Here is a 57,671-nt window from a genome sequence, read left to right as displayed (position 1 = left end):
GCAGAGTTAGACTTTATTATTCAAAATAGTGAGATAGAAATTTCGAAAACCTTTACGAATGATACTTTGTCTTTACCATCGCCATTTGTACTAAGAGAAACATCACTAACATTATTTGCTAGTTCTAAGAAAGGTTTAGGACTTAAAGGAAACGTAGATTTTGAAATTAAGCAAGTAGGAGAAGGGCATATATCTGCGGCAGCTTCTACATCTGGTGGTATTGAGCTAAAAGGAGCTTTCAATTTTGATTCCAAAATTTTTGATCCGGCCGAGGTAAAAGTTGAGTATAAAGATAATAAATGGTCGGTAGAAGGAACTATCGGAATTCCTGAAGGTAAGGTTCCGGGAGTTAAAAAGGCAACTATTAAAGCTAGTTATAAAGAAAATAATTTCGCAGCAGAAGGAGAAGCAGATCTCAATGTTCCTGGAGTAGACAGTAGTAGATTATCTGTCAAATACGGAGAAAAAGGGTTTTCTGTAGAAGGTGATTTCAAACTAAATTCTGACCTTCCTGGAATAAAAAGTGGTAGTGTTCATGCTAAAATAGCCAAAAAAGAAGGAGCAGAATCATACGATATTTTCGTGTCTGGTAAAGCAAAACCTGACATTCCCGGTGTTGATTCAGAAATAGATATCACCTATAATAATGGAGCATTACTGATTCAAGGTAAAACCAAGATAAAACTAGAATCCAGTAATACAGAAGGAGAAGTAACGGTTGGGGTTACTAATCAGGTAATAGGAAAAGACAACAAACCTACCGGAGAAATATCAGAATCGTGGAGCATTTTTGGTAGTGGAGATGTTTCGTTTGTATTGACCAAAGGGATTGTAGCTAATGCAAAAGTAGTACTTCAACCTAACGGGGACATCATTGTGTCTGGTGGTGTAAAATTGGATCGTTCTGATAAGAAGCCAAAGGAAAAGAGGTTTGATAAAAACTTGTTTAAGATTGGTCCACCGGATATCATATTATTTGCATTACCCATTGGGGTATATCTCACTTTAGGAATAGAAGGACGAGCAGACCTGTATGCGTCTTTTACACCTCCTTATTTTAAAGAATTACAGCTTAGCTTTAACAATTTTAATCTCACCAAACCAGAAGAAAATACAGATATAGAAGGTAAGATTATTATCGCCATGTCCGGTAAAGGAGGTTTTACCTTAGGATTAACACTAAAAGCAACCTTAAGTGCACTTATTGCGAAGGTTGAAGGATCATTAACTGGTAACATTGGCCTAGAAGCTAATGCAGAAGCCAAAGCAGAATTAGGAGCAAAATGGTCTAATAAAAATGGTTTAGAAATTAAAAAAGGAGAAATATCACTAGAAGCAAATGCCCAGTTTATTGCAGAGCTAATTGGTAAGATAAGAGTATACCTAGATCTATGGTTAGCAGAAATCGATATATGGGAAGAAAAACTAGAAATTGCTAAAGTGAAATTCGGAGATTCATTGAAAATAGGATTCAAACTTCCAATCTCCACAGAAAATGGCGAATTAAAGGCAGGTGAGATCAATAAAGACTCATTTGAATATCCTGATATCAGTAGTGATAGCAAACAACAAAAGCTGGTAGAGCAAGGTGCTAAGCAAGATGATAAAGTAAAACCGCCTCCACCACCATCCAAAGAAGAAGCAGTAAGAGCAGTAAGAAAACTAGATGCCGGTCCTGTGGATTATTGGAAGGTAGCTACTTTGGATGGTGATGAGGCTAGAGCATTGGTGGCGCTCAACTGGATCGCCAGAGATACTTATATCATGTGGTTGAAGATTAAACATTCTAAGATTGATTGGAGCGAAGCCGTTGCCATGGGTAGAAGAAGAGATAATGCAGATTTTGAAAGCCTCAAAGGAGAAGTACAAGGAATGGAACAAGGGTTCCTGCGGATGGGAATGATTGCTAAGTTCAAAAAAGATCACTTCTTGTTTACAAAATCAAATACAAACAAAATAAATCAATTAATGACATCACAAGAAGAATTAGTGTAACTAAAACAATCTTATGAAATAAACAAACAGATTTCGAAGGAATAAAAGATGTTTAAAACGGCGACTACACATACTACAAATGCTAAATCCAGCAATTCCTCTCTTTTTCAAAAAGAGAAAGGGGATGGTGCTTTTATTCAGCCTAAACTGAATATAGGCAAGCCTGGAGATAAGTATGAAGTAGAAGCAGATAAAGTTGCCAATACTATTGTGTCCAAAGGAAATGATCAAAGTAATTCCTTTTTTAGCCCTGCTCCGGTTGTCCAAAAACAATCAGAAGAAGAGGTTCAAAAACGAGAAAATACCGAGAACCAGATTCAACAAAAACCATTAGTAGAACATATAAGTCCACTAGTTCAAAGACAACCTGAGGAGGAACCTGTTCAACAAAAAGAAGAGGAAGAAATTCAAAAACAACCAGAAGAAGAAGTACAGAAAAAGGAAGCGGTAGCGGAAACCACAATTCAAGAAAAAACAGATAGTACTCCTATTACTTCTAATATACAAAAACAAGAAGAAGAGATTCAGGAAAAAGAAGAGGAAGAGGAAGAAGTACAGTCTCTTCAAACCAAAACTAATACGGCTGTTGGTTCGAGCGGAGTCGAGAACTCCTCCATAGAATCCCGATTAAATAGTTCTAAAGGAGGAGGTTCACCACTACCAAAGGATACGAAATCTCAAATGGAATCCGGTTTTGGTACTGATTTTAGCAATGTTCGGGTACATACAGATGCTAATGCAAAACAAATGAACCAGGATCTGGGGGCTCAGGCATTCGCGCATGGAAATGATATTTATTTTAATGAAGGTAAATTTGACACCTCTTCGGATTCAGGAAAACACTTACTGGCACACGAATTAACCCATACAGTTCAACAAGGAGGCGGAATTAAACGAAAAGTTACCGATGTGACATCTGCTCCAAAAATGATTCAGGGATCATTTTTGGATTGGATACCGGATTGGATTCTTAACAACGCACGTCATATTCCCGGATATCTCTTGTTTACAGTTATCATACAATATGATCCATTGTTAGGACAACGCGTAGAGCCCACACCCATAAACTTATTGAGAGGTTTAATAGGATTAGTTCCTTTTGGAACAGCAATTTTTGATAAGCTACAAGAATATAATATCATTCAGCGAGTATTTGATTGGGTTAGTGGAAGGTTAGGAGAACTCAATCTAACCACTCAGGCATTATTGAATCTTGTAGAAGAAACATGGGAGAATAATTCTGTAACTTCATTTATTGGGGCGCTAAGAGAAGAGTTTAGTAATCTTGTTGATAGAATAACAGCATTTGCTACCTCTTTGGTAGATCAGATTATTACTTGGATTAAAGAAGCTTTAATTGATGTAGCCGAACCTATTTTAGAGGAAAATCGCGCCTGGTCGTTGATTAAAAAGATCATACACTATGATCCGCTTAGAGATGAAGAAGTAACCGCTACAACTGTAGAAATTCTGGAAGATTTCTTAATGCTTATTGGCAAGGAAACCGAGTTGGAACAAATGCGAGAACGCGGTACGCTGCAGGAAACAGCCGATTGGTTGGATACTCAGGTAGGAACTTTTATGTCTTTATTGGGTGAGTTAAGAGGGCTGATTAACGCAGCTTGGGATGCCATTCGTCCGGCGAACCTTACAGAGATAGCTGCCAATCTAACAGCATTGTCCGGTCGAGTTACAGGTTTCTTAGAGCGAGTTTGGGCATTTGCATTGACAGTTGCTATCGAGGTACTGAAACTGATCAAAAAAGCATTACTGAGTTGGCTTTCTTCTGTAGCGAATGAAACCAGAGGATTCTCGCTCATAAAGGTGATTATAGGAAAAGATCCTTTTACAGATGAAGTAGTACCTAGAACGGTTCCGAATCTTATCCGAGGATTTATGAGCCTTATGGATGGAGGCGAAGAACAATACGCCCAGATGGTCGAAACTGGAGCGATAGCCAGAATAACAGGCCAAATTGAAGCTGCGGTAGAAACACTGAACATGACTCCGCAATCTATTGTACAGCTCTTTATTGATCTTTGGAATTCTTTTACGATTGATGATCTTCTGAATCCTATTGACGCTTTTATCAGGATCATAGACACATTTGGCGAACCGATTGGTAGATTAATTGCATTTGTAGCAGAAATAGTTCGAATAGTGATTGTGGCGATTTTGGAAATTATGAATTTCCCATTCGATTTGATAAGCAATATCATTACCAGATCGCTTCAAGCTATGGAAGACATCAAACGAGATCCAATAGGCTTCCTGAAAAACATACTAAGAGCGATCAAAGAAGGCTTTGTAAAATTCTTTGACAATATCGTAACTCATTTGATCAATGGAGTGATGGGTTGGCTCATGCGAGAGTTAAGAGATGCTGGTATTCCGGAACTCACAGACTTCTCGTTGCAAGGTGTGATTAGTTGGGTATTAGAAGTATTAGGCCTTTCTATGGAGCGTATTTGGGAAAAATTAGCAGAACATCCACGTATAGGACCAGAAAGAGTAGCTCGTATTCGTGGTGCGATTAATACACTAGAAGGTATATGGACTTTTATCAAAGATGTACAAGAACGGGGTATTGCGGCAATCTGGGACAAAATCCAAGAGCAACTTAGTAACCTTTGGAATATTGTAATCGATGCGGTGAAAAACTTTGTAATGACCCGTATCATTACACAAATAACTACCAGATTATTAAGCATGTTGGATCCTACTGGAATTATGGCTGTGGTTAACGGAGCTATGGCATTCTTTAATGCAGTACAGAGTTTTATACAGTATCTCCGTGAAATGCTCGAAGTAATCAACTCATTTGTGAATGGAGTAGCAGATATTGCCCAAGGAAATGTAGCCACAGCAGCGGATTACCTCGAACGAACCATGGGACAATCCATGCCAGTAGTCATTGGATTCCTTGCCAATCAAGTAGGATTAGGAGGAATAGGAGCTAGAATAGCAGAAATCATAGGATCTGTTAGAGCATTGATTGATGAAGCCTTGACTTGGTTAGTAAACAAAGCCGTAGATACGGGGATGGCTTTATTAGATAGGGTAATGGGAAGAAGTGCTCCTCCCTCCGAAGAAGAAGCACCCGCTACAGGACCAGTAAGTGTAGCTGTTGCAGCAATTAATTCAGAAGGACAAAGAGAACAAGATGAAGGAGAAGTTACTGCAGAAGAAGCGCAAGGCATTAAAAACAAGGTAAATACAGATCATGCCTCTGTAATTAATATATCATCGGTTACAGATGGAGGAGACACCTGGGATTATCATTATGTGCAAAGATCAACAGAAGAAATACCTAAAGAAGGAACAAATAGTGTTGATAATTTAAGAAGAGAAGTAAGATCAGTGCAATCAAGAATATTTGATTTATCCGAAGGCAATGAAAATAACACTGATTTGGTGAATGTAAGTGGTCTTGTAGATATGATGTCAGATAGATTAAGAGATCACGATCAGAATCCGATTCCGGCAAATGAAATAGAGCAAATGACCACTGAACTAAATGAACATAAAGAGGTATTAAATAGAATAGGTGTTGAAGAACACCCTTCCAAATTTGTAGATACTATTGACGGTACTTATATGCTCAAACCAGAGTGGCAAAATACTGACCCTAGAAGGGGAATTACATTAAGGAATAAGTTTTACGGTACCCGTTATAGAGCTGCGGTTAATAGAATGAGGACGGAGCAATTAACTACGCCTTATGGGACACAGACTGCTAGTGGTTATGATGGATTGCAAAACCCTAATAATCCAAATCAGTTTAGGTATGGTAATAATTGGTACAATAATAGTGGTAATACAAGAGCTACTATGGAACACAAACATAAAGTTGTAGATCAATGGAATTCTGATGGGAAGTATACCCCACAATCGGATAGATTGGATTATTATAGTACTATAAGTAATCTGGAAGTGATGCCAAAAAGTTTAAATTTATCAGATGGTTCAAATACAGAAAGCGGTTATACATTTGATGTAGGAGAAAGATTTAGAGGACCTAACGATAATCCGTAATTTTAATATTGAAAACTCATATAAATGACAATATTCCTATCAAGTTTAATCATAAAAGAGAAAAGTGTTGAAATGGTACTTTTCGATGAGCTGGGTGATGCTATTAACAAAGGTTCAAAATCATTTTGCCAGAGTATCCTTTCATATCTGAATCTGAACGCAATTGTTAAATCTTGGGATATAGTTGTTTGCAGAACAGATTATTTTTCAGATTTCATAGGTGAGAGTGATTGGGCGGATAATTGGCAGATTGTATGGAAACTAAAAATATATACTTCAGAAATAAACACCTCAGAAATTAAATTACCTGATGTTTTTATAGGGTTGGATTTAGATGATGATAGTTGGATTTTTTCGGAAAGAGTAACTGAAAATGATACTACTAATTGTGTGGTAATATGCAATTTTCTATATGAAGCTAATAGGACAAAAGCTTCAGAAGCAATTTTTAACTACCATTCTACATTTATCAAAAATGAAGTTAATATAGAAATTCCTGTTTTTCTAAAACTTACAATACTTGATAAATACTATCAATTGATAATTGATTTAGGCAACTTTAAACCTAATTTCTATAAGAATGGAGCTGAATATGCTAAGACCGTACAAAATATATGTAAAGAATTTGGAGGGCTACCACATTATTCCCTAATCGAATAATTGGTTGACATTGTATTATGATTAAAAGGATCAAATTCAAAAGTTAAAGCGATTGTAGGAAAATACCCCTAAAAAGATTAGTTTTTTACCCCATTGAAAACCAGTTAAATAAGAGTAAATTTAAGTTCTAAAGCGAAATGGGATGAAAAAAACAGCATATCAGAAAGAATTGGTGATCAAAGCTACCCAAAAAAGAAGAGGAGCCAGCAATAACAAAAAAGACGTTATGAAGATTCAATCCTGGTTAACGCTGTTTTCTATGAGAAATCCTAGTAGCGGAACAGCAACAGGCATCGATGGAGATTTTGGCCCTGCTACAGAAAGAGCTGTGAAAAACTTTCAGGACTTTAATGGTTTTACAAAAACCGGTGTCGTTGACCAAGAGCTATTCCATAGATTATCATCCAATTTGAAAGAAGCTTTTGAAAAACCATTAATCAATACTAATCTAAGGGATTTGATGGTAGAAGTTGCAGAAAATCACTTAAAACAGCATCCTTTTGAGCTTGATATACGCGGACAATCTAATAGTGGGCCTTGGGTTCGGAGTTATATGGATGGCCATGACGGATCCCTTTGGTTCTGGTGTATGGGATTTGCACAAACCATCCTTGATCAGGCTGCAAGTGCTATTGGTAAAAATTTTAAGACCCTGATGCCACTTACGTATAGTTGTGATACTGTCGGTAATACTGGTCTAGAAAAAGGATTGTTATCCAGATATCAAACCATAAGAAGAGATCCTACGATAATAAAGCCAGGAGATATTTTTCTAATTCAGAAATCACGTTTGGATTGGACACATACAGGAATCATTATTTCTAGAAACGATGATGTTATAGAAACGATAGAAGGAAATACCAATCATCAAGGTTCCCGAAACGGAATAGCCGTTATGAAAAGGACCAGAAGCTTCAGAAGATCTAAAATCGATGTGTTTTCAATTGAGCCTTTAGTTTAAAAAGATGGAAAAAACATTAATCCAAAATACAGTCCATTTCAATAGTAAGCTTTCTTTCTTAAGAGAAGTGATAGAGTACCGCTTAAAAGATAATTATACTACCGAAATACCAATCTTTCCGAAATTTGATCATATAGTATCGGATGATTCATTATTTTCAATATTTGTTAGAAAAAAAGAATTGTCTCTAGAAGAAGTTATCACTTTACTATTGGCTATTGTTCCTCATATATCCCCTAATTTTTTTACAACAATTATATCCGACTTTTTACCTAATGGAGGAGAATTACCCGAGTTTGGAGGGGTAAAAGGTAAAAACCATAGAGGTATTATTCCAACGGGAGAAACCGTACAATTCATAATAGGTGGAAATGATATACAACAAAGAACCCAGCTCACAGAAATGTTCTATGAGGATCACCTTTTTAGAAGTGAAGGAGTATTGTATTTAGACAGCGTACCAATCGGAGAGCCCAAAATGAGTGGCCGTTTGATGATGGATGAAGAATATGTAGAACTGTTTACTACCGGCAAGATATTGAAGCCTACAATGAGCAAGGATTTTCCGGCAGAGCGAATCGACACTCAATTGGATTGGGATGATTTGGTACTTAATAACAAAACGTTACAACAAATAAAAGAGATCGAAACCTGGTTAAATTATAATGATATCGTTTTACACGATTGGAATATGAAATCCAGAATCAAACCTGGATACCGTATTCTCTTTTCGGGTCCTCCTGGAACTGGAAAAACACTTACCGCAACCTTATTAGGAAAATACACCGGGACAGACGTATATCGCATTGATTTGTCTATGATTGTTTCTAAATATATAGGGGAAACCGAAAAAAACCTTTCAAAACTATTTGACAAAGCAAAAAACAAATCTTGGATTTTGTTTTTTGATGAGGCTGATGCCATTTTTGGAAAACGTACCAATGTAAGAGATGCCCATGATAAGTACGCAAATCAGGAAGTATCTTATTTGTTACAGCGTATTGAAGCGCATCCGGGACTAGTTATTTTAGCATCTAATTTTAAAAATAATATAGACACGGCATTCACTCGTAGGTTTCAATCTATTATAGAATTTGAAAACCCATCCTATAAAGAACGGCTATCCCTTTGGCAGAAAAATTTACCGGATAAAATTCCTTTAGACTCTCAAGTTTCCTTGGAGGAAATATCAAAAAAATATGCAATAACAGGTGCTAATATTATCAATGTGGTACAATTTACCTGTCTTAAGACCATTGCAGCTAAGCATGAGACAATTCAACTTGATACATTATTAGAGGGGATTAAAAAAGAATACCTCAAAGAAGGTAAAATGGTTACGATTTAACTCGATTTATATATTAAAACTTCGTTATGAAGGTTGAAACAGTTTCAAGCTGTAATAGATTTACCGGGTTTAAGAGTTTATAAACTATTTCGCCATCTTATCAACAATTCTGTGTATTTCCATAGAGAAATCAATATTTTAGAATGGATCAAGCCCAAACTAAAATATTCTTTTTATAAAAAAGCTTCGTTTTAAGGTCTTTTATGATCCATCGTTTTCATACTAATATTCTTTTACCTTTTGGATGAAAAATATTTTCAAGATCGGACCAGGAACCTTGGTTACGGCTGCCTTTATTGGTCCTGGAACCGTCACTGTCTGCACATTGGCAGGAGTACAATTTGGGTATTCATTGCTGTGGGCTTTGGCACTATCGATAGTCGCGTGTATCGTTTTACAGGAAATGTCAGCACGTTTGGGAATAGTGACACAACAAGGACTCAGCGAAGTCTTAAAATCTCAATTTGACAATAAGATAGTCCGATGGATATTGATAACACTGGTGTTGTCAGCAATTTTTATCGGTAATGCCGCATATGAAGCGGGTAATATTAGTGGAGGCGTATTAGGGTTATCTACCATTTTAGGGTCGCCAATAGTAAAGATAGGTGCTATATCAATTAATTACATGAGCCTAATTATTGGAGTAATAGCCTTTGTCTTGTTGTATATTGGAAATTATAAAATCTTAGAGAGAAGTTTAATAGCGCTTGTTTTGCTGATGAGTGTGGCATTTATTATCACAGCAATAGTAACCAAGCCAGATCTTTCTTTGTTATTTAAAGGATTTGTACCTGATTTTTCAGCAGATAAAATACTAACCATCGTTGGTTTAATAGGAACCACAGTGGTACCATACAATCTATTTCTTCATGCATCTATCGTAAGTGAAAAATGGAAATCCAAAGAAGAACTACCCGAAGCTAGAAAAGATACTATTGTAGCAATAGTGTTGGGAGGGTTAGTTTCTATGGCAATCATCATTGCAGGAGCTGCCATACAACAGACAGAAGTTCATAATGCTGCTGATTTGGCAAAGGGATTAGAACCAGTTTTTGGTGCTATGGCAAAATATGTACTATCGATGGGTTTGTTTGCAGCAGGAATTACCTCTGCAATCACAGCTCCTTTGGCAGCTGCTTATGTTGTAAAAGGATGTTTGGGTTGGAAAGACGGTTTGAAAAGTAAATCATTCAGATCCGTATGGATGTTTATACTTTTTTTGGGTATTTTGTTTTCCTCTTTGGGAATAAAATCAATCGTGATTATTCGATTTGCTCAAATAGCAAATGGCCTTCTTTTACCGATCATTGCGATTTTCCTTTTATGGGTCATGAATCAGAAAAATATTTTGGGGAATTTTGCTAATTCTTTAAAGCAAAATGTGCTCGGTTTTTTGATAGTGCTTATTACTTGTTTTTTAGGAATTAGAGGTATATGGAAAGTAATTGAAAATATGTAAGAAAAATCTTTAATAAAAGTAGGAATATTGAAAAATATATTATTGAATTCTGATGTAGGGGAGGAGGCTGGTTTTGATGAGCAAATTATGCCCTATGTATCTTGGTGCAATATCGCATGTGGAATTCATGCAGGCAATGATCAGGAGATTAAAAAAACAATTGACTTAGCATTGGATCACAAGGTGAAAATCGGAGCACATCCTTCATATCCTGATAGAGAAAATTTTGGAAGAGTGGTTATGGATATTTCATATGATGAACTTGTTTCGACTTTGATAGATCAAATTCAAAAAGTAAAACTTTTTACTGAAGCAGCAGGTGGGCAATTGCATCATGTAAAACCTCATGGAGCATTATATAATGAAGCGATGAAAAATGAAAGCGTCGCAAATGCAATAATGGAATCTGTGCTTAATGTCGATAAAAGTTTATATATAATAACACCTAAAGATTCAATAATTTCTTATATTAGCAAAGGAAATATTAGAGTAAAATATGAAGTTTTTGCGGATCGAAACTATAATGAGGATTTGACCTTAGTTTCCCGTGCTGAGAAAAATGCGGTGATAAAAAATCCGGAAAAAGTTTTTGATCATGTATGGAACATGGTTTTTGATGGAAAAATCAAAACGATAAAAGGAGAGGAGTTTCCGATTCTTTTTGACACCATTTGTGTGCATGGTGATAATCCAAAATCGGTGGAGATTTTAGAGTATATATATAAGGAGTTTTCTAAGCGAAATTATGTATTCAAATGAAAGATTTAGAGACTCAGTTTACATTTAAACAATACAGCGAGCGTTCAATTTTAATACAAGGTCCGTCAAAAATTGATGAAATTCTGTTAGAATCGCTACTTTTTTATAAAAATTCCATTGAAAAATTTTATGATAAACTAATTGTTGAAGTAATTCTATCATATAACTCGCTATTAATTTCTTATGTATCTACTATAGAGAATGTCTATGATGAGGTTTTAACACTTAAATCATTGTTTTCTGAAGATTTTAAAAAACAACCACTAAAAAAACGCTTGTGGAAAATACCTGTTTGTTATGAAGCTTCAGTCGCTCCAGAACTTCCGTCGTTTGCTGCAAGTAAATCAATGGATATTGATGAGGTGATCGCACTACACTCTGCTCCTTTGTATACAGTTTATTTTATTGGCTTTTTACCTGGGTTTTTATATTTAGGTGGCCTGGATGATAGGTTGATTACACCAAGAAAAGCTACGCCAAGTATGAAGTTAGAAAAAGGATCTGTGGCAATTGGTGGAAACCAAACGGGGGTTTATCCTGGTGATAGTCCTGGCGGTTGGCATGTAATTGGGAAGACACCAGTTGATTTTTTTGACGTGAGTGCTCCTGAGTGTTGTTTCGCTGCTCCTGGAGATAAAATTCAATTTATATCGATTAAGGAAAAAGAATATAACGATATAAGGTTATTGGTAAACTCAGGATTGTTTACACTTGAAAACGATGTTTTATGAGAGGGGCTGTAGAAATAATTTCTCCAGGATTATATACAAGTATTCAAGATCAAGGTCGGTTTGGTTTTTCTAAGTATGGAATTCCAAGAAGTGGGGCCATGGATCAAGATTCGTTTTTTTTGGCTAATTCAATTTTAGGAAATAATCATGATTGTGCGGTGATAGAATGGACTATGATTCCTCCTGTTTTAAAATTTCATGAGGATACAGTTATAACAATTACCGGAGCGGTTTGTATACCTTTTTTGAATGATAATACTTGTAATATGTACTCACAATTACGAGTCCAAAAGGGAGATGTTTTGAGACTCAAAAATGTCAAAAAAGGAGTGTATGGTTTTGTAGGAATAAAGTTTGGATTTCAATCAGATTTAATTTTAAATAGTAGATCTCAATATAAAATGATCACGCACTTTGATAAACTTCAAAAGAGTGATCTGATTCCTTATGATAGCTGTGTCGATTTTTCGACATCAAATGGTGTTGTAAATCCATCTTTTTTGTGGATGACATCTAATCAGATCTATGCTTTTCCGGGTCCTGAATTTGACCTCATGTCTAGTAATCAAAAGAAGTTTTTATTTAGTAAAGAGTATACGGTTTCAACTACCAGAAATCGCATGGCAATCCCTTTGGATGAACTATTGGAAAATGAGTTGGGTTCCATGTTAACTTCTCCGGTTTTACCTGGAACTGTTCAGTTAACCCCATCTGGTCAGCTCATTATTTTGACGAGAGATTGTCAAACTACGGGTGGATATCCCAGAGTTTTACAATTAACAGAGAATGCGATTAATGCTATTTCACAGATAAGAACAGGTGAAAAAATCAAGTTTATCCTGAAAGAGTTTAGTTAATTAACCGGTTGTGTATTTAAGAGAAGTGTTATAAAAAAAGCCTCAATTCGAGAGTTTTGGCATAATGAAATGGAGATAAAATAGCCTGCCCGCTGCTGGAGAGTATCGAGAATAGCTTTTTTGATCCAAAACCCTTGTTATCCTGATCTTGTCGAAGGGTAGATATCTACTTGGCACTGCGATAGACAAGTACTTCTTTTAAAGTCGAAGCACTTGAATTGACAGGTTTTGATAAAAAATAAATTCAAGCGCACCACTGGTTAATTAGATAACGGAGATTCTCGGTAATATTCTCGTAGCTATTTTTTTATAGAGTAAAGGATGCTAGGCATTCTAAGCTATAAATCTATGATTTATATATAGCTTGAATAGGGTAATTCCACCCTTTTTCAATAGGGGGAAAAGCCCCTTTGTTTAGTTTTTTATGTTTTTTTGTATTAGAGTTAAATACTTGATATATAAATGATTAGTTATACGGGTTTACCGTAAAATAATTATATAAAAGGGTTGGGTTATTTGTGTAAAACATGGATTTTTGGATATATTAGCGGTAATAACCCAATAAACAAATATATTATGGCAAAAAAAGTACAAAGACCCCAAAAGTGTATTACAAGAGAAGAAGCAAAAGAGCTTCATGATAATTGGTGTACTAAAAGAGTGGGACATCTTAAAAAGAACCTTGGATTTGAAGATGCACGGGAGTTTCACTGGTCAGTGGCGGAATTAGAAGAGTACCTGGCGTATGTAAAACAAGAGTCGGCAGAGCAAGGAATCAAAGATCCGGGTATCAGAATATATATGGGTGCATATCCTAAGTCTAAGTGTAAAATGAAAAAAGGAATGTCTACTTTGTTTTTAGCACCAACAGGTTCTCGTCCGGGAGCATCTGGTAAAGGTGATGGAGATCCAGAAAATAATTATGACATAGATGCATTTAACAAAGGTGGGAACGGTTTTCCTCCAAATGATTATTAATGAGTGATTACATAAACGTAATAATAATTAATCTATTTGAACTAACTGCTGCTATTTTAGGAACAGTTTACATTTCAAGATATAGGGTAAATGGTTTTACTCGATATCTTGTTTTGTTTTTATGGTTCACGGTTTTTGTAGAAGTGGTATTTGGATGGTTACCAACTTTTATTGAAGATTTTAGTTCATTTAAGTTTTTGGAGAATACTATTTTTGCTCGTAATAAATGGGTGTATAATGTTTATGATGTAATAAGTTTTACATTTTATTTACTTTATTTTGTGAATCTTATTGATAACCAAAAATATAGGAAAATCAGTATCAAAATTGTTAGTATTTATGTTTTGGCCTGTGTAGTAAATCTAGCTTTTTCTGGAGTTTTTTTTAAGACCAACTCTACTTTTAATGCGAGCGTAGGAACCATTTTACTGGTCTTGTATATAATTTACTATTATTTTCAGATGTTACAAAGTGAAAAGATATTGGAATTTTATAAATCAATTCCTTTCTATGTTTCTGTTGGTGCTTTGGTATTTCATCTAATAGTAAATCCAATTTTCATTTATGAACAGTACTATAGTAATACTACTAGTCCAGAATTTGTTAGAATTTTTCTAACAATACTAACGATACTGAATATTTTTATGTATTCTTGTTATGCTGTAGGCTTTCTGGTATGTTACAAAAAGAACAAATCTTACTCATAGTTTATTTTACCGTTATTATATTATTTTTCGTGATATTCGGTATTATGTTTTTTGTAGCCTTTCAAAGACGTAAAAACAAATTACTCCTAGAACGTTTCAAAGCTGAACAGCGCTTCGAAGAAGAACTACAAAACTCCAAACTAGAAATCCAGGAACAAACCTTAAAAAACGTAAGCTGGGAATTACACGATAATATAGGACAATTACTTTCCACGGCAGTGATGCAGATTAATATTTTGAGCACTAATCTAGAACCAAAAATCAAAGAATCCGTACAGGATATCAGAGGTTTAGTGGGTGATAGTCTACAAGAAATCAGGAATCTTTCCAAAACTTTAAATCATGAGGTGATTCAGAATATAGGATTGGTCAAGTCTATACAGGTCGAATTGGATCGTTTTAAGAAACTTAACTTTTTAACTCCAGAATTTATAGTAATAGGAGAAGAGGTAATGATTAATCCTAAAGATGAGATTATCTTATATCGTGTCATTCAGGAATTTTTCTCTAACACCATAAAACACGCAGAAGCATCACATTTGTTGGTTAAATTAGAATACACTGCCAGTGATTTAACTATTACTATAAAAGATGATGGTGTAGGGTATGATATGACATCTGTTCAAGCCAATTCTGGTTTGTTGAATATGAAAAGTAGAGCTGCTTTAGTGAATGCTCAGTTTAATTGTACGTCAGAACCGGGTAAAGGAGTTTTGCTTATCTTGCGATATCCATTTAAAGAAGAGGATAAACTATCATCAAATCAAAATTAAAATGAAGAAAAAAACCGTTGTAATTGTAGATGATCATCTTCTGTTTGCACAATCTCTGGAGAGCCTTATCACAAACCTGGAAGGGTACGAAGTGTTGGCGATTCTAAAGAACGGAAAGGAGCTTACACAATACTACTTACATAAAAGAAAAAAGCCGGATTTAGTGCTGTTAGATGTAAAAATGCCGGTAATGGATGGTATTCAAACCATGCAATGGTTAAAAGAAAATCAACCAGAACAGAAAGCGCTGGCTTTAACGATGGAAGATGATGAAGAGACCATTATAAAAATGCTGAGAGCTGGTGCCAGAGGATATTTGTTAAAAGATATCCATCCGGAGAATTTTGAGTTTGCTATGAAAATGGTCATAGAACAAGGGTTTTATTACTCAAGTAAAATAGAAACCGCACTTAAATATTCGGATAAGGCAGATATAGCATCAAGTCAAGATCTTACAGAAAAGTTAACGGATCGCGAATGGACATTTCTAAAATATACATGTTCAGAGCTTACCTACAAGGATATTGCAGGTGAAATGAATCTAAGTCCTAAAACTATAGAGAATTATCGCGAAGCTGTGTTTCGGAAGTTGCAAGTGAAAACCAGAGTTGGGCTAGTAATCTATTGCATGAAAAATAATTTGTTTAAGCTGGATTAAAAACTGCTTTGTAGAAGAGATTCAAGTTTTTTAGCTGTTATTTTGGATTCCGGTATATGCCGGAATGACATGTTTTGTCTTTATTGGTTTGATTGTCATTCCAGTCCTTCGACTTAGCTCAGGATAAACTAGAGGCTGGAATCTATAATCCTCAACAATTTTGGATTATATTGATGAAGAATAGTTTTTCTTAATATAGTATCAAGTTTTTTACTTTTAAAAGTGATTATTGTCTGTACAAGAAAAGAATTTGTTTTTCGAAAAAAATATTTCGTTATCTTTACATCATAAATGAAAACAAGTAACATCAATATTATTAATGTCATTAGTAACGACGTGATTATTTCACAGCGATGAAAGGGATATTTATAATATAAAACATAGTAAAATCCCTTTGCATACGTAAAGGGATTTTTTTTAACCCGTATTTTAAAGTAAATAATGAAAACAATAAAAAATAGTAGTATCAATGTCATTAGTATCGTTGTGATTATTTCACTGCGCTGAGGGGATATTGATATCATTTAAATACTAAACTCCCTTCGAAATTTGAAGGGAGTTTTTTTTGTCTAAAAAATAATGTGCAATAAAAATTAACAAATAGTGATTGTAAATAAAATGAGTGTAAATATCTGTAAATCAATATATAAGGTTTGTTTGGTAGTAGTTGGATATTGTAAGCTTATTGAATAAAATTCAACGGTTTAGTCATTACGAAATAGTTTTATACTGTGGTTTATTTGATTGTATATGAATTCGTCAAAAAAACAGTTAAAATTTTAAACAATTAATAAAAAATTCACATTCAAACGGAATGAGCATTAATAAATATAGTAAACAAGTAACTCAAGACGATACACAACCAGCAGCACAAGCAATGCTTCATGCAATTGGGTTAACTGATGAAGATTTTAAAAAACCTTTGGTGGGTATTGCAAGTACAGGTTATGAAGGTAACCCTTGTAATATGCATCTTAATGATCTCGCTAAGTTAGTAAAGAAAGGGACACAGCAAGAAGATGTAGTTGGATTGATATTTAATACGATTGGTGTAAGTGATGGTATTTCTATGGGAACACCTGGAATGCGTTTTTCTTTACCGTCCAGAGATGTAATTGCTGATTCAATGGAAACTGTTGTGCAGGCAATGTCTTATGACGGAATGGTTACTGTAGTAGGATGTGATAAAAATATGCCAGGAGCATTAATGGCAATGATACGATTAAATCGGCCATCGATTTTAGTGTATGGTGGAACTATCGCTTCTGGGTTGCATGCTGGAAAGAAATTGGATGTAGTTTCAGCTTTTGAGGCTTGGGGAGAAAAAGTAGCCGGAACCATTACGCAAAACGAATATAAAAACGTAATCGAAAAAGCATGTCCGGGAGCAGGTGCTTGTGGAGGAATGTATACGGCGAATACAATGGCTTCTGCAATCGAAGCTTTAGGAATGTCCTTGCCATATAATTCATCCAATCCGGCAATTAGTAACAATAAAGAAGAAGAGAGTATCGCGGCAGGTCGTGCTATGCGAACACTGTTAGAAAAAGATATTAAACCATTAGACATAGTTACCAAAAAATCATTGGAGAATGCAATTCGCTTGGTTACCGTGTTAGGTGGATCTACCAATGCAGTGTTACACTTTTTGGCCATTGCCAGGGCAGCAGATGTAGAATTTACTTTGGCAGATTTTCAAAGAATAAGCGATGAGACTCCGTTTTTAGCGGACCTAAAACCAAGTGGTAAATATTTGATGGAAGATGTACACGAAGTTGGTGGAATCCCGGCGGTGTTGAAGTATTTATTGAAGAAAGGTTTATTACACGGAGATTGTTTGACCGTTACCGGAAAAACGCTTGCAGAAAATCTCCTAGATGTTCCGGATCTTACTGAAGGACAAGATGTAATCAAACCCATAGAAAATCCTATCAAGCCTACAGGACATCTTAGAATCATGTTTGGTAATCTTGCCGAAGATGGTTGTGTAGCTAAAATTACCGGTAAAGAAGGATTACGTTTTCAAGGAAAAGCAAAGGTTTTTGATAGTGAATATGAAGCGAATGACGGAATAAGAGACGGTAAAGTAGAAAAAGGCAATGTGGTCGTCATTAGGTACGAAGGTCCTAAAGGAGGTCCCGGAATGCCGGAAATGCTAAAACCAACAGCGGCGATCATGGGAGCGGGTCTTGGTAAAGACGTTGCCTTAATAACAGACGGAAGATTCTCTGGAGGAACTCACGGATTTGTGGTAGGGCATATTACTCCTGAAGCACAAGAAGGTGGTTTAATTGGGTTGGTAGAAGATGGAGATCTAATCACCATTGATGCAGAAACCAATTCGATCACTGTTGCTATTGAGGAAGAAGAAATTAAGAGAAGAAAAGCTTCCTGGACGCAACCACCTTTGAAATTCAAAAAGGGAGTTTTGTATAAATATGCAAATACAGTTTCATCTGCATCACAGGGATGTGTTACGGATGAGTTTTAATAGGCGCTTCAATACACTAGGTGTTTGAAGTCAATAATTTGTCATTCCTGTGCAGACAGGAATCGAAAAACATTTCAGTATTGCTGAAGTATAAAAATATATAGCGTAATGGAGACACACACGCAAACGATAGAAAAAGAATCAAAAGAAACCACCGGAATAATGACAGGAGCCGAAGCCGTAATCCATTGTCTACTTGCTGAAGGAGTAGATTTGATTTATGGATATCCGGGAGGCGCAATTATGCCGGTATACGATGAGTTATATAAGTTTCAGGATAAATTACATCACGTACTTACCAGGCACGAGCAGGGGGCAACCCATGCGGCTCAAGGATATGCAAGGGCAAGTGGTAAAGTCGGAGTGGCAATTGCAACTTCGGGACCTGGAGCAACAAATTTTGTTACTGGTATTGCAGATGCCCAAATCGATTCTACACCGCTGGTCTGTATAACGGGCCAAGTAGGTTCTCATTTATTAGGATCTGATGCTTTTCAGGAAACGGATATTATAGGAATCTCAACTCCCATTACGAAATGGAATCATCAGGTAACCAAAGCTGAAGATATTCCTTCTGTGTTAGCCAAAGCCTTTTATATTGCTCGATCTGGTCGTCCGGGGCCGGTTTTGATAGATATAACAAAAGATGCTCAGTTTGGTGAACTGGATTTCAAGTATTCAAAATGTAAAGGAGTAAGAAGCTATAAACCGGTTCCTGAAACAGATCCGAATACTCTAAAAGAAGCTGCCAAACTAATTAATGACGCCAAAAAACCAATGATTGTTTTTGGTCAAGGCGTAATTCTTGGAGAAGCTGAAACGGAATTAAAAAACTTTGTTGAAAAGACGGGTATTCCATCTGCCTGGACCATTCTGGGATTATCAGCGTTGCCAACTGCTCATGCACTGAATGTGGGTATGGTAGGAATGCACGGTAATTATGGTCCCAATAAACTTACAAATGAATGTGACCTTTTGTTAGCAATAGGGATGCGTTTTGATGATCGGGTAACCGGTAATCTGGAAACCTATGCTAAACAAGCCAAAATTATTCATTTCGAGATTGATCCCGCAGAAGTAAATAAAAATGTAAAGGCAGATGTTGCTGTAATGGGTAATGTAAAGAATACGCTTGCTCAAATACTTCCTATGGTACAATCCAATAGTCATAATGCTTGGTTACAGGAATTTAAGGATTTTGACGCTATAGAATACGATAAAGTAATCAAAGAAGAATTGCATCCTTCCAAAGAAGGACTTTCTATGGGGGAAGTACTTAGAGGTATTAACGAAGAGACTAAAGGTGATGCCATTATTGTTTCAGATGTTGGACAGCACCAAATGATAGCCTGTAGATATGCAGAATTTGTAAAATCCAAGAGTAATGTTACATCTGGTGGCTTAGGAACCATGGGATTTGCGTTACCCGCGGCCATTGGAGCCAAAATGGGTGCGCCAGAAAGGGAAGTTGTTGCGATTATAGGAGATGGCGGATATCAAATGACGATACAAGAATTGGGGACTATTTTCCAAACCAGAGTACCGGTGAAAATTGTAGTACTTAATAATGATTTTCTGGGTATGGTACGTCAGTGGCAACAATTATTTTTTGATAAGCGATACGCTTCTACAGAAATGGTGAATCCTGATTTTGTAACTATTGCAAAAGGGTATCATATAGAAGCTAAAAGAGTAACAAAGAGAGAAGAGCTGCAAACGGCAATTAATGAGATGATCGCTTCAAAAGAGCCTTACTTTTTAGAAGTATGTGTAGAAAAAGAGAATAATGTATTTCCGATGATTCCAACAGGAGCTTCAGTTTCGGATATTAGACTTGAGTAATTATGGAAAAAGAAAATTTTACAATATCGGTATATACCGAAAATAATATAGGATTGCTAAATAGAATTTCTGCGATCTTCCTGAAACGTCATATTAATCTGGATAGTATGACGGCTTCACAATCAGAAATCAAAGATGTTTTTCGATTTACTATAGCAGTAAAAGTTACAGAAGAACAGGTGAAGAAGATTGTTGGTCAGATCGAAAAGCAAATCGAAGTGATTAAAGCATTTTATCATAAAGAAGAAGATATTATTTATCAGGAAACCGCGTTGTTTAAAATCTCTTCAAAATTATTGTTTGAAGAACGACAGATTCAAAATGTGATAAAAAATAGCAACGCCAACATCGTCACAGTAACTCCAGAGTTTTTTGTACTAGAAAAAACGGGAAGAAGAAGAGAGGTAGATGCGTTGTATCGTAAACTTGAAGTGTATGGCTTGATGCAATTTACCAGATCAGGACGAATTGCGGTAACCAAAGAGAAAATGCATATCTCATCCTTGTTAGAAGAGTTTGTAGAAGAAGAAACCGTGTAAGGGATAGTAGTGACATCCTTTTTAATTTGTCTCCCTGAGCGGAGTCGAAGGGTTTATGACAGATTGAAAAGATATAACGAAAAGCCCGGTCCGCCTGAGGCGGATACACCCAAAGAAAATAAAACAACTAAAAATCAAAATTAAATAGATTTCCGTGTAGACGGAAGTAACCACAAATTAAGAAGGAAATGGCAAATTATTTTAATACGCTATCATTAAGAGATCAATTAACACAATTAGGAAAATGTAGGTTTATGGACTCGTCTGAATTTGCAGATGGAGTTGAAGCACTTAAGGGAAAGAAAATAGTAATCGTTGGTTGTGGAGCGCAAGGGCTGAACCAAGGGTTAAATATGAGAGATTCCGGATTGGATATTTCATATACGCTTCGTGAGGCAGCAATTAAAGAAAAAAGACAATCCTATAAGAATGCGACGGAGAATGGATTTGTTGTTGGAACCTACGAAGAATTAGTGCCTAATGCGGACGTGGTGATCAATCTTACGCCGGATAAACAACATACACAAGTAGTAAATACGGTAATGCCACTGATGAAAAAAGGAGCTACGCTTTCTTATTCCCACGGATTTAATATAGTAGAAGAAGGAATGCAGGTGAGAGATGATCTCACCGTGATAATGGTAGCACCAAAATGCCCCGGTTCTGAGGTTAGAGAAGAGTACAAAAGAGGTTTTGGAGTACCCACATTGATTGCCGTGCATCCGGAGAATGATCCTCAAGGACACGGATTAGCACAGGCTAAAGCATATGCAGTTGGAACCGGTGGAGATAGAGCAGGAGTATTAGAGTCGTCTTTTGTTGCAGAGGTGAAATCAGATCTCATGGGTGAGCAAACCATTCTTTGTGGACTTTTACAGACAGGTTCTATCCTTTGTTTTGATAAGATGGTAGAGAAGGGGATTGATCCCGGATATGCTTCTAAGCTAATTCAATATGGATGGGAGACTATTACTGAAGGATTAAAGTATGGTGGAATTACTAATATGATGGATAGATTGTCAAACCCTTCTAAGATAAAGGCATTCGAACTTTCTGAAGAATTAAAAGATATTATGCGTCCGTTATTCCAGAAGCACATGGATGATATTATCGGTGGTCATTTTTCTAAAACAATGATGGAAGATTGGGCAAATGATGATAAAAACCTATTATCGTGGAGAGCAGCAACCGGAGAAACAGCATTTGAGAAAACTCCAGCGGGAGATGTGGAGATTTCTGAACAAGAATTTTATGATAACGGAGTACTAATGGTTGCTATGGTAAGAGCAGGAGTAGAGCTTGCTTTTGAAGCAATGACTTCGTCTGGTATTATCGAAGAATCGGCATACTACGAGTCTCTGCACGAAACTCCGCTGATAGCCAATACGATTGCACGTAAGAAGTTATTCGAAATGAACAGAGTAATTTCTGATACTGCAGAGTATGGATGTTATTTATTTGATCATGCGTGTAAACCTTTGTTAGGCGATTTTATGAAAAAGATCGATACTGATGTGATCGGTAAAGCTTATGATGCAGGTAAAAGCAATGGAGTTGATAATGCAAAGTTAATTGAAGTAAATGCAGCTTTGAGAAATCACCCGATTGAGATTGTAGGAGCAAGATTAAGAGCTTCTATGACAGCTATGAAGCCAATAGTGTAAAAAATCGTCGATTCGAGTACTTCGACCTGAGGAGAAGTGTATCGAGAATAAGATTTTGAATAGTTGAAGCTTTTCTCGATACAATTTTTCTTCATTTTATTACGAAAAATCACTCGAAATGACGCTTCAAATAATTTTATTTGTCTAGCTGGGTCTGTCGAAGTTTTTTGAGATGTGTATTGTGTAATCTTTGATGGACTCAGACTGGCAAGTGTTTTTCTAAAAAAAATATAGTAGGATTAGTGAATACAGAAGTAACCACATATTTTCCGGAATTAGAAGATATTCAGAAAGCGGCCTCCATAATTAAGGAGGTTTCTATGGTTACTCCCTTAATGAATAGCATTCGATATTCCAGAAAGTACGATGCTAATATTCTACTGAAGAGAGAAGATCTGCAGCGCGTTAGATCCTACAAAATTCGAGGTGCTTTTAATAAGATTAGTTCTTTGACCAAAGAACAATTGGTTAAAGGTGTAGTGTGTGCCAGTGCGGGGAACCATGCACAAGGCGTAGCTTTTGCTTGTCACCATCTCGGTATAGAGGGTACTATTTATATGCCATCGGTTACACCAAAACAAAAGATAGAACAAACTCAGATGTTTGGAGGAGAACACGTGAAAATTGTGTTAGAAGGAGATACTTTTGATGATGCCTCTAAAGCAGCAAGAAAAGCCTGTGTTACAGAAGGGAAGACGTTTGTACATCCTTTTGATGATCCCAAAACGATTGAAGGTCAAGGAACGATAGGGTTAGAAATTTTTAAGCAAGTAGACCATCCAATCGACTATATTTTTGTTGCCGTTGGAGGAGGAGGCTTGGCTTCTGGTCTGTGTGGAGCTATGAAAGCATTATCACCCAAAACTAAAATTATAGGAATTGAGCCCGAAGGTGCACCTTCCATGCTAACTTCAATTCAGCAAAATAAGAATACAGAGATTTTTGATATCGATAAGTTTATTGATGGAGCAGCAGTGCAAAAAGTAGGAGACTTAAATTTTGACATTTGTAAAACGTATTTGTCTGATATGATTACAGTACCCGAAGGTTTGGTGTGTCAGACTATTTTAGATTTGTATAATAGAGATGCTATTGTGGTAGAACCTGCAGGAGCATTGACGTTGGCAGCGTTAGAGTATTACAAAGATAAAATAAAAGGGAAAAATGTGGTCTGTATCGTTAGTGGAAGCAATAATGATATTACGAGAACTGCAGAAATTAAAGAACGGGCGTTACTCTATGCAGATTTGAAACACTATTTTATTGTTCGTTTTCCTCAAAGAGCTGGCGCTCTAAAACAATTTGTTGGCGAAATTTTAGGACCTAATGATGATATTACTCATTTCGAGTACTCTAAAAAATCAAGCAGAGAAAATGGTCCTGCAGTAGTGGGGATAGAACTCAAAGATAAAGATGATCTCCAGCCCTTAATCTCCAGAATGAAAGAACATAACTTCTATGGAGATTATCTTAATGATAAACCGGATTTATTTCAGTTTTTGGTGTAAACTTTTATAACTCGATCTAAGGATAAGGTTTAAAAAAAGCCGTCAAATCTACCTTCGCTGTGCTTCGGCAGACAGGTTGAGTGATTTTTTATAATGACCTCTCGACAAAGCCTGTCTTGAGCCTGTCGAAAGGCTCGAGATGACAGTAGAAAAATTGTACTTCAGCAAACTCAGCAGAACTATCGAAATTAGGCTTTTGATTGAAAATTCACTTGCCTGCCTGTATCCTATGACTTACACAACTAAAATATCGTAAATTTTCTTACATAGAAGCTCGCGTTTATAGAGATGACCCTTTGACGCAGTTGAAGGGTGATTTTAGATAAAACAACTTTTTAATGTATTGATAATTACTGCTCTAAAAGTCCATCAGCAATCCAATCTTCCACGATATCAATCGTGGCTTGTGGGAGTCTTCCTGATTCGGGCATTACGTTAAAAGCATTATTTGTAGCGATTCTATTAAATAAACCTCGATTATTAACAGCATCCACAACCTGATCATAAGTTAATAACATCATAATAGCACCTTGATCCAAAGGATCTCCATGGCACTCAATGCAGTTAGCATCAATGATAGTTTTTACGTGACCAATGTAAGTAGAGGTTTGTCCTGGAATCGGATCCGGGTCAACGACAACTTCAGGTTCTGTAGTGCCATCATCACTGCTACCACAGCTTACTAAAATCATTGTAAATAAAAATAATAACAGTCTAATTGGGGTTTTCATAGCTCTTTTGTTTTTTTCAATATAATAAATATTCATCAGAATTAACCAGATGCCTATTTCAGAAGGATAACGGAAATATTGTAGATAAATTATAAGTCTACTTTCACGTTATACTCTTTTAATAGTTCAAGATGATCTTCTAGCTTAAATTCTGATGCTTTAAAGCGATCCCTTCTGGCTTTAGCATCATCTTTGCGTATGATACTTCGTACAAAGCGACGCACGGCCGTTTCATTCTCTAAAACAAGTCCTGGAACGGCCACACTTTTTCCTTGATCATTTTTCGCAACCATCGTAAAATAGCTGGAATTACAATGCTTAACTTTTCCGGTCATAATATTTTCTGATTCTACCCGCACACCAACCACCATAGAGGTTGTTCCTACATTATTGATTGATGCTTTCATAGTGACAAGTTCACCAACTTCAATCGGTTTCAGAAAATCAACTTTGTCCACACTAGCAGTAACACAATAGGCTTCAGAATGTTTAGACCCACAAGCAAACGCAATTTGATCCATAAGCGATAAAATATATCCCCCGTGAATTTTTCCACTAAAATTAGAATGAGAGGGAAGCATTAATTCTGAAATTACTACTCTTGATTCTCTGGCTGTTTTATATTTTTTCATGTTTTAGTGTCTTAGATTATTTTCTAAAATGTGGTGATTCTTCTTTTTCAACATCAATAACAAAGTATTTGGTGTCTCCTAACCAAGAGATCGCAGCAAAACGTTCTTTATACTTCAATTTTACATACCTACCTTGAAACTCTTCAAGTTTTTTAATAACTTCTTTATTTTTGTCTTCCACAGAAAAGCTAAATATCTGAGCTCCGGAAATCCCCTGGCTGATTTCTCCTTCCCACGTTTTAAATACAACGCCTTTATTACTAAACTTAATCAGTTCTCCGCTTCTCACACCTTCGCTATAAGAAGCAAAATATACGGTGGCATACCAGATCGCAAAAAGTAAAGTGATTACTAAGATGATAATGGCTAATACTTTTTTCATAAATGATTTTTAGTTGAAATTTTAGAAAGCTTCATATACTTTGGTTACAAACTCGTCAATTTGGCTGGGCTCTAACCATCTGGTAACGATCACTAGGTTTTGTTTTTGATCAATAACGATAAAATTACCACCAAAACCTGCCGCATAGAACAGGTGTTCCGGTAAGCCTTCCCAGTGACGGCTTCCTTTTTGATTTAGCCACCACATAAACCCATAATTTGCGTTGGCTTTAGAGGGTTTGGTAGCTTCTGTAATCCAGTTTTCTGAAATCAATTGCTGATTTTTCCATTTCCCATTATTCATAAATAATAATCCAAAACGTGCGTGATCTATGGTGTTTATGAAAAGTCCACCACCAGAATGTCCACCTCCGCTTACAGATTGCATTTGGATGCCATCGATATTTACCCAGGAATTGTCATATCCATACCATCTCCAAGTTGTTGAGGAGCCAATAGGATCCATAATTTTTTCTTTTAATATGTGTGGTAATGGTTTTCTCCAAATATTTAGAAGAGAATACGACAAAACGTTTACTCGAACATCATTATACTCAAAAACGGTTCCTGGTTCGTTTAGTTTCCTGAATTTCCAATCATCAATACCTCCATCTTTTGGTGGACGATCTGCCCAATCATATCCACCCCATAATTGCCCGGACCAATCAGACGATTGCGTCAATAAATGTCTCCAACTTATTTTTTTGTTGTGATTACCATCATAGGTGTGATCCCAGATATATTTATAAGCAAAATCATCTACAGAACTAATTAAGTTTTGATCAATAGCCAATCCTGCCATGGTAGATAAATAACTTTTGGTAACACTAAAGGTCATATCCACTCGATCGATATCACCCCATTTTGCTATGATGTATCCATCTTTTAGAATCAAACCGGCAGGAGCACCTCTTTTTTTGGTTGGTCCTAAAATTTGATGATAAGGTTCTCTCTCGAAGCCTTTAAGAATTGCTTGTCGCAGATCTTTGGATCCCGAATATTCGTTAGCTTTTGCGTATTGAATTGCATCGCTAAGTTTTGTAGTGTTTATATTGAATTCTGAAGGATTTTTTTCTTCCCAGTTTCCACGTTCAGGGAAATAGGTTTGTTGGGCAAAACCTATACTAACAAAAAGTCCTAGTACATAAAATAAAATGAAGGTGTGGATACTTTTCATTTAGCCAATGTGTTTGTCTTTATAACTTTTTTCATCAAAAGAAATACTCCTACGGCAAAAGCCGAAGCTCCCAGAAAAGAAAGGATATTAACTGCACCAGATATATAGGAATACATTTCACCCTGCCATTTTTCATAAAAAGCGAGCTGAATAAATAGCACTCTACCCACGATTATTGAAAGAAAAATAATAACATTGCCTACTAAAATTAGAATACCATCTGTTTGAGATCCCATTTTTACTAAATAATATATACTGATTACAATAAAGAATATCGTCGGAATTGCATATGCTAATGCCAATAATAATTGAACGATTATTTGCGGTGTGTTTGGTTCCATAGTCTTTTATTAAGTTTCATCATCATCAGAAGCACGTTTTATAATCGCTTCGGGAAGTGATTTTTTAGCTTTGGCTCCCATTTTTTTAAGTTTTTCTACGCTGGTAATTAGATTCCCGCGTCCTACAACTAATTTATTCATTGCAGCAGAGTAATCTTTTTTAGCATCATCGATCTTTTTACCAACTCCGGTAAGGTCTTTTACCAACCCTTCGAACTTATCATATAACGCTCCTGCTTGTCTCGCAATTTCTATGGCATTTCGCTGTTGCTTTTCATTGTTCCACATCGTATCGATGGTACGCAAGGTTGCTAACAATGTAGATGGTGTTACAATCACGATGTTTTTCTCAAAAGCCTGATTGTATAATTTATTATCTTCATTAATAGCAATGGCAAATGCCGGTTCTATAGGTACAAAAAGTAATACGAAATCGGGAGATTCGATGTCGTATAAATCCTGATAATTTTTTTCAGAGAGTTGATCGATATGACGTTTTAGAGAGGTGATATGTTCTTTAAGGTATGTAGTTCTGAGATGATCATCATCTTCGTTTACATAACGTTCATACGCTGTTAGTGTAACCTTTGAGTCAATAACCATTTTTTTACTGTCCGGTAGATGGATTACAACATCGGGTAAAACTCGTTGACCATCTGCAGTGGTAAAGCTTTGTTGTACAAAATACTCTCGATCTTTCTCCAATCCGGATTTTTCTAACACGCGTTCCAGGACCAATTCACCCCAATTTCCTTGCATTTTACTATCACCTTTTAGGGCTTTGGTAAGGTTGGTGGCTTCTTTGCTCATCTGTTCATTGAGATCTTTGAGCCCTAAAATCTGTTGACGTAAAGCCGCATGATAATCGATACTTTCTTTATGCGTTTGTTCTACTTTTTTCTCGAAGGTATTGATCTTTTCCTGTAATGGATTCAGGATGTTTTTTATGTTCTCTTTGTTTTGTTCGGTAAACTTATTGGATTTTTCATCCAAAATTTTATTGGCTAGATTTTCGAATTCTTTGGTGAATTTTTCCTGAAGTTTTTCTACTTCGTCTTTTTGTTCCTGATTTTTGAGTTGTAGGTTTTCAAACTCAGCATTTCTTCGTGTAAGTTCGGTATTCAGGAAATCTTTTTCTCTACGGATTTCTTCTCGTTCTTTAGAAATATCAGAAAGTTGTTTTTCTAAAGATTGCTTATATGCTTCTTGTTGTTGTTTGGTGAACTCCAGTTGTTGATCTGCTGCTTTTTTGGCTTCATCAAACTGCAATTGTAATTGATTAGCACGTTCATAAAGCGTACTCTGATCACTTTTATTTTTAAGCGAAGCTACGTATTTACCTATAAAGAAGCCGATGATTATTGCGACAAACGCAACAATAAGCAAAATGTATTCTGACATGTAATTTTTTGTTTACTCGATAATCGAGATTTTAATTTTTAGAGGTTTGCCCCGAGATCAAAAAAGGTTCCTTTGACTACTCAGGTACTTGTCTCAAGGGTTATTGTTTCAAAGATAAAGATTTAGCCAGTATTAGTCGAGAAGATATATGGGTAAATAATCAAATTATAATTGTTCTTCTAAATCTTTTAAGGTCTTTAGAAGGTTTACAATATGTCGTTCAGAATGATTACGCATAATAAATTCAAAATACCAAATAGCATCAACCTCGCTGGTATTTTGGAACCGCCATTGGACTTCCATCAAGTCTTTGATAATATCAGATAAGTCATCATTAGCATCACCGAGTCCGTTATCTGGTTTTTCCAGATCAAATGGATCAGAGACATTTTGGTAAAAACCTAGTTCGGGAAAATTGGAACGGATGGTATTCGAGATTTTTTCAAAATTAAATTCTGGAGCCTCGGGATATTCTTCTTCATCATCTGGCACGTTTCCTTCTAAGGCCAGATATTCCTGATATAAGGAAACTAACGATTTTTTTAAAAAGAGTTCTTTGTTTTCTATGCCAATTTTAGGAACTGTGCCCCATTGTATTAGTTGGTCTGCTATGTGCTGGAGATTGCTCAAGAGTAGGTTGTTTTACACAAATCTAGTTAAGAATTTTTAAAATGAGGTATAAATCTTAATCCTATTTGTTCTACAATACTTATTAGAATTGTTTTCTGAAGAAGTTTTCTATACCTCTAAAGAGTCTTGTGTTACTGTTTAACTCTATAGGTGATTCTTCTATTAGTAATTACTTTACACGATCTAAGCGACAGTATAATTTCTGTCCTTGTAGTACTAACGCAGCCCGTTGTGGTATTTCTGGCTTCTGCAAAATAACTAGCGCCAGCAGTAGGAGTGTAGCTGGTATTACCACTTAATAATAAAGTACCTCCAATAGCGGCATCGTACCAATCTACAGTTTCTCCTGCACTTACTGTTGCGGTTAGTGTAGGTATGGTTCCGCCCGTGCAACCATTTTGGTTACCTCCGCTTATTGGAGCATTGGGCGAGGCGTTAACTATAACATCAACAGAGTTAGTGTTGGTAGTTCCATTACCATCACCATCAGTAATGGTTACTGTATATGTATAGGTTCCTGCAGTTGTGATACTACTTTCTGTTGGATTTTCTGCTGTAGAACTAAAAGAGTAACCGCCAGGTCCTGTAGCTGACCAACTAAATGTTCCACCAGCACTACCAGATCCACCAGGATTAGCAGAAAGATTTAACGTTTGTCCAATACAGATAGGACCGTTAGAGGTTGGAGCTACACTCAGGGTTCCACCTCCTGTATTAATATCATCAAAATCATAATCAACACCGCCTCCTCCGCCATTACAAGAAGCATATACTGTACCACCGATAGTGATTGTTTTGGTAGCATTACAAGGACTATCTTCTACTAAATTACCGCCATCAATTACTATAGATGCATTTGCCGGTAATGCTAAGTCTGTATTATTACTTGTCCATTCCGCTTCACCTCCTGTTGTTAACGTAATTAAAGGAGTGTCTAAAGAAGAATCTGAACTTACAAATAAAATACCCGGTCCAATGGTTAGCGAGTTAAAGCTGTTTGGGATCGTAGAGTTTATAGTTACCTCAGAGTTGCCTTCTATAGATACATCATTGGTACCAGCGACCTGACCTGGATACGTGGTAGCTGCCACCCAAGCTGTTCCGTTAAAAACCTCCCAGATCGATACGGTTGTCCAATTTCCATCATTTCCATTGGTCCGGTAATCATTTACTGATTGAGCGTAGCAAGTACCGGCAATTAAGAAGAATAGAAAAAAATTAAGTATTTTTTTTACCATAGATGATGTTTAATGCCTTTAATACTATAACAATTAAATCACTAAAATTCCTTTTTTATAGTTGCTAAAAGTGTCGTTTGTTTATCTATTTCTAGTATTTACGAAAAATTTTATGTTTTGGTTTTGTAATAAACAAAAAAACAACAGGACTATTTTATGTCATATTTGTTTTCCTGTTTACAAGAGAAAATTCCCTTGGTCAATTTAGTTAGAAGTTTTTGATCGTTAAAATGGTTTATCGACATATTTTTTACGGTAAAACCTTTTTTAAAATTGATTTATAAGCGTAATGCTAATATTTTGAATTTTATTTACAAAGGAATAGTGCAATGCGTCAATCAAAAGGAGAATATTTTCTTGTGTTGAAATGATAAAAAGAAATGGACTACAAATCTAAGGTTGAAGTTTACAAAGCTTTTGATAATGCTTTTGTAGATAATCAATGTCTTACTTTATAACTTCCGGTTTTAGGATCAAATAAAATAAGGTCTTCGGGAAAGAGTGATGAAAAAGCACGACATTGAATTAATTCTTTAGGACGACCAAATTCAAAGCCTTCTGTGTTCATTACAATCATTTTATCACATAACTGTATTGCAAAGTCAATCTCGTGTGTAGAGAATAGAATTGTTTTTTGAGTTTCGAAAGCTAAACGTTTTAATAGCTTTAGAATATATGCTTTATGATATACATCTAGATGTGTCGTAGGTTCATCTAACATAATAAAAGGAGTATCCTGAGCAATTGCACGAGCGATAAGCACTTTTTGTAACTGGCCGTCACTTAATTCGAAACATCTCCTGTCTACCAATTCTGAAATATGGGTAACTTCTATAGCTTTTCGTACTTTTTCAATATCTTCTTCCAATAGTTTACCGACCCAATTGGTGTACGGTTGTCTTCCTAGAGCTACCAGTTCTTGTACTGTTAAGTTCTTAGAGGCAATTTGTTCGGTAAGTACAATGCTTAACTGAGAAGCTAATTCAGAAGTTTTATAGGTTTTAATTTCTTTATCGGATAAAAAGATATCTCCGCGAAGAGCCGGTTGTACTTTGGATAAAGTGCGAAGCAAGGTAGATTTACCAATACCATTAGCGCCGACTAATCCAACAAGTTCGCCTTCGTATAATTTTAGATTGATATCAGCCGCTACCACCTCCAATTTATTTTTATGGCGGTAACCGATCGATAGATCTTCTGTTCTAAGGACGATATTTTGATTTTCAGTTTCTAATGACTCTATTTCCATAATAACTTAGTATTGAGTAATGAGTACAAAGTATTAAGTTTCAAATATTGGAAACTCCTATTTTTTATTTCCTTATAGTTGCTTTCTGCTTTCCTGTTCACTTTCATCATAAGACTTCAACATCACACTTAATATTTCATACCTATTTCATATTAATTAATACTTAATACTAACTACTCAGTACTGAATTAAAACAACATTTTTCGTTTCCTGACCAATAACCAGATTACAACCGGAGCCCCAATCAATGATGTAATGGCATTGATAGGCAATGTATACTCTGTCCCGGGTAATTGCGAAATGGTATCACAAACTAACATAATAATACTCCCAAATAATATAACCGCCGGAATTAATGTTTTATGATCTGATGTATGAAATAATTGTCTAGTTAAATGTGGTACTGCTAATCCGATAAATGCAATAGGCCCTGCAAAAGCAGTAATACTTCCTGCTAATAATCCCGTAGCGATGATGATCAAAAAACGACTTTTTTTGATATTTAATCCTAAGCTACGAGCATAATTTTCTCCAAGCAATAAGGTGTTTAAAGGTTTTATAGCAAATACAGCTAGTATCATTCCTACTAAAGCGATGACAGAAAAAATGCATACATCTATCCAGGATAAATTTCCCAGACTACCAAATCCCCAAAAAATATAGCGTTGCAATTGTTCTGCAGGAGCAAAGTAGGACAGTACGCTTACGATGGCGGCAGTAATACTACCAAACATTAATCCAATAATCAGAATTGCCATGGTATCTCGTACTCTGATCGATACCAACATGACCATAAAAAGCACTAAAACACTCCCGATGCTGGCAGCAATCACAAGTCCCCAATTGGATACTAATAACAATGCTGTAGAACCACCAATCAAAGCGCTTCCTAAAATTAATATAGCTACACCAAGACTTGCACCAGAACTAATTCCTAAAACAAAAGGTCCTGCCAACGGGTTTCTGAATAAAGTTTGCATCAGTAACCCGGATACTCCTAAACCACTTCCTACAATAATTGCTGTGATGGCCTTAGGTAGTCGATAATCTATGATAATATGTCTCCAGGATTCTTTTTCAACATTGGCACCAACGAGACTTTTTATGGTGTCAAACCACGGAATAAGTACAGAGCCAAGACTGATGTTCGTGACAAAGCATAGTAATAATACTATGATAATGACAATGAATACACTTTTATATGATTTGTTTGGGGTCAACTAGTTCAGTTTTTCGAAAAAATAAGGTTTGTAATCTCTTAATAGTTCAGGGTGTGCTATTTGGATGATATCTTTAAGAATCAAATCCGGACGCATAGGACCTAATTCGTAGTATACCAATCCACCTTTTGCACCAGTTTTTAATGTTGAAGAATATACGGTTTTATTTTTAAACGCCTCAAAAAATGTATATCGGTTGTTCTTTTCCTTTAATTCTTCTAAAGATTTAGAGGAACCAGAACCGATCCATAATTTAGCATTTTGAGCTTTTTCTAATACAGTTTCGAAACTTAAAGCAATACTACCTGTTTTTTTTGTGTCCGCCCAGAGATATTCTGTATTAGCATCCTTTAAGATTCTTGCAACAAAACTTTCTCCTCCGGGAACATGCCAAATATCCTTAAACATTCCACCTGCTAATACCGTGGGTCTTTGAGATGCGCTCTTTGCTAATAAAGCAGCTTTTGTATAATCTTCTTTTATTTTTTCAAAAATTGTAGAAGCTTCTTGCTCTTTATTAAAGAATGCAGCTACAAATTTAATCCATTCTGCTCTGCCCAGAGGATGCTGTTCCATCCAGGATCCATTCATTACAACAGGGATACCCGTTTTTTCGATTAAATCATAAGCCCTGGTGTCTCCTGTAGCCGAAAACCCAAAAATTAATTCTGGAGAAAGTTCTAAGACCAATTCGGTGTTCATAGAGCGCTCGCTCCCTAAATCTTTAACCAACCCATTATCTACTAAAGATCTGGTTTTTTCTGAAGAAATATAGTCTGTATTCGGAAAACCTACTAGCTTTTTCTCAAGTTGTAAATACTCTAATATAGGGATTTCGGTTGTAGAAGTAAGTACTGTTTTGTCTATAGGTATTTGTATAAACCGAGTATTCGCATTTGTTGTCAGGTTTGGTCTTTTAGAACCTTTGGGATATAAAATATAAGTAAAAATGTTTTTTGCATCAGGCCAAGGAGCATTTACATTTATTTTCTTATAGCCTTTATGATTTTGAATTGAAAATCCAGTGGCAAACTCAATTTTTTGATCTACTAGTATAGGTGTTTTAATAGTTTCTGTTACTTGTTTATTTTTTTTACAAGAAATAAATCCTAAAGAAAACAGTAGGTAGAGGATAATAATGCTACGCATATTATTTTTTTTGTAAAAGTAATAAATCAATTGTTTAGACATTCTTTTCTTACTTAGATATTCATAACTAATAACTACCCGAATTATTATTTCCTAAAACATAACTTAAATTCTATAAAATATAATACATTCGCGCAGAATTTTGGTTCCAAAACACTTTCATAGTGTTTAGGATTAAAAGGGAATCAGGTGCATAAATTATGAATTCATAATTCGGAATTTAGAATTAATAAATCCTGAGCTGTTCCCGCAACTGTAAGCTGAGCCGAATTGGAACTGATAGATTATTATCAGTAACGTAGTAGGTGCTTGTTGTTAATTCTTTAAAACCACTGTCTCGATAGGATCGGGGTGGGAAGGTAAACAACAAGACGCAAGCCAGGAGACCTGCCTAGATTCGTGATAGTAAACTTTCGGGATAGAAGTTTAGGTATGGGTAAACTACATACTTTTTTCCGGTAATTGTAAAATTAAGTCATTTAGGAAATGAACAAAAAAGTGTTTTTTGGGGCTGCACTATTGATGTTAGGAGCTCAGGTTGTTTCAGCGCAAGATTCGACAAAAGATGAAAAAGTAAACCAATTAGAAGAAGTGGTGCTTTCTGATTCTAAATTCAAATTAAAAAGAGAACAAAGTGGTAAGGTAATTACTAAAATTACTTCGGAAGAATTAGAACGTAGTCAAGGACAATCTGTGGCCACTGTTTTAAACAGAGTTGCCGGAGTATTTATCAATGGTAGTAACAATGCAGCCGGAGAACCATTAGGTGTCTATGTACGTGGAGGTCGTAATCGTCAGGTGGTGATTAGAATTGATGGGGTAACGGTAAGCGATCCATCATCATCTGCAGGTGATTTTGATCTTAGATTACTTTCGGTGAATCAAATAGAATCTATAGAGATTCTTAAAGGAGCTTCCAGTACGCTATATGGTTCGGGAGCAGCTACTGCGGTAATTAATATTACTACCAAATCTGAAAGTAAAGATATTATATCAGCACAATTTTCTTCTAGTATTGGTACAAACCAATCTCAGGAAGATCAGGATTATGATATCAATGAGTTTGTTAATTTGGCGTCGATCAATGGTACTGTTAATAAGGTAAGTTATCTGGCAAGTTTTAGTAATCAATTTACAGATGGATTATCTGCAGCAGAGGCAGAAGGAGCAGAAAGCGATGCGTATAATAAATTTAATGTATCTGCCAAATTAGGGTATCAATGGAACAAGAATTTTAAATTCCATTTTTTTGGAAACCTCGATCAATTTAAAACTGATTTTGACGGAGGAGCGGGATTTGATGCCGATAATCAATTTAAAAGCCGTCAATTAAGAGGAGGATCATTTTGGGAAGCAAAATACCCTAATGGGAGCTTTACTTTTATAGATAGTTATTCTTTGTTAGAAAGAGAGTTTATATCTGGTTTTCCATCCAGATATGAGAGTAAAGTGTATACATTTGATGCTTATAATAAATATAACATCAAGAACACTTTGTACACCGTTATTGGTGCCAATGGATCTTATAGTGATTTTAATTTGTTTAGTATTCCTTTTGGTAGTGATGATTTAGAACAAACGATTAATGATAATGAAGCAGATTTCGATATTATCGATCCGTATATAAATTTGGTCTATGTATCTAAATTTGGTTTGAATGTTAATGCGGGAGCAAGATTAAATATCCATAGCGCATATGGTAATCACTTCGTGTATAACATTAACCCATCGTTTACTTATACTTTTGGAGATAATTATTTGAAAGCATTAGCTTCTTATAGCACAGCGTATATTACCCCGTCATTATTTCAATTATATGATACTGCTTTTTTTAGTGGTAACCCAGATTTAGAGCCAGAAGAAAGTACTACTATAGAAGGTGGTGTAGAACTATCCCACGAAAAAAAAGCTACTATAAGCGTAGTGTATTTCAATAGAAAATCAGAAAACTTTATTACGTTTGATCCAAACACTTTTGTGAATTTCAATTCTCCAACGGATATTAAGGTTGATGGTGTGGAATTGGAGTTTAATGCAAAAATATTAGAGGATAAGTTGTCTTTGAGTGGTAATTATACGTATACAAATATATCGAGATTAGAAAATAATATTAGAATTCCGGAGCATACCATTCAGGCGAATATCGGGTATCAATTATCTGGTAAAACCTTTACATCTTTAAGCTATCAATTTAACGGAGAACGAACAGATACGAGTTTTGATCCTACAACATTTGCTCCAACACCGGTTCCTTTAAATAGCTACGGTGTTTTAGACTTTTACATAAGTCACCAACTCTTAAGCAATATGACCATTTTTGCAGCTATAAATAATATTACAAATGAAGAGTATCAGGAAATATTTGGATTTAGTACCAGAGGTAGAAATGCAAGGATAGGGTTTAATTTAAAATTTTAAACAAGAAGTAAAATAGTAACAAAAAGGTCCCAAAATCAATCGATTTTGGGACCTTTTTGTTTTATAAATAAATCTTTAGTTACTTCTCTTCAAGGTTCTTGTACATTCTTTCATAATCCGGATTAAACATATTGTCACCTCCAATTTCATCAAGAGCTAAAAAGTTTTTTTGTGAAGTAGATCGATTTCCTAAGATGTCATTGATAGCGGCATTGAGTAATGGCTCACTAGGATCTCCTAGTACTCCCAGATTGCTGTAATCTTCTCTTAAACTTATTTCAGGAGTAAATCCATTAAAGTAATCAGTAAACCCAACAGAATTAATGGTTTTTAGTACTAATGGCTGCATAGCATAGGTGTGACCTAAATTTAGATTTGTTCCTGATCTGAAAAAATTATCAGAATCGTACACGGTGATAGATGCCTGAAATTTTCCTGTGGTAACATCACCAACTTGTGTAACCGTTATATATGGATCTAATCCATTAATAATTAATTCACTTGCAGAAGCGGATCTGCCGGTAGTTATAATATATACTCTATTGAGATTTAAACTATTAATTGCCGCACCGCTTCTAATCTGATTGTCAAAACGGTTTGTGTCTCCAAACTGTTCTTGTCGATCAGAATTCCATTCTTCTGTTGTAAAAATTTCACCATTAAATTGTCCGGTTATCATACTGGCAAGATCCTTTGTTGTCTCAGTATCTCCACCACCGTTGTATCGCAAATCTAATATGATATCTGTAACACCATCAGATTTAAACTGACCAAAAGCATTATTGAGATCATTTTCAAAATTTGATCTAAATGCGTTATACATAATATACCCAACAGGATTTCCGCCTACGTCTAGTGTTTTGGTAACAAAAACAGGATTTTCTGTATACTGCATTTTAGTGAGTTCGACAGAAGCTCCGGTAGGAGTAATATCATTCCCATCAAAAGTAGCCAAACCAATCGTATAAGAATCAGGAGACAATAATTCACTTGTATTGTTCTCTGTAAGCTGAGTTCCATTTACGGTATTAAATATGTCTCCACGTTTTATTCCTTTTGCCTCTGCATCTGTTCCTGGCAGTACATAACGAACATATCCAAAAACCTGAGTTGGATCATTTGGATAGCGCACCAATCCAAATTTCATTCCATTACTCAAAGAGATACCATCAAATGCCTGTTCCAAAGCAATATAATCGCTTACAATCCAGCTAAATTCATCCTGACTTGCTACAAAATGATCAAAAAGTGATTCAGGGGAGTCAAATGAATTTAAAAAATCCGTGTATTCCTGATCCGAAGAAAAACGGTCATTAGCTAAATCAGGACTATCCTCTTTATAGAGATACCATACATTCATTCCTCTTCGGATAAAATCTTTGATCTCAAGCTCAGAAGATGGCCGAATTACATCATCATTATCATTAAAACAACCGGTGAGCATACTTCCGAAGAAAAGAAGCACGGTAAAATATTTTAAAAACTTCATAGACTTTTTTTGTTTTATATAACCCTAAAAATAGGGACTTTATTATAATTTAAAAAAACTTGTGTAACAAATTATAGGTATAGTCGTCTCCCTTATATAAAGCTAACAAGTTAGTTTTGTAACAACCAACCAACAAATATGAAGGAAAGAGCATTTATAACGCTTACTAATGGTTTTAAAGACAAGCTGTATAGGTTGGCTAAACGACTGTTGGTGAGTAATGAAGAGGCAGAAGATGCTACACAAGAGATATTATTGAAGCTGTGGAAGAATAAAACCAAAATGGCTGAGTATAAAAATGTAGAAGCTTTTGCGATGACAATGACAAAGAATTATTGTTATGATAAGTTGAAAGCGAAAGAAGCTGGAAATTTAAAAATCGTACATAGTAATTATAAGGATGAAAGACCTTCACTGCAGCGTGAAGTGGAAGCAAAGGATAGTCTGGAGTGGGTTGGTAAGATTATGGATGGATTACCAGAACAGCAAAGAATGATTATACAGCTGAGAGATATAGAACAATATGATAACGCTGAAATAGCCGAAATGTTGGAGATGAATGAAACAGCGGTACGAGTAGCATTATCAAGAGGAAGAAAAACAATACGACAAGAATTATTAAAAAAACACAATTATGGAGTTGTCTAACATAGAAAAATTACTGGAAAAGTATTTTGAAGGAGAAACGACCCTTTCTGAAGAAAAAGAATTAAAGGTTTATTTTACCGGAGAAAGCGTGCCGTCACATTTGGAGAGATACAAAGATTTATTTCAGTTTTTTTCTAATGAAAGCCAAGTAACCGCTACTTCAGAGGTTCAGTTAAGTACTAATAGAGTGCCTTGGTATACCTGGATAGGTGTAGCTGCATCAATAGCTTTGATTGTGGGGCTGTTTATGACAAATTTATTACCGGGAGCAGACCCTGATAAAGGACCACTCTTAGTAATGGAAGGTAATCCTGGTACTATCGAAGACCCCGAAATAGCCTTGCAAAAAACCAAAGAAGCCCTTGATTTGGTGGCTAAATTAATGAACGAGGGAAAAAAGGACCTGGTGTACCTGAATGAGTTTGAAACTGCCAAAAAGGATTTGGTATATCTAAATGAATTCCAAGACACCAAAAACAAGTTGATAAAATAAATACGAATACTATTTCCCTAAAAATGGGAACCTTTAAAAATGAATAAATTATGAAAAAGTTTGCAATCATACTATTAGTAGCATTAGTGCCATACATATCTGTTGCACAGAGCAATTTTGATAAATACGAAGACATGAATGATGTGTCATCGGTAGTGGTAACCAGTAAAATGTTTAAGCTGTTAAGTAAAATGGATCTAGAAAGCAATGATCCAGAAGTTAAAGAGTATATGAATCTTGTAGAGAATATCAAAAATATTAAAGTATTCGCTACAGAAAACGCTGAAATAGGTCAAAAAATGAAAGCTGATGTGCAAAAATACTTGAGCAGCACTTCATTAGATGAACTGATGCGAGTAAAGAGTGATGGAAAGAATGTAAAGTTCTATTCTAAGCCAGGTAAAAATGACAATTTCGTTACAGAACTGTTTATGTTTATGGAAGGAATGGAAAATGACGGAGGTCCAAACACTGTAGTGCTCACTATTACCGGTGATATCGATTTAAGACAAGTATCTAAAATTGCAGATCACCTGAATGTTCCCGGAGGACAGGAACTTAAAAAGGTGAAAAAGAAAAATTAAGCTTTCATATTTAGTTTAAGTTACACCCAAGCTTCTTTAGATGTAAAGGTCTAAAGAAGCTTACTATAATATCATCAATCAATCAACCTTGTCCGCCTTAGGCGGATCAAAACCAATTCAAAATGAAAAATATTATAAAAATAGTTACGATAGCTTGTGTGATGTTGCTAATGAGCTGTAATAATGGAGTCTCACTGCAGCGTTATTTTGTAGATCATCAGGGAGATGCAGATTTTATAGCTGTAGATCTGGCAACAAGCTTGTTGGATGCCAGAACCAGAGAAGTACAACTTTCTGAAGAAGAAAGAGAAGCACTGGAAAGTATCAAAAAAGTAAATTTTTTAGCAATGCCTCTTAAGGATGAAAACAAAGCAAGGTATGAAGAAGAAAAAGAAAAAATCAATACGATACTAAATGCTAATAAATACGAAACTCTAATGCGATTTGGTTCTAACGGAACAAAAGCTGTTTTAAAGTTTCAGGGAGATGAGGATAATATCGATGAAATGATTGTATTTGCTTCTAATAAAGAACGCGGCTTGGCTTTGGTACGAGTATTAGGTGATGATATGAAACCGGAAAACATAGCAAAGCTCATGGATGCAATCGATAAAGGAAATGTAGATATGGGAGCAATTAAGGATATTTTAGGAGAAGTGAAAATCGACTAAATTGCGATGTTACACAGAATAAAAAAGCTTCGACTATATCAGTCGAAGCTTTTTATTTTAAGTTATTTTCCATCAATCAGCAACCATCAACAACTATATCCCCGTATAATTAGAAGGTGTAATCGCTTTCAACTCAGATTTGATACTGTCTGAAACTTCTAGTGTTTCAATGAAATCAGCGATAGAATTTTGATTGATCTTGGCATTTGTTCTGGTTAATCCTTTTAGTGCTTCATAAGGATTAGGATATCCTTCTCTTCTTAGAATCGTCTGAATTGCCTCTGCCACAACTGCCCAGTTATTCTCCAGATCCTGAGCGAATTTTTCTTCGTTTAATAATAATTTATTCAATCCTTTTAGGGTCGCTTGAAAAGCAATGATGGTATGTCCAAAAGGCACACCTACATTTCTCAAGACCGTACTATCGGTTAAGTCACGCTGTAGTCTACTTACCGGTAATTTTGCCGATAGATGTTCGAACAAAGCGTTAGCAATCCCAATATTACCTTCGCTATTTTCAAAATCTATAGGATTTACTTTATGTGGCATCGCAGAGGATCCAACTTCTCCTTTTTTGATTTTCTGTTTAAAATAATCCATCGAAACATACGTCCATACATCACGATCAAGATCCAGAATAATGGTATTGATACGTTTCAGCCCATCAAATAAAGCCGCCATATGGTCATAATGCTCTATTTGTGTAGTTGGAAAGGAATGGTGCAGTCCCAATTTCTCTTGTACAAAACGAGTTCCAAAATCTTTCCAGTCAATATTAGGATATGCAACTTTGTGCGCATTGTAGTTTCCGGTGGCTCCACCAAATTTGGCAGCACTTGGGATATCATTTAATAAATCAAACTGTGCTTCTAATCTGGTAACATATACCTGAAATTCTTTTCCTAATCGGGTAGGAGAGGCTGGTTGTCCGTGAGTTCGTGCTAACATAGAAACTTCAGACCACTCTTCTACCAATGATTTTAGTTTGTCTTTTAGCTCGAAATAGTGTGGAATATATACATCACCAATAGCTTCTTTAATACTTAAAGGAATAGCTGTATTATTGATATCCTGAGAGGTTAATCCAAAATGAATAAACTCTTTATACTCTTGTAGCCCAAGATTATCAAACTTCTCCTTTATAAAATATTCTACCGCTTTTACATCGTGGTTGGTTACTTTTTCGATATCCTTGATGGCCTGTGCATCTTCTGTAGAGAATTGCGTGTAAATTTCTCTTAGTTTTTCAAAAATAGTAGTGTCAATATCCTTTAATTGTGGTAACGGAATTTCGCATAAAGCAATAAAATATTCTATTTCTACCAGTACACGATACTTTATCAAGGCTTCTTCGCTAAAATAAGCACTTAGTGATTGTGTTTTAGAAGCATAACGACCATCAATAGGTGAAATCGCTTGCAAAGGAGATAATGACATAACGTTGTTTTTTTGAAAGCTGCAAAGATAATTTATTTAATCACGAATAACGAAGTACGAAGAGTGATTTTTTGACGGATTGCTGGATCATTAGATTATTAGATCACTAGAACTTTGGATTATTGAGTTTTTCAGATTTCATAATTTCCATAAACCATAAACCATAAACCATAAACCATCAACCATCAACCATCAACCATCAACCATCAACCATCAACCATCAACCATCAACCATCAACCATAAACCATCAACCATCAACCATCAACCATCAACCATCAACCATCAACCACCAACCATCAACTACCAACTATCAACTATCCCAGCTTCTTCAAAATCATTCGGGATCTTGCTTTGTAAGCAGCACTGCTATCGTGGTAGTTATTTTCTAGTATGATTTTAAGTTCGGGATGCACCCAATCGAATTCTGTACCTAACAGATATAAACTGGTCATAGAATATGCCTTTGGAGCAACCTTTTGGTCAGAGATCAGCCAATCAAAACATGCTTCAGTTATTTTTTCTCGATGTATTATGGTGAGGTGTTTTCGTACTTCAGGATTTTTATTTTTATAGTAATCCAGCATCAAATACTCACATATTTTTGCTACCGGTCTTACTGCTGGATCCTGATATACGTTTGGAAGCAGACATATAAAAGAATCCAAATAAGGCAATATAGCTGTTATGTTCTTTTTACTCAAAAACTCTAATCCCCAAGAGGCTCTACAAGATATTTCATCGTCCACTTTATTACAAACATCTAATAATTGAGGGAGTAACTCAGGATTTTGTAAAATCAGATTGGCGAAATAATTTCGCTTTTCTCTGGAATGATCAGTGCTTCTAATTTCATCCTCAAGATTCATCATTCTATCTCAGGTTTTATCATTTCAGTATTCAGTATTCAGTATTCAGTATTCAGTATTCAGTATTCAGTATTCAGTATTCAGTATTCAGTATTCAGTATTCAGTATTCAGTATTTAGTATTCAGTATTTAGTATTCAGTATTTAGTATTCAGTATTCAGTATTCAGTATTCAGTATTCAGTATTCAGTATTCAGTATTCAGTATTCAGTATTCAGTATTCAGTATTCAGTATTCAGTATTCAGTATTCAGTATTCAGTATTCAGTATTCAGTATTTAGTATTCAGTATTCAGTATTTAGTATTCATTATTCATTATTCATTATTCAGTATTCATTATTCATTATTCAGTATTCATTATTCATTATTCATTATTCAGTATTCAGTATTCAGTATTCAGTATTCAATATTCAATATTCAATATTCAATATTGAATATTCAATATTCAATATTCAATATTCAATATTCAATATTCAATATTCAATATTCAGTATCAACCATTAACTCCCAACTCCCAACTACCAACTAAAACCCATTAATCAACTCCTTCACCACCTTCGGAACACCTACTGTAGCTCTTTCTGCCAGAATAGTTAAATTTTCTTTTGGCGCTATCGCCGGTTTCGGATCTATAAAATATATAGGAGTAGCGTGTGGAGCAAATTGTAACAGACTTGCAGCAGGATATACCTGCATGGATGTACCAATAATCATAAGGATGTCCGCCTGTTCTGTAATCTGTATAGCTTGATCCAGCATAGGAACTTCTTCTCCAAACCATACAATATGAGGACGTAATTGAGAGTTATGTTCACAGAAATCTCCGATGTTAAGATCTGTTTTCCAATCTAATATTAAATCTTCATCAAATTGACTTCTTACTTTTAGTAATTCTCCGTGCAAATGTACTACCTGACTGCTGCCGGCACGTTCATGAAGGTCATCCACGTTTTGAGTAACAATGGTTACCTGGTGTGTTTTTTCTAATTCTACAAGCGCTTGGTGTGCCAGATTAGGAGTAACCGAGTGTAATTGGCTTCGTCGTTTATTATAAAAATCCAGTACCAATGCGGGATTGTTATTCCATCCAATCGGAGAAGCAACTTCCATTATGTCGTGTCCTTCCCATAATCCATTAGCATCTCTAAAGGTGTTTATTCCACTTTCGGCGCTGATACCTGCCCCTGTAAGTACCACTACTTTTTTCATGTTTTCATATTTATTTTTCTAAAACTATTTAAAATATTTTAATTAGTGAAACTCTGTTTTGAAAAGTTGCATAGCAATGTATTCAAAAGAGATAGTTGAACTAATCCCGCTTTTTCAGCGGGATCTCAGGACAGTCTGCCGAGTCGGGTAGATCTAATAGCTAGAAGCCTGTCTAACGGATGCCAGGTAGACTTGCTTCGGAACGTTAAAAGCTATTTTCCATTGAATACCTCGTACGCTTGCATCGAGGTAGTTTATTGATAGACCGGTTTTAGGATAAAATAACGGGAATACTTATTTGTATATAGAGAACTTTGACCGTATTATTCTGATTTTTGATGGTTCTACCAAATTTTTGGCCACTTTCATCAAAAAATATACTAAGCATTATCTTTTTACGTTTAGAGAATCTTAACCCCATAAACCGATAACATGCAGTTTTACCCCGATCAAAGAAATACTTCTAGCCCTTGCGGGCAGTGCGATTCCGTACTAATATTGTGGTTTTACCGTAACATAGGTATTACTAAAAATCCTAACTTGTATTCAGTAAATGTGTACAATTTTTTTAAGAATACTAATAGTATTTAATAACCAACGCTAACCTTTAATTGTTTACCTCATGAAATACCCTTATATCATTATTGATAATGATCAGAATTCTGCACGCACAATTCAGATCGCATTAGAAGATCACAATGATTATATCTGTACTGGAATTGCTAAAAATGAGCAAGAAGCCTTGGACTTAATTTTGGAGAGAAAACCCAGATTGGTTTTCTTAGAGCCAGAAGTTCCCGGAGTTCAATCCTCTAAAACCCAGTATAGTTTATTATCAGAACTTACCAAATACATGACGAACCTACCAGAGTTTGTAATTATTACAAAAACTGCAAACTATGCTATAGAAGGTATACGTAATAGTGTTTTGGATTATATCCTTAAACCATTGACTAAAAGTGACTTGACCAAAACCCTACATAGGTTCGAGAAAGACTTTGATGAGGTGATGGATAATACCTTGTGCTTTAAATCCTACGGAGATTATCGTTTCGTAAATATTGATGAAGTATTGTATTTGAAAGCAGATAACAATACCACAGATTTTATAATGAGTAACGGTAATAAAGTAGAGGCTTTTAAAACTCTGAAGCATTTTCAGAACTTATTACCGGATCATTTTGTAAGGATTCATAATAGTTATATTATCAATACCAAGTATGTATCTAGGATACATTTTGGAAAAGCAAAATGCGCTATTAAGAATACTACAGATATGATCCCATTCTCCAAATCGTATAAAACCAATGTAGAAGAGATCAAAGACACACTGGCAAAGAATAGTTTCTTGTATGTGTAGTGAGACTTTGCTTTGCCAAATCGCGTAGCGATTCTGTAAAGTAATTAGCCGAACTACATCCCGGTGTATGCCGGGATCCAATTACAGCAGAGCCTTTGTTTTGAAAAACGAAATGTATTCAAAATAGCTGGTTGAACTATATCTCAGCGTGTCACACCGAGCTTTTGCTACAGGCAGACAAGAGTCGAAGTATTGTTCAAGCACAGGCTGGGATCTAATGTAAAGTTATGTTTGGTTTAGTAATCTATGTAGACAGGTTTCTTGCGATTAAAATGATAAATAATTAGGATGCTGTTTGTAAATATCTAGTAAATGTGTAGAAAGGCACCTTGTTATTTGTATTGATTTCACACAATATCATTTGTATAATACAACGCAAGTCCGAAACCTCCTCGCCACACCGAGGAGGTTTTTTTTGTAAAAAAATATAAAAAGTATGGGCGTTCCTTCTCTTGAGGGAAGACTAGGAAGGGTGTTTCCAAATAAGTTTTTAAACGTCTCGCTCGATCCCTCTTCAAAGAGGGGATTCCTAGATATCGGCGATGACCATATTTTTTTCAATAATGAATTATTCTCCAATCTAACTATTTGTTCCCTCTCCTAGTGGGAGAGGGCTAGGGTGAGGGGATTTTTGTACAATTTTTCAAGTAGAAAGCTCTCTAAATCTCCCCAGTAAGGAGGCTTTTCAAACGTTTTGCCATACGCTAGAAAATCGCCCTTTGATGGAGATTTAACGGATGTGATTTTTGATCTTAAAACAACTTATAGTAAAGAATATGGAAGAGAATCATATCAGTTCGAGTGTCCACTTCTGGTATAAGCTATAGACTTGTCTGTCGAAGTGTAAGCCGGAATCCACTATTGATCGAATTATTTTGTCCGTTCATGTCTTGGATGGATATTTAGTTTAAAATTTCCCTTCTTTAAAAATGATCTATACTATTATATAGGGGATATAAAGCTTGGGGATTTTTTCTAATATATTTGAAACTAAAAACCTACAATATAAAGAGGGAATTTTCTTATTATTTTTTGGGGAATATCTATAACCCGTTCTATTACAGTGGATAGGGTGTTTGTAGGCCGAAAATTGTTGGTTAAATCATTTTGTTGAGTTTTTACTTTTTTTTAAGTTTTTTTTACGGTTTATTTACTGAAACTACACTAGTAATCTATTTCCTACAGTTTTTCCTGTTTTTTAAAATATGGTCATCTACCCGTATACTCTATCCATGTACTTCCTGGAGGTATCCATCCACTAAACACACCTTAATATATTAGGCGCGAGGGGGCAATCTCCCTACATTTGTAGTGTACAATTAAGGTTATCAACCTATTACACATTTACTAAAAGGATATACAAAGAGAAATCGGAGTATTGTTGGCCAACAAAATCCTTACAAATTGAAACTGAATAGATGAAAGTTTATTCAAACCAGACAAAAAAAGTCTTGAAAAGGAAAAATAATTAAAATTGACTATTACCAAAATAAGATATAATTAAAAGATAAACCGTTATGAAAGCTATAAAAACTATATTCGCAGTATTATTTGTAAGTTCAATGTTCATCGCTTGTGAAGCAGACAATATTAATGATGAGGTAGGAATTGAGGAAATTGAAACTGTTGCCGGAGAAGATGGAGAAGAAGAAGTAACTCCAGCTGGATAATCGATAATTAATACATTTTAAAAAAAGGAGGGTAACATTTTTGGTTACCCTCCTTTTTTTATAAATTAGATTAAATTCAAAAAACAAATGTGCGTTTTAAGGAAAAATGTTTTAATTGCTTTTATCTTAGTTTTATCTTTTTCTTCTTGTAAAGAAGATAATGATATTGAGAATGATGATCTTAAAAAAAATGTTATCAATTCTGACTTGGTAAATGCATCAGATCGATCTTTATCAGTTCAAGAGCGAAAAGATTTTTTGAAGCAGTCTTATGGAGTTGCTAGTACATTAGATAACATTAAACTTAAAGTCGAAAATTTTTTTTCTATATCAAGTCAATACTATACTTTAAAAGATTTTAAAAAGTTTAAAGAATTGAATGAGAAAACTTTGATTTTATCAAAATCCATTTCTGATTCGTTGGCGATTGCTAAATCCTATAGCTTTTTAGGTATTTATTATCGAAAAATGGATAAGCTGGATAGTGCTTTCAAAAGTTTTAATGACGCTGATAAGATCTACAGTAGCTTTGATAATTATAATACTAGAGATCCATTAACATATTCTTATGATCATGGTAAAGTATTAATCGATCTTGCAAAATTGTCAAGAAAAGTAAAAGATTACAGCGAAAGTGAGGATCTTACCATAAAAGCTATTGAGAAATTTGATTTAACAGGCGATAATTCTTATATGCCTTTATCTTATAGTAATTTAGGTATTGTTGCGAAAGAATTAGAACGTTATGAAGATGCCGTCTTTTATCATTCAAAAGCTATTGAATATACTAAAAACACCCCAAAAGATACTCTTTATGCTGTATTAGGTAATAATAATATAGGAACAGTTTATAAATCTGCTAAAAAGTATGATAAAGCAATTGAGTATTATAATAAGGCATTATCATACTCTAAATTTTTAAAAAATCGCCCTAAACGGTTATCGTTATTGTTAGATAATTTGGGATATGCTAAGTTTTTGCAGGATAGGCATAACGATGAAGCGTTTTTATTATTTCAAAAAGCTTTTAAGATTAGAGATAGTGTAAATGACATTGTAGGTCTTTCAACAAATAATTTACACTTTGGGGAGTATTATCAGGCGCAAGGAAATGATAGTTTGGCTAAATTTTATGCTCTTAAGGTAAAAGAAGCCGCTCCAATAGTTAATAATAATGTTGAATTATTAAGTGCTTATCAATTATTATCTAAAGTAACAAATAGTGATGAAGGTCTTAAATATGCACAGAAATATATAAAATTAAACGATAGTCTTATTAAAGAGGAACGATCTTATGTAAATAAATTTGCTCGAATTAAATTCGAAACTGAAGAAAAAGTACAGGAAATTGCAGCAATCAGCCGCGAAAACCAACTCTTAATCTTCGCGATTCTTGGGTTATCCGTATTGTCTTTGTTGGGATATGTGATTTTTAAACAGCAACAAAGCAATAAAGAATTATTGTTTGAGCAAAAACAGCAACAATCCAATCAAGAGATTTATCGACTGCTGCTTAGTCAGCAGCTCAAACTAGAAGAAGGGCGTAAGCTGGAGCAGCATCGTATGTCAGAGGAGTTGCACGATGGAGTATTAGGTAGACTGTTTGGGGTGCGATTAAGTTTGGATGGAATTAACCAGCGCGCCAATGATGGTTTTACCGATGCCAGAAATAAGTATATAGATGAGCTAAAATCTATAGAAAAAGAGATACGGTTAATATCTCACGATTTGGGTACAGAAACCTTGTCGCCGGATATTGCTTATGTAGATGTGGTAGAGAGTTTGGTAAGTGATCTGTGTACGGTGCACAAAATGGAGTTTGAGTTTTCTAATGATGAGAACATTGATTGGGAGACTATAGATGATCAGAAAAAAGTAAATCTGTTTAGGATTATACAAGAGTCGTTACAAAACATATTTAAACACGCAAGAGCAAAAAGCGTAAAAATAAGCTTCGATTATGTGGATGATAAAATAAATCTTACTATTTTAGATGATGGAATAGGATTCAAAAGCAGTAAGGTAAAAAGAGGAATTGGTTTAAAAAATATTACATCCAGAGTTACCCAGATGGATGGTGTAGTAGATTTTATAAGTAATCAGGATTCAGGTACAAAAGTATCTGTCGGTATACCAATTTAATTAATGTAAAAAGTTATCAGATTTGGTTTCCATATAATAAATAGGTGATAATTATAGTTACTACTATATAGAGCCGATAGGATAACAAACAGACACACAAATTTTTAAAGATGAAGAAAAAGCTAAAAGTTCTTATGATTGATGATCATCCTATGATTATCGAAGGATACAAGAACACCTTATTAGGAGAAAACCAAAAAGAATATCAGATCAAGATTGATATCGCATCTAATTGCGATGATGCGTATGAGAGTATTCTTAAATCTTCTAAAACCACCCCTTATGATATGCTTTTTGTAGATATTAAATTACCACCTTCTTCTGATGGAAGTATTACATCCGGAGAAGATTTGGCAAAGCATGCAAAGGAACTGCTACCTAAGGCTAAGATCATTATCCTTACCATGCATAGAGAAGATCATAGAATTCATAATATATTAAAGAATATCAATCCATCTGGATTTTTGATAAAAAGTGACCTTACTTCTAGCGAGTTATTATTAGCATTTAATAATATCGTAAGTGGTACACCGTATTATAGTGCTACGGTGAATAATCATTTTAGAAAAATGATGACTAATAATTTCTCACTAGACGAAAAAAACCTAAAGATTTTATATCATTTATCCAGAGGTGTAAAGACCAAAAACCTACCAAACTACGTAAGCTTATCACTAAGTGCCATCGAAAAGCGTAAGAATCAGATTAAAGAGATGTTTTCTATCGCAAAGGCAGACGATCAAAAGCTCTTAGAAGAAGCTCGTAAAAGAGGTTTTGTATAGGAGTTAATAAATTAAAGAATTATACTACAAAAAAAGGATAGCGTTTGCTATCTTTTTTTTTGTGAATTTATATTTTGAAAATCAGTTTATTACGTGTGGTTTAAATTTGCATTTACTTGGAAAAAACGGAAAATACATATACGATTAAAGGTTTTTTTTTAGGTTGAAATACGTAATTATGCTTACTGTTTTAACGTAATTGGGTAGTCGAAAAATTGATTTTTAATGAATTAGATAATGTGGTTTTTTTACATTCTATCAAATAAAGTATAATTAAAAGGAGTTATTTCCCCATAAATAAAATATCATATCTATAAAAAATTGGGGAATATTACGTATTTATTTGGGGAAAATTTATTAAAATAAGAGTAATTCTGATTTTATTTTAATTATTTAAGATAAATAAGCTGTAATTTCTTATTTACGGTTTTGCCGTAATTATTTTGAGTTTATATACTACAGCAAATCAATGTTTTATGTATAAATTTATATTGTTAAAAAAAACTAAACGTAAATAGTGTATTTTAAAATAACAAGCTTATAGAATAAAATTACTTTAGACATCATTTTTCTTACCCCACAACCCAGTCTATATTAATTTTATGTAGGATCCGCAGATCTTTCTACTAGTCCATACGTTATTTTATACTTAATAAGCCATACTTGTGTACTATCATGTGCCCCATGATCTTGTATAATGAATTTGAAAAGACCTAAAGCGTTTGCTTATGAGAAATAATTTATATTTTCACTTAAGACAATTTGTGGTAAGATACTTCTTGTTACCAGTCTCCTATATTTTCATAATGTTGATAATGAGTCAGGCGTTTACCAAAATCACTGGTTTTGTAAACACTGAAGTTAGTATTCCTTTTTTAGCAGATTCTCAGAGCAATTATAGAGTAGAACAAAATACCACAGGTATGTATAGAGGTATGAATATAAGAAAAACAAAAACATACGCATTTATGTAACTAGTAAACAAAAACAACCCCGCAATTGTAACACTTTGGCGAGCAAACAAAAGCAGGGTCTGGATAACGATTAATTTATAACTAAATCAACCATTATATGGTATATTTTTATTCTGTAATTACCAATTACATACAGAGTTTAACGGAACTCTTTTTCGTTAAGTATATCTGTTATACTATTTTAAATTTCAAATATAACGATAAACCATTAAAGAAATACGGGGATAACACCTGTATTTTTGATAGGATCGTACGGTCTGAAACCAGGTTGAATACGTCTTTATTCTTTTGTAAACCTTACATCACTCAATTCCATAATAATTTCAGAATACTAACCAATAATGGTAATGTGTCTTTATGTATAGATAGTAGGTATCCTAACGCTATCAATGAATACTTCTACTCAAGAATAAGTCCCAATAAAAAATGCCATGAAAAAGACAAATCAATTATTTAAAACAAATGCCACTGCTATAATGAAAATGCGGCGAGTAGTTGTTGTATTTGTTTTTTCAGTTGTAAATACACCAATATATCTGATTACTGAAAGCGTAACTAATTTGATTTCACTCTTTTATAGCGTTTGGTTTTCGGATAAAAAGATAAAATATAATCTTTTATAAAAAGATGAACAAAGAAAATAACACACCCATACCACTGCTTATGAGAATTTTTACTAAAACATTTTCCGGTAAAGTAAAAGCATTACTCGTTTTTATATTTATATCACTGATTTCATATCAAATGAAAGCGCAGGTAGTTAATACTTGGGGATTATTATCTGGGACTGTACCTGAAAATAACTTTCAGACCAGTAGCTTTTCTGCAATAGGTGATGGCACCACCTTTGTTACGGTGGATATTAATCGATCTCCTTCGACCACTGCAGGCGGAACTGTAAACGCAGTACCTCCTGGATTAATACTTACAAGTAGTTTTGATAACTCAAGAGCCACGGTTGGTGTTTCAGGAAATACATACACCTATATATTTAGCGAGCCCGTACATGTGATTTTGAGTTCGCAAGAACATAGTGAGCTTATTAGGACAGAAAACATTAAAATATCCAGTGCAGATGCCGGAGCTCAATTTTCCGGTTCTTTGACTAATGGTCAAACAGGACATTTTATAGCTAATAATAACACATCAGAAATACATATAGGTTCTAACGCATCGATTACTACAGCAGGAACATATTGGACGGTAGAAAGTAATATTGCGATTACTACTTTATCGATAGAATATTATGTTACGGATCCTGCAGAAGCAGCTTCTGGAGAACCATTTACTATGAGTTTGGCACCGGCACCATTTGTAAGATTAGATAATGATAATTCTACCGGTGCAGGTGGAATCGATTTTAATGGTACCTCGTGTACAAGTGGTACAGAAGTTTTGGACGGATCAGACCTATTGATTAATGCCCCACACGGTATACAAAGAGTTGAAATTAATCTAATTAATGAGCAAGATATTGGTGAAGAAGAACTTTCTGTGGTGTTAACCTTACCAGATATAAGTATTACAGGTAATGGTTCTACATCTGTTACCGTGGTAAATGGTGATCCGAGCCCAAATGATTTTGATGATTTTGACGATATTATTGACGAGTTGTATTATAAGAATACATCTTCCAGTCCTGATTTAGCTACTACTCGACAAGTTGAGATTGTAGTGTTTGATGAGTATGGGGGTGTTTCTATAACTTCTACTTTAAATTTCACTTTGGTACAGGCGTCTAATTCCGGAACCGTCGCAGGACCGTTGGTTGTTTTTAGTACGGATCCTCCCGTTGATTTAAATATAGCTTTAGATGGAAGTCAGGATGCAGGTACCTGGGTTGATGTTGACGGAACCGGTGAGTTAACAGGAAGCACGGTAAACGTGCCGGCTTTGGCCATTGGTTCTTATACTTTTAGATATGATGTGGTAGGATCTGCTCCTTGTAATAATGCATTTACTTCGGTAGTGCTTATTGTATTAGATGGTAATGAACTTGAAATTACATCACCTTCTTCTTGTGCTTATATAATGACGGAGTATACAGATCCGCTAGACTCTCAGGGAACGGATGATCCCATCTATATTTTTGACCTACCGGGTAATAACGGAGAATTGAGTTGCGAAACTGCGATCGGAGCAACTTATGATTGGTATATTTTTAATCCAGCTACGAATTCATATGATGTGTTCGCATTAAACTCAACACCAGTGCAAACCGGTCTTTCTGATGGAGGATATTTAGTAGTTAGAGATGATGGAGGTGTTAAAACTGAAGGTCGTGCTTGGGTATGGAATTCGAGCCTGGATGCTGATGCAGGAATTGATTTGGCAATATGTAATGGAGATTCTGCAACAATTTTAGGGGCTGGAACTGTATTAAACCCAACATACACCTATTATGATCCTGTAAAAAGACCATTTATAATCGATGGGAGCACTGTAGTCTCAGTAACTTTTGATGGTTTACATACTTATATTTCAGATTTAGCATTTTATCTGGTTTCACCAGACGAAACACAAACTGTTGAATTAGCATCTAATCAGCCGGGATTTCCGTGTAATTCAGGTGATGATATAGTTAATTTAACATTAACAAATGACCCAGGGATAGGTGTTCAAATTTATGACCTTTGTAATCTTAATAACCCTGCAAACAGCCCTAATAATGGTCCGTTAGCAGGAACTTTCAATCAATATTATACCACCTATACATTTTTGGGAGGCGGAACTTTTGTAGGTTCCAATCCACAAGCAATTGATATGTCTTCTCTAAGTGGTTTTGATGCAGGGCAAGGAGGATGGAAAGTTCAGATTTATGACTGTGAAAACTTAGATTTTGGTTCTTTAACAGGTGCTACAATTTCTTTCGCTGATGGCGCAGGAGATATTCGTACATATACCAGTGGATCCATTAGTGTTCCAATTAATGATAATAGTTGCGATCCAGCTTCTGCTTCAATATATGAGGTGCCTTTTGATTCTGCTATTAGTCAGACAGATACAAGTATTTCGATCAACCCTGCTGTAGGTATTGGGGTAAGAAGTATAGGAGGATATGAATGGAGCTTTAGCACTGTTTCTTCTACAGGTCCTTGGAGTGGTCCTTTCGAAAATGTAAGTACAACGCCAACCGTTTCTCCGGGAACTACCACTTGGTATAGAATAGTGATGGATAATGGTTTAGGCTGTAGTACAGAGGATGTAATGGTAGTTACCGTTACAGACGAACCGGATGCAGGTACAGGAACTGATGAATATGCATGTGCAGGTGATACCGTCGTAGATCTAAATGCATTATTAACTGGCGCTGATATTGGAACGTGGAGTGTTTCAGGAACATCACCAGATAATCCAGGTGGTGATTTTAACGCAGGTTCAGGAACGTATGATCCAACAACAGGAGGAGTATACGTTTTTGATTACACAGTGAATGCATTAGTACCCTGTACTGTTAATGCAACTACTTCGGTAACTGTATCCGTACAAACTGCGCCTAATACAGGTATTAATAACACTATTTTTGCAGATGGATCTTCAGGAGTAATTACTTTACTCAATGAATTATTAAGCACTCCAGACGTAGGTGGACTATGGAGTCTGGATGGAGCCGGTGATAATCCGGGAGCAAATTTTGATTCTGGGTTAGGAACTTTAGACAGTTCTGGATTAGTTGATGGAACGTATATTTTTGAGTATTCAATTACAAATTGTACTACTTCAATGTCTTCTGTAACGGTAGTTTTCAGTGCACTTGATACCGACATGGATAATGTAGGAGATGCAGTTGATCTCGATGATGATAATGACGGTATTTTAGATACTGCAGAAAATAGTTTAGGAATAGATCCTTCCGCAGATGCGGATGGAGATGGAATACCAAATTATCAAGACTTTGATGATAATGGAACAGCTACTGCTCCAGTCTGTGTAGACGCGGATACAAACGGAATTTGTGATACGTTAGATCCTGTATTTGATAATGATCAGGATGGAGTTCCTAATCATTTTGATTTAGATTCAGACAATGATGGTATCTACGATGTAGTAGAAGCAGGAGGAACCGCTAGTAATACACCCGGACAAGAAGGAAGACATATCGATAACGATAATAATACTGATAATATAGCAACCAACGGAGTACCCTCTTTTGCGAATGGAGGAGCTGGTATTAGTAATCCAACGGATACAGGAGCAGACGGTAGTTTGGATTACTTGACTTTGGATAGTGATAGTGACAATTGTAGCGATGCTAATGAAGCTTATAATGATCCTAATGCAGATGGCGGTGATACCGGAGTCTATGGTACGGATCCGGCTACGGTTGATCCTGCTACAGGTGTAGTTACTACAGCAGTCTATACAAATCCCATAGATGGAGATAGCGATACAGTTGATGATTATCAACAAGTTGGCCCGGATGCCGATGGAGATGGAATCTCGGATGCTTGTGATACAGTGTTTGACGATAATGATGGTGACGGTATTGGAGACGGTAATGATCTTGACGATGACAATGATGGAATAGTAGATCTTCAAGAAGCATTAGGCTTTGATCCTACAGACCCTGCTTCTTGTTCCTTTGCAGCGGCTGATTTTGATAATACTTTTCCCATTCCAACTGCAACAATAGATGGAGATGTAGTCAATACTGGAGGTGTGGAACAAATTACGGATGTACCAGCCACTTTCGTAGGAGATCAGTATCGATTTTATAATGTCGTGACTATTGATGCGTTACGATTAGATGCTGTCGTAGAGATCACGGCAGCGGATAGCAATATAACAACTTTTACAATTGATAACGATGCTACTGGTGATCCACAAGGATGGCAAGGGGAATATGATGTGCCGGCAGGGCAAACGGCGTCCATGTCATTCAGATTAGAATTTGTTTTGGCTAATACCAATACAGTGGTGCCGTTAGATCGTTTTGGAGGGATATTTTATGATATTGATGGAGCCAATGCAAACGAAAGCATAACATTACAGAATCCCGGACTTTACATTGTAGAAGACACTACTTTATTAATCGTAAATGATAATGGAACCGATGTAACATTGACTGGTCCGTTGACAACTTTCCCGGGAATAGATCTGGATACGGATATAGCGGTATATTTTAATTATTATAATATTAGTAGTTTTGAATTTTCTACTAGCGCCAATAATGTAACTGCAGCTGCCAATACAAACTTCTTTTCATTGGTATTTGACCCGTGTGCCATTGATGCTTTTACGACGACGGATTATGTACTTAGAGATGGTTTAGACTCTGATGGTGATGGTGATGATGATTATTTAGATACAGATAGTGACGATGATGGTTGTTTTGATGCCATTGAAGCAGACGGTAGTTTTACCATAGCGGATGTAAATGGAGCGGGTGAGCTAATAGGTGGAGAAGATCCTAGTACTGGTATCCCTACTATTGCAGGCATAGGACAAGATGGCAATGCTGATGTTATTACTATAGGACCAGATGCTGATAATGATGGTATTGCGGATGCCTGTGATTTGGTAGACGACAGTGGAGATGTAGATGGAGATGGTGTTCCAGACCTTACGGATCTTGATGATGATAATGACGGTATTTTGGATGTAGATGAAGGAGGTCCTGAATGTAGAGATTCTGTGGTTGCTTCGTTAAATACATCTGGATATACCTTAAATACTGATTTATCAACTGCTCCAGGTTTTCCGTTAGTTTTTGATAATGGTAACTATGAGTTTACAGCTGTGTTTACTGATGGAGGGGCAGATTCTGGTACTCCTCAGTGGAGCAATGGAGTGCAGGTAAGAGATGATTTTCCTACAGTAAATGATTACATTTATGTACAACCTAGAAATGTGGGACAGATAGCATCTGGAGATTATGTGGAATATATTTTTGATTTTCCTGTAGCCTTGGATCAATTTTCTTTCATATTTGCTGGATTAAATAATGCAGATTATGCGGAGATTACTGCCTTTAATGGAGCAACGCCAATTACCGTAACACCAGATAATTTTTCGGATTATTCACCGGCCCTGACTTCAGGTGTTTGGGATGTTTCTGGTAATAGAGTCGTAGGGAATAGTAGTACGGGAGGAGTAAGTGTTACCGATAATTTCTTTAGGGCAACTATAGAAGGTCCTATAACCAGAGTAATTATAGCTTCAGGGAAAGGTAACAACTCAAATGGTACAGTAACTGCAGGTTTCCATTCTATAGTAGCATGTATTCCAGGAACTGGTCAGAATAGTGATACGGATTTATTAGAAGATTATTTGGACAACGATAGTGATGATGATGGATGTCCAGATGCTATAGAAGCGGCGGGTAATTTTCAATTTACAGACTTAAATGGTGATGATAGTTTAAATGGAGGTGTTGATCCATCAACCGGAATACCATTGGTAGCAGGTGCCGGTCAAGCAACAACATCGGCAGTAACGAATGCAAGTGATTCTAGTGCTTGTGCAGATACAGATAATGATGGGGTTTTTGATAGTGTAGATTTGGATGATGATAATGATGGAATTTTGGATACAGTAGAATCAGGTGGGATTGATCCTTTAACAGATGCAGATGGAGATGGAGTACCTGTGTATTTAGATGATGATGATTCTCCTGCTACAGGAGCAGGAATTGGCAATTTAGATGGAACTGTAGAACCTGCTTTCGATGCAGATGGAGATAATATTCCGAATCACTTCGATTTAGACAGTGACAATGATGGTATCTATGATATCATTGAGACGGGCAATGCGGGATTAGACAGTGATGACGATGGTATTGCCGATGGTGGCGTTGGTACGGATGGTATTC

44 protein-coding genes and 1 riboswitch (1 of these 45 running past the window's edge) are annotated in these 57,671 nt (G+C 35.5%); of the genes, 29 read left to right on the top strand and 15 right to left on the bottom strand.

The features are described from left to right. The 18 genes from ACFSR1_RS23480 to ilvA form a co-directional block, all read left to right on the top strand. Positions 1–1,995 carry the 3' portion of an eCIS core domain-containing protein gene (locus tag ACFSR1_RS23480; RefSeq protein ID WP_378295476.1) on the top strand. It extends 2,295 nt beyond the left edge of the window, so 1,995 of the gene's 4,290 nt are visible here — the last part of the coding sequence; its start codon lies beyond the left edge, outside the window; its stop codon occupies positions 1,993–1,995. 48 nt (positions 1,996–2,043) lie between these two features. Beyond that, complete coding sequence (locus ACFSR1_RS23475; protein ID WP_378295475.1) at positions 2,044–6,030, top strand: eCIS core domain-containing protein; 3,987 nt, start codon at positions 2,044–2,046, stop codon at positions 6,028–6,030. Between the two features lie 24 nt (positions 6,031–6,054). Beyond that, entirely contained in the window at positions 6,055–6,690 is a 636-nt protein-coding gene (locus ACFSR1_RS23470; protein WP_378295474.1) for a hypothetical protein, read from the top strand. A 142-nt stretch (positions 6,691–6,832) separates the two neighbouring features. Next, on the top strand, positions 6,833–7,651 hold the full coding sequence (locus ACFSR1_RS23465; protein ID WP_378295473.1) for a peptidoglycan-binding protein: 819 nt from the start codon (positions 6,833–6,835) through the stop codon (positions 7,649–7,651). 4 nt (positions 7,652–7,655) lie between these two features. After that, positions 7,656–8,999, top strand: a complete 1,344-nt coding sequence (locus ACFSR1_RS23460; protein WP_378295472.1) for an ATP-binding protein — start codon at positions 7,656–7,658, stop codon at positions 8,997–8,999. A gap of 244 nt (positions 9,000–9,243) precedes the next feature. After that, positions 9,244–10,461 (top strand): Nramp family divalent metal transporter, encoded by a 1,218-nt coding sequence (locus ACFSR1_RS23455; protein WP_378295471.1) that lies wholly within the window; start codon positions 9,244–9,246, stop codon positions 10,459–10,461. A gap of 27 nt (positions 10,462–10,488) precedes the next feature. Beyond that, positions 10,489–11,220: a 5-oxoprolinase subunit PxpA gene (pxpA, locus tag ACFSR1_RS23450; protein ID WP_378295470.1), complete on the top strand. Its 732-nt coding sequence runs from the start codon at positions 10,489–10,491 to the stop codon at positions 11,218–11,220. Continuing rightward, positions 11,217–11,951, top strand: coding sequence for a 5-oxoprolinase subunit PxpB (pxpB, locus tag ACFSR1_RS23445; RefSeq protein ID WP_378295469.1), 735 nt, complete (start codon positions 11,217–11,219; stop codon positions 11,949–11,951). The genes pxpA and pxpB overlap by 4 nt, the downstream gene beginning before the upstream one ends. Next, entirely contained in the window at positions 11,948–12,808 is an 861-nt protein-coding gene (locus tag ACFSR1_RS23440) for a 5-oxoprolinase subunit C family protein (protein ID WP_378295468.1), read from the top strand. The genes pxpB and ACFSR1_RS23440 overlap by 4 nt, the downstream gene beginning before the upstream one ends. A 576-nt stretch (positions 12,809–13,384) precedes the next feature. After that, on the top strand, positions 13,385–13,786 hold the full coding sequence (locus tag ACFSR1_RS23435) for a hypothetical protein (protein WP_378295467.1): 402 nt from the start codon (positions 13,385–13,387) through the stop codon (positions 13,784–13,786). Continuing rightward, positions 13,786–14,493 (top strand): hypothetical protein, encoded by a 708-nt coding sequence (locus tag ACFSR1_RS23430; protein ID WP_378295466.1) that lies wholly within the window; start codon positions 13,786–13,788, stop codon positions 14,491–14,493. Before ACFSR1_RS23435 ends, ACFSR1_RS23430 begins: the two co-directional genes overlap by 1 nt. A 29-nt stretch (positions 14,494–14,522) precedes the next feature. Next, on the top strand, positions 14,523–15,266 hold the full coding sequence (locus ACFSR1_RS23425) for a sensor histidine kinase (RefSeq protein ID WP_378295465.1): 744 nt from the start codon (positions 14,523–14,525) through the stop codon (positions 15,264–15,266). 1 nt (position 15,267) lies between these two features. Then, the gene (locus ACFSR1_RS23420) at positions 15,268–15,924 is read left to right on the top strand and encodes a response regulator (protein ID WP_378295464.1); all 657 of its coding nucleotides are present in this window, start codon (positions 15,268–15,270) and stop codon (positions 15,922–15,924) included. Between the two features lie 814 nt (positions 15,925–16,738). Continuing rightward, positions 16,739–18,415 carry a dihydroxy-acid dehydratase gene (gene ilvD, locus ACFSR1_RS23415; protein ID WP_378295463.1) on the top strand — a complete coding sequence of 559 codons (1,677 nt, stop codon included), beginning with the start codon at positions 16,739–16,741 and terminating at the stop codon, positions 18,413–18,415. A gap of 108 nt (positions 18,416–18,523) precedes the next feature. Continuing rightward, complete coding sequence (ilvB, locus tag ACFSR1_RS23410) at positions 18,524–20,257, top strand: biosynthetic-type acetolactate synthase large subunit (RefSeq protein ID WP_378295462.1); 1,734 nt, start codon at positions 18,524–18,526, stop codon at positions 20,255–20,257. Positions 20,258–20,259: 2 nt separating this feature from the next. After that, entirely contained in the window at positions 20,260–20,796 is a 537-nt protein-coding gene (gene ilvN, locus ACFSR1_RS23405; protein ID WP_378295461.1) for an acetolactate synthase small subunit, read from the top strand. A gap of 188 nt (positions 20,797–20,984) precedes the next feature. Continuing rightward, a complete protein-coding gene (gene ilvC / locus ACFSR1_RS23400) occupies positions 20,985–22,460 on the top strand; it encodes a ketol-acid reductoisomerase (protein WP_378295460.1) in 1,476 nt (491 codons plus the stop codon). A gap of 242 nt (positions 22,461–22,702) precedes the next feature. After that, positions 22,703–23,968, top strand: coding sequence for a threonine ammonia-lyase (gene ilvA, locus ACFSR1_RS23395; protein ID WP_378295459.1), 1,266 nt, complete (start codon positions 22,703–22,705; stop codon positions 23,966–23,968). Positions 23,969–24,318: 350 nt separating this feature from the next. Here the strand turns inward: ilvA and ACFSR1_RS23390 are convergent, their stop codons facing one another. From ACFSR1_RS23390 to ACFSR1_RS23340, 11 genes are all read right to left on the bottom strand, one after another. Next, a complete protein-coding gene (locus tag ACFSR1_RS23390; protein WP_378295458.1) occupies positions 24,319–24,699 on the bottom strand; it encodes a hypothetical protein in 381 nt (126 codons plus the stop codon). 89 nt (positions 24,700–24,788) lie between these two features. Continuing rightward, the gene (locus ACFSR1_RS23385) at positions 24,789–25,331 is read right to left on the bottom strand and encodes an acyl-CoA thioesterase (RefSeq protein WP_378295457.1); all 543 of its coding nucleotides are present in this window, start codon (positions 25,329–25,331) and stop codon (positions 24,789–24,791) included. Between the two features lie 16 nt (positions 25,332–25,347). Then, on the bottom strand, positions 25,348–25,713 hold the full coding sequence (locus ACFSR1_RS23380) for a 6-phosphogluconate dehydrogenase (protein ID WP_378295456.1): 366 nt from the start codon (positions 25,711–25,713) through the stop codon (positions 25,348–25,350). Positions 25,714–25,734: 21 nt separating this feature from the next. Further along, complete coding sequence (locus ACFSR1_RS23375; RefSeq protein WP_378295455.1) at positions 25,735–26,889, bottom strand: serine hydrolase domain-containing protein; 1,155 nt, start codon at positions 26,887–26,889, stop codon at positions 25,735–25,737. Continuing rightward, entirely contained in the window at positions 26,886–27,230 is a 345-nt protein-coding gene (locus ACFSR1_RS23370) for a hypothetical protein (protein ID WP_378176187.1), read from the bottom strand. The genes ACFSR1_RS23375 and ACFSR1_RS23370 overlap by 4 nt, the downstream gene beginning before the upstream one ends. A 9-nt stretch (positions 27,231–27,239) precedes the next feature. After that, positions 27,240–28,631, bottom strand: coding sequence for a DNA recombination protein RmuC (rmuC, locus tag ACFSR1_RS23365; protein WP_378295454.1), 1,392 nt, complete (start codon positions 28,629–28,631; stop codon positions 27,240–27,242). Between the two features lie 165 nt (positions 28,632–28,796). Beyond that, positions 28,797–29,261, bottom strand: a complete 465-nt coding sequence (locus tag ACFSR1_RS23360; RefSeq protein WP_378295453.1) for a DUF5063 domain-containing protein — start codon at positions 29,259–29,261, stop codon at positions 28,797–28,799. Between the two features lie 131 nt (positions 29,262–29,392). Further along, positions 29,393–30,499 (bottom strand): Ig-like domain-containing protein, encoded by a 1,107-nt coding sequence (locus tag ACFSR1_RS23355; RefSeq protein ID WP_378295452.1) that lies wholly within the window; start codon positions 30,497–30,499, stop codon positions 29,393–29,395. A 439-nt stretch (positions 30,500–30,938) separates the two neighbouring features. Then, positions 30,939–31,748 carry an ABC transporter ATP-binding protein gene (locus tag ACFSR1_RS23350; protein WP_378176175.1) on the bottom strand — a complete coding sequence of 270 codons (810 nt, stop codon included), beginning with the start codon at positions 31,746–31,748 and terminating at the stop codon, positions 30,939–30,941. 188 nt (positions 31,749–31,936) lie between these two features. Further along, positions 31,937–32,968: a FecCD family ABC transporter permease gene (locus ACFSR1_RS23345; protein WP_378295451.1), complete on the bottom strand. Its 1,032-nt coding sequence runs from the start codon at positions 32,966–32,968 to the stop codon at positions 31,937–31,939. Then, positions 32,969–34,117: an ABC transporter substrate-binding protein gene (locus tag ACFSR1_RS23340; RefSeq protein WP_378295450.1), complete on the bottom strand. Its 1,149-nt coding sequence runs from the start codon at positions 34,115–34,117 to the stop codon at positions 32,969–32,971. It abuts the gene before it with no gap. 126 nt (positions 34,118–34,243) lie between these two features. Continuing rightward, positions 34,244–34,526: riboswitch (cobalamin riboswitch) on the top strand. Positions 34,527–34,603: 77 nt separating this feature from the next. Here ACFSR1_RS23340 and ACFSR1_RS23335 point away from each other — a divergent pair. After that, the gene (locus ACFSR1_RS23335) at positions 34,604–36,535 is read left to right on the top strand and encodes a TonB-dependent receptor plug domain-containing protein (RefSeq protein ID WP_378295449.1); all 1,932 of its coding nucleotides are present in this window, start codon (positions 34,604–34,606) and stop codon (positions 36,533–36,535) included. Between the two features lie 79 nt (positions 36,536–36,614). Here ACFSR1_RS23335 and ACFSR1_RS23330 read toward each other — a convergent pair whose 3' ends face one another. Beyond that, entirely contained in the window at positions 36,615–38,024 is a 1,410-nt protein-coding gene (locus ACFSR1_RS23330) for a S41 family peptidase (protein WP_378295448.1), read from the bottom strand. Between the two features lie 138 nt (positions 38,025–38,162). Between ACFSR1_RS23330 and ACFSR1_RS23325 the strand changes: the two genes are divergently transcribed. The 4 genes from ACFSR1_RS23325 to ACFSR1_RS23310 all read left to right on the top strand — a co-directional run bounded on the left by ACFSR1_RS23325 (position 38,163) and on the right by ACFSR1_RS23310 (position 40,420). Beyond that, the gene (locus ACFSR1_RS23325; protein ID WP_378176160.1) at positions 38,163–38,672 is read left to right on the top strand and encodes an RNA polymerase sigma factor; all 510 of its coding nucleotides are present in this window, start codon (positions 38,163–38,165) and stop codon (positions 38,670–38,672) included. Next, a complete protein-coding gene (locus ACFSR1_RS23320) occupies positions 38,659–39,165 on the top strand; it encodes a hypothetical protein (RefSeq protein ID WP_378295447.1) in 507 nt (168 codons plus the stop codon). The genes ACFSR1_RS23325 and ACFSR1_RS23320 overlap by 14 nt, the downstream gene beginning before the upstream one ends. A 50-nt stretch (positions 39,166–39,215) precedes the next feature. Further along, the gene (locus ACFSR1_RS23315; RefSeq protein WP_378295446.1) at positions 39,216–39,749 is read left to right on the top strand and encodes a DUF4252 domain-containing protein; all 534 of its coding nucleotides are present in this window, start codon (positions 39,216–39,218) and stop codon (positions 39,747–39,749) included. Positions 39,750–39,871: 122 nt separating this feature from the next. Continuing rightward, positions 39,872–40,420, top strand: coding sequence for a DUF4252 domain-containing protein (locus ACFSR1_RS23310; protein ID WP_378295445.1), 549 nt, complete (start codon positions 39,872–39,874; stop codon positions 40,418–40,420). A 93-nt stretch (positions 40,421–40,513) separates the two neighbouring features. Here ACFSR1_RS23310 and purB read toward each other — a convergent pair whose 3' ends face one another. The 3 genes from purB to ACFSR1_RS23295 all read right to left on the bottom strand — a co-directional run bounded on the left by purB (position 40,514) and on the right by ACFSR1_RS23295 (position 43,932). Next, the gene (purB, locus tag ACFSR1_RS23305; RefSeq protein ID WP_378295444.1) at positions 40,514–41,857 is read right to left on the bottom strand and encodes an adenylosuccinate lyase; all 1,344 of its coding nucleotides are present in this window, start codon (positions 41,855–41,857) and stop codon (positions 40,514–40,516) included. Positions 41,858–42,172: 315 nt separating this feature from the next. Further along, a complete protein-coding gene (locus ACFSR1_RS23300) occupies positions 42,173–42,727 on the bottom strand; it encodes an adenylosuccinate lyase (protein WP_378295443.1) in 555 nt (184 codons plus the stop codon). Between the two features lie 521 nt (positions 42,728–43,248). Further along, entirely contained in the window at positions 43,249–43,932 is a 684-nt protein-coding gene (locus ACFSR1_RS23295) for an SIR2 family NAD-dependent protein deacylase (protein WP_378295442.1), read from the bottom strand. 622 nt (positions 43,933–44,554) lie between these two features. On the opposite strand from ACFSR1_RS23295, the gene ACFSR1_RS23290 reads away from it, so the two are divergent. The 6 genes from ACFSR1_RS23290 to ACFSR1_RS23265 all read left to right on the top strand — a co-directional run. After that, positions 44,555–45,292, top strand: a complete 738-nt coding sequence (locus tag ACFSR1_RS23290; protein ID WP_378295441.1) for a LytR/AlgR family response regulator transcription factor — start codon at positions 44,555–44,557, stop codon at positions 45,290–45,292. Between the two features lie 1,517 nt (positions 45,293–46,809). Then, on the top strand, positions 46,810–46,962 hold the full coding sequence (locus ACFSR1_RS23285) for a hypothetical protein (RefSeq protein ID WP_378295440.1): 153 nt from the start codon (positions 46,810–46,812) through the stop codon (positions 46,960–46,962). Between the two features lie 87 nt (positions 46,963–47,049). After that, positions 47,050–49,104, top strand: coding sequence for a tetratricopeptide repeat-containing sensor histidine kinase (locus ACFSR1_RS23280; protein ID WP_378295439.1), 2,055 nt, complete (start codon positions 47,050–47,052; stop codon positions 49,102–49,104). Positions 49,105–49,214: 110 nt separating this feature from the next. Next, entirely contained in the window at positions 49,215–49,886 is a 672-nt protein-coding gene (locus tag ACFSR1_RS23275) for a response regulator (protein WP_378295438.1), read from the top strand. A 728-nt stretch (positions 49,887–50,614) separates the two neighbouring features. Next, on the top strand, positions 50,615–50,860 hold the full coding sequence (locus tag ACFSR1_RS23270) for a hypothetical protein (RefSeq protein WP_378295437.1): 246 nt from the start codon (positions 50,615–50,617) through the stop codon (positions 50,858–50,860). Positions 50,861–51,487: 627 nt separating this feature from the next. Beyond that, positions 51,488–57,671, top strand: a 6,184-nt coding sequence (locus tag ACFSR1_RS23265) for a beta strand repeat-containing protein (protein WP_378295436.1), incomplete at its 3' end; no start/stop codon positions are given.

The organism is Aquimarina rubra (assembly GCF_042684305.1).
Classification (GTDB): Bacteria; Bacteroidota; Bacteroidia; order Flavobacteriales; family Flavobacteriaceae; genus Aquimarina; species Aquimarina rubra.
Note: the sequence above shows the minus strand (reverse complement) of the source record. Positions and strands in the feature narration are given on the sequence as shown.

Coding starts and splice junctions, on each gene's coding strand:
- ACFSR1_RS23475 (WP_378295475.1), top strand. CDS start 2,044: ATGTTTAAAACGGCGACTACACATACTACAAATGCTAAATCCAGCAAT.
- ACFSR1_RS23470 (WP_378295474.1), top strand. CDS start 6,055: ATGACAATATTCCTATCAAGTTTAATCATAAAAGAGAAAAGTGTTGAA.
- ACFSR1_RS23465 (WP_378295473.1), top strand. CDS start 6,833: ATGAAAAAAACAGCATATCAGAAAGAATTGGTGATCAAAGCTACCCAA.
- ACFSR1_RS23460 (WP_378295472.1), top strand. CDS start 7,656: ATGGAAAAAACATTAATCCAAAATACAGTCCATTTCAATAGTAAGCTT.
- ACFSR1_RS23455 (WP_378295471.1), top strand. CDS start 9,244: ATGAAAAATATTTTCAAGATCGGACCAGGAACCTTGGTTACGGCTGCC.
- pxpB (WP_378295469.1), top strand. CDS start 11,217: ATGAAAGATTTAGAGACTCAGTTTACATTTAAACAATACAGCGAGCGT.
- ACFSR1_RS23440 (WP_378295468.1), top strand. CDS start 11,948: ATGAGAGGGGCTGTAGAAATAATTTCTCCAGGATTATATACAAGTATT.
- ACFSR1_RS23435 (WP_378295467.1), top strand. CDS start 13,385: ATGGCAAAAAAAGTACAAAGACCCCAAAAGTGTATTACAAGAGAAGAA.
- ACFSR1_RS23430 (WP_378295466.1), top strand. CDS start 13,786: ATGAGTGATTACATAAACGTAATAATAATTAATCTATTTGAACTAACT.
- ACFSR1_RS23420 (WP_378295464.1), top strand. CDS start 15,268: ATGAAGAAAAAAACCGTTGTAATTGTAGATGATCATCTTCTGTTTGCA.
- ilvD (WP_378295463.1), top strand. CDS start 16,739: ATGAGCATTAATAAATATAGTAAACAAGTAACTCAAGACGATACACAA.
- ilvB (WP_378295462.1), top strand. CDS start 18,524: ATGGAGACACACACGCAAACGATAGAAAAAGAATCAAAAGAAACCACC.
- ilvN (WP_378295461.1), top strand. CDS start 20,260: ATGGAAAAAGAAAATTTTACAATATCGGTATATACCGAAAATAATATA.
- ilvC (WP_378295460.1), top strand. CDS start 20,985: ATGGCAAATTATTTTAATACGCTATCATTAAGAGATCAATTAACACAA.
- ACFSR1_RS23390 (WP_378295458.1), bottom strand. CDS start 24,699: ATGAAAACCCCAATTAGACTGTTATTATTTTTATTTACAATGATTTTA.
- ACFSR1_RS23385 (WP_378295457.1), bottom strand. CDS start 25,331: ATGAAAAAATATAAAACAGCCAGAGAATCAAGAGTAGTAATTTCAGAA.
- ACFSR1_RS23380 (WP_378295456.1), bottom strand. CDS start 25,713: ATGAAAAAAGTATTAGCCATTATCATCTTAGTAATCACTTTACTTTTT.
- ACFSR1_RS23375 (WP_378295455.1), bottom strand. CDS start 26,889: ATGAAAAGTATCCACACCTTCATTTTATTTTATGTACTAGGACTTTTT.
- ACFSR1_RS23370 (WP_378176187.1), bottom strand. CDS start 27,230: ATGGAACCAAACACACCGCAAATAATCGTTCAATTATTATTGGCATTA.
- rmuC (WP_378295454.1), bottom strand. CDS start 28,631: ATGTCAGAATACATTTTGCTTATTGTTGCGTTTGTCGCAATAATCATC.
- ACFSR1_RS23355 (WP_378295452.1), bottom strand. CDS start 30,499: ATGGTAAAAAAAATACTTAATTTTTTTCTATTCTTCTTAATTGCCGGT.
- ACFSR1_RS23350 (WP_378176175.1), bottom strand. CDS start 31,748: ATGGAAATAGAGTCATTAGAAACTGAAAATCAAAATATCGTCCTTAGA.
- ACFSR1_RS23340 (WP_378295450.1), bottom strand. CDS start 34,117: ATGCGTAGCATTATTATCCTCTACCTACTGTTTTCTTTAGGATTTATT.
- ACFSR1_RS23335 (WP_378295449.1), top strand. CDS start 34,604: ATGAACAAAAAAGTGTTTTTTGGGGCTGCACTATTGATGTTAGGAGCT.
- ACFSR1_RS23330 (WP_378295448.1), bottom strand. CDS start 38,024: ATGAAGTTTTTAAAATATTTTACCGTGCTTCTTTTCTTCGGAAGTATG.
- ACFSR1_RS23325 (WP_378176160.1), top strand. CDS start 38,163: ATGAAGGAAAGAGCATTTATAACGCTTACTAATGGTTTTAAAGACAAG.
- ACFSR1_RS23320 (WP_378295447.1), top strand. CDS start 38,659: ATGGAGTTGTCTAACATAGAAAAATTACTGGAAAAGTATTTTGAAGGA.
- ACFSR1_RS23315 (WP_378295446.1), top strand. CDS start 39,216: ATGAAAAAGTTTGCAATCATACTATTAGTAGCATTAGTGCCATACATA.
- ACFSR1_RS23310 (WP_378295445.1), top strand. CDS start 39,872: ATGAAAAATATTATAAAAATAGTTACGATAGCTTGTGTGATGTTGCTA.
- purB (WP_378295444.1), bottom strand. CDS start 41,857: ATGTCATTATCTCCTTTGCAAGCGATTTCACCTATTGATGGTCGTTAT.
- ACFSR1_RS23300 (WP_378295443.1), bottom strand. CDS start 42,727: ATGATGAATCTTGAGGATGAAATTAGAAGCACTGATCATTCCAGAGAA.
- ACFSR1_RS23295 (WP_378295442.1), bottom strand. CDS start 43,932: ATGAAAAAAGTAGTGGTACTTACAGGGGCAGGTATCAGCGCCGAAAGT.
- ACFSR1_RS23290 (WP_378295441.1), top strand. CDS start 44,555: ATGAAATACCCTTATATCATTATTGATAATGATCAGAATTCTGCACGC.
- ACFSR1_RS23285 (WP_378295440.1), top strand. CDS start 46,810: ATGAAAGCTATAAAAACTATATTCGCAGTATTATTTGTAAGTTCAATG.
- ACFSR1_RS23280 (WP_378295439.1), top strand. CDS start 47,050: ATGTGCGTTTTAAGGAAAAATGTTTTAATTGCTTTTATCTTAGTTTTA.
- ACFSR1_RS23275 (WP_378295438.1), top strand. CDS start 49,215: ATGAAGAAAAAGCTAAAAGTTCTTATGATTGATGATCATCCTATGATT.
- ACFSR1_RS23270 (WP_378295437.1), top strand. CDS start 50,615: ATGAGAAATAATTTATATTTTCACTTAAGACAATTTGTGGTAAGATAC.